50 protein-coding genes and 3 tRNA genes (2 of these 53 running past the window's edge) are annotated in these 56152 nt (G+C 73.4%); 22 read left to right on the forward strand and 31 right to left on the reverse strand.

Translation table 11 applies throughout. The features are described 5' to 3' along the window. Positions 1-247 carry the beginning of an alpha/beta fold hydrolase gene (locus AC1UE5_RS02775; RefSeq protein ID WP_482920535.1) on the reverse strand. It extends 473 nt beyond the left edge of the window, so the window shows 247 of its 720 coding nt (coding positions 1-247); it begins with the start codon at positions 245-247; its stop codon lies beyond the left edge, outside the window. 184 nt (positions 248-431) lie between these two features. On the opposite strand from AC1UE5_RS02775, the gene AC1UE5_RS02780 reads away from it, so the two are divergent. Continuing rightward, entirely contained in the window at positions 432-1091 is a 660-nt protein-coding gene (locus tag AC1UE5_RS02780; RefSeq protein WP_482920536.1) for an MBL fold metallo-hydrolase, read from the forward strand. Here the strand turns inward: AC1UE5_RS02780 and AC1UE5_RS02785 are convergent. After that, the gene (locus AC1UE5_RS02785; RefSeq protein ID WP_482920537.1) at positions 1088-2296 is read right to left on the reverse strand and encodes an amidase; all 1209 of its coding nucleotides are present in this window, start codon (positions 2294-2296) and stop codon (positions 1088-1090) included. The genes AC1UE5_RS02780 and AC1UE5_RS02785 overlap by 4 nt on opposite strands. Positions 2297-2467: 171 nt before the next feature. Between AC1UE5_RS02785 and AC1UE5_RS02790 the strand changes: the two genes are divergently transcribed. Continuing rightward, positions 2468-3517, forward strand: coding sequence for a patatin-like phospholipase family protein (locus tag AC1UE5_RS02790; RefSeq protein WP_482920538.1), 1050 nt, complete (start codon positions 2468-2470; stop codon positions 3515-3517). Between the two features lie 28 nt (positions 3518-3545). Continuing rightward, on the forward strand, positions 3546-4067 hold the full coding sequence (locus AC1UE5_RS02795) for a hypothetical protein (RefSeq protein ID WP_482920539.1): 522 nt from the start codon (positions 3546-3548) through the stop codon (positions 4065-4067). Positions 4068-4111: 44 nt separating this feature from the next. Here AC1UE5_RS02795 and AC1UE5_RS02800 read toward each other — a convergent pair. Beyond that, positions 4112-4182 (reverse strand) — tRNA-Trp (locus AC1UE5_RS02800). A 193-nt stretch (positions 4183-4375) separates the two neighbouring features. On the opposite strand from AC1UE5_RS02800, the gene AC1UE5_RS02805 reads away from it, so the two are divergent. Continuing rightward, positions 4376-5029 (forward strand): hypothetical protein, encoded by a 654-nt coding sequence (locus tag AC1UE5_RS02805; protein WP_482920540.1) that lies wholly within the window; start codon positions 4376-4378, stop codon positions 5027-5029. Here the strand turns inward: AC1UE5_RS02805 and AC1UE5_RS02810 are convergent. From AC1UE5_RS02810 to AC1UE5_RS02840, 7 genes are read right to left on the reverse strand one after another with little or no spacing between them, the layout of a single operon-like run. Beyond that, on the reverse strand, positions 5026-5664 hold the full coding sequence (locus AC1UE5_RS02810) for an RES family NAD+ phosphorylase (RefSeq protein WP_482920541.1): 639 nt from the start codon (positions 5662-5664) through the stop codon (positions 5026-5028). The genes AC1UE5_RS02805 and AC1UE5_RS02810 overlap by 4 nt on opposite strands. After that, positions 5645-6337, reverse strand: a complete 693-nt coding sequence (locus tag AC1UE5_RS02815) for a hypothetical protein (RefSeq protein WP_482920542.1) — start codon at positions 6335-6337, stop codon at positions 5645-5647. Before AC1UE5_RS02815 ends, AC1UE5_RS02810 begins: the two co-directional genes overlap by 20 nt. 52 nt (positions 6338-6389) lie before the next feature. Further along, positions 6390-7184: a non-homologous end joining protein Ku gene (ku, locus tag AC1UE5_RS02820; protein WP_482920543.1), complete on the reverse strand. Its 795-nt coding sequence runs from the start codon at positions 7182-7184 to the stop codon at positions 6390-6392. Continuing rightward, positions 7184-7921: a non-homologous end joining protein Ku gene (gene ku / locus AC1UE5_RS02825; protein ID WP_482920544.1), complete on the reverse strand. Its 738-nt coding sequence runs from the start codon at positions 7919-7921 to the stop codon at positions 7184-7186. The genes ku (AC1UE5_RS02820) and ku (AC1UE5_RS02825) overlap by 1 nt, the downstream gene beginning before the upstream one ends. Then, on the reverse strand, positions 7918-8949 hold the full coding sequence (locus AC1UE5_RS02830) for a cation efflux transmembrane domain-containing protein (protein ID WP_482920545.1): 1032 nt from the start codon (positions 8947-8949) through the stop codon (positions 7918-7920). The genes ku (AC1UE5_RS02825) and AC1UE5_RS02830 overlap by 4 nt, the downstream gene beginning before the upstream one ends. Further along, complete coding sequence (locus AC1UE5_RS02835) at positions 8946-9647, reverse strand: transporter substrate-binding domain-containing protein (protein ID WP_482920546.1); 702 nt, start codon at positions 9645-9647, stop codon at positions 8946-8948. The genes AC1UE5_RS02830 and AC1UE5_RS02835 overlap by 4 nt, the downstream gene beginning before the upstream one ends. A 33-nt stretch (positions 9648-9680) precedes the next feature. Next, a complete protein-coding gene (locus AC1UE5_RS02840; protein ID WP_482920547.1) occupies positions 9681-10397 on the reverse strand; it encodes a hypothetical protein in 717 nt (238 codons plus the stop codon). A gap of 104 nt (positions 10398-10501) precedes the next feature. On the opposite strand from AC1UE5_RS02840, the gene corA reads away from it, so the two are divergent. The 6 genes from corA to AC1UE5_RS02870 all read left to right on the forward strand — a co-directional run bounded on the left by corA (position 10502) and on the right by AC1UE5_RS02870 (position 14094). Then, positions 10502-11485 (forward strand): magnesium/cobalt transporter CorA, encoded by a 984-nt coding sequence (gene corA, locus AC1UE5_RS02845; protein WP_482920548.1) that lies wholly within the window; start codon positions 10502-10504, stop codon positions 11483-11485. After that, positions 11440-12306, forward strand: a complete 867-nt coding sequence (locus tag AC1UE5_RS02850) for an SDR family NAD(P)-dependent oxidoreductase (protein WP_482920549.1) — start codon at positions 11440-11442, stop codon at positions 12304-12306. Before corA ends, AC1UE5_RS02850 begins: the two co-directional genes overlap by 46 nt. Positions 12307-12315: 9 nt before the next feature. Then, positions 12316-12386: transfer RNA gene (locus AC1UE5_RS02855), tRNA-Gly, on the forward strand. A 31-nt stretch (positions 12387-12417) separates the two neighbouring features. Further along, positions 12418-12491: transfer RNA gene (locus AC1UE5_RS02860), tRNA-Pro, on the forward strand. 125 nt (positions 12492-12616) lie between these two features. After that, positions 12617-12844, forward strand: coding sequence for a helix-turn-helix domain-containing protein (locus AC1UE5_RS02865; RefSeq protein WP_482920550.1), 228 nt, complete (start codon positions 12617-12619; stop codon positions 12842-12844). Then, complete coding sequence (locus AC1UE5_RS02870; RefSeq protein WP_482920551.1) at positions 12841-14094, forward strand: tyrosine-type recombinase/integrase; 1254 nt, start codon at positions 12841-12843, stop codon at positions 14092-14094. Before AC1UE5_RS02865 ends, AC1UE5_RS02870 begins: the two co-directional genes overlap by 4 nt. Here AC1UE5_RS02870 and AC1UE5_RS02875 read toward each other — a convergent pair. Then, positions 14091-14327 carry a hypothetical protein gene (locus AC1UE5_RS02875; protein ID WP_482920552.1) on the reverse strand — a complete coding sequence of 79 codons (237 nt, stop codon included), beginning with the start codon at positions 14325-14327 and terminating at the stop codon, positions 14091-14093. The genes AC1UE5_RS02870 and AC1UE5_RS02875 overlap by 4 nt on opposite strands. 393 nt (positions 14328-14720) lie before the next feature. Here AC1UE5_RS02875 and AC1UE5_RS02880 point away from each other — a divergent pair, with 393 nt between their 5' ends. The 4 genes from AC1UE5_RS02880 (at position 14721) to AC1UE5_RS02895 (ending at position 20125) form a co-directional block, all read left to right on the forward strand. Further along, positions 14721-15236 carry a hypothetical protein gene (locus AC1UE5_RS02880; RefSeq protein ID WP_482920553.1) on the forward strand — a complete coding sequence of 172 codons (516 nt, stop codon included), beginning with the start codon at positions 14721-14723 and terminating at the stop codon, positions 15234-15236. A 70-nt stretch (positions 15237-15306) separates the two neighbouring features. Next, the gene (locus AC1UE5_RS02885; protein WP_482920554.1) at positions 15307-17211 is read left to right on the forward strand and encodes a site-specific DNA-methyltransferase; all 1905 of its coding nucleotides are present in this window, start codon (positions 15307-15309) and stop codon (positions 17209-17211) included. Next, positions 17208-19823: a DEAD/DEAH box helicase family protein gene (locus AC1UE5_RS02890; protein ID WP_482920555.1), complete on the forward strand. Its 2616-nt coding sequence runs from the start codon at positions 17208-17210 to the stop codon at positions 19821-19823. Before AC1UE5_RS02885 ends, AC1UE5_RS02890 begins: the two co-directional genes overlap by 4 nt. Continuing rightward, a complete protein-coding gene (locus AC1UE5_RS02895) occupies positions 19820-20125 on the forward strand; it encodes a hypothetical protein (protein ID WP_482920556.1) in 306 nt (101 codons plus the stop codon). Before AC1UE5_RS02890 ends, AC1UE5_RS02895 begins: the two co-directional genes overlap by 4 nt. A gap of 169 nt (positions 20126-20294) precedes the next feature. On the opposite strand, the gene AC1UE5_RS02900 is transcribed toward AC1UE5_RS02895, so the two are convergent. From AC1UE5_RS02900 to AC1UE5_RS02945, 10 genes are all read right to left on the reverse strand, one after another. Beyond that, complete coding sequence (locus tag AC1UE5_RS02900; RefSeq protein ID WP_482920557.1) at positions 20295-23030, reverse strand: DUF4365 domain-containing protein; 2736 nt, start codon at positions 23028-23030, stop codon at positions 20295-20297. Between the two features lie 504 nt (positions 23031-23534). Further along, on the reverse strand, positions 23535-24635 hold the full coding sequence (locus AC1UE5_RS02905; RefSeq protein WP_482920558.1) for a sensor histidine kinase: 1101 nt from the start codon (positions 24633-24635) through the stop codon (positions 23535-23537). Continuing rightward, a complete protein-coding gene (locus tag AC1UE5_RS02910) occupies positions 24632-25306 on the reverse strand; it encodes a response regulator transcription factor (protein WP_482920559.1) in 675 nt (224 codons plus the stop codon). Before AC1UE5_RS02910 ends, AC1UE5_RS02905 begins: the two co-directional genes overlap by 4 nt. A gap of 37 nt (positions 25307-25343) precedes the next feature. Then, positions 25344-26531 carry an ABC transporter permease gene (locus AC1UE5_RS02915; protein WP_482920560.1) on the reverse strand — a complete coding sequence of 396 codons (1188 nt, stop codon included), beginning with the start codon at positions 26529-26531 and terminating at the stop codon, positions 25344-25346. Then, on the reverse strand, positions 26528-27199 hold the full coding sequence (locus AC1UE5_RS02920; RefSeq protein ID WP_482920685.1) for an ABC transporter ATP-binding protein: 672 nt from the start codon (positions 27197-27199) through the stop codon (positions 26528-26530). The genes AC1UE5_RS02915 and AC1UE5_RS02920 overlap by 4 nt, the downstream gene beginning before the upstream one ends. A gap of 8 nt (positions 27200-27207) precedes the next feature. Then, positions 27208-28269: a peptidoglycan-binding protein gene (locus AC1UE5_RS02925; protein ID WP_482920561.1), complete on the reverse strand. Its 1062-nt coding sequence runs from the start codon at positions 28267-28269 to the stop codon at positions 27208-27210. Further along, positions 28251-28727, reverse strand: a complete 477-nt coding sequence (locus AC1UE5_RS02930) for a hypothetical protein (protein ID WP_482920562.1) — start codon at positions 28725-28727, stop codon at positions 28251-28253. The genes AC1UE5_RS02925 and AC1UE5_RS02930 overlap by 19 nt, the downstream gene beginning before the upstream one ends. Before the next feature lie 122 nt (positions 28728-28849). Continuing rightward, the gene (locus tag AC1UE5_RS02935; RefSeq protein ID WP_482920563.1) at positions 28850-29269 is read right to left on the reverse strand and encodes a nuclear transport factor 2 family protein; all 420 of its coding nucleotides are present in this window, start codon (positions 29267-29269) and stop codon (positions 28850-28852) included. Positions 29270-29272: 3 nt separating this feature from the next. Continuing rightward, positions 29273-30154: an alpha/beta fold hydrolase gene (locus tag AC1UE5_RS02940; RefSeq protein WP_482920564.1), complete on the reverse strand. Its 882-nt coding sequence runs from the start codon at positions 30152-30154 to the stop codon at positions 29273-29275. Further along, complete coding sequence (locus tag AC1UE5_RS02945) at positions 30151-31428, reverse strand: MFS transporter (RefSeq protein ID WP_482920565.1); 1278 nt, start codon at positions 31426-31428, stop codon at positions 30151-30153. The genes AC1UE5_RS02940 and AC1UE5_RS02945 overlap by 4 nt, the downstream gene beginning before the upstream one ends. A gap of 124 nt (positions 31429-31552) precedes the next feature. Between AC1UE5_RS02945 and AC1UE5_RS02950 the strand changes: the two genes are divergently transcribed. Next, positions 31553-32065: a CGNR zinc finger domain-containing protein gene (locus tag AC1UE5_RS02950; RefSeq protein ID WP_482920566.1), complete on the forward strand. Its 513-nt coding sequence runs from the start codon at positions 31553-31555 to the stop codon at positions 32063-32065. 56 nt (positions 32066-32121) lie between these two features. On the opposite strand, the gene AC1UE5_RS02955 is transcribed toward AC1UE5_RS02950, so the two are convergent. Next, the gene (locus tag AC1UE5_RS02955; RefSeq protein ID WP_482920567.1) at positions 32122-32709 is read right to left on the reverse strand and encodes an NADPH-dependent FMN reductase; all 588 of its coding nucleotides are present in this window, start codon (positions 32707-32709) and stop codon (positions 32122-32124) included. Continuing rightward, the gene (locus AC1UE5_RS02960; protein ID WP_482920568.1) at positions 32706-34136 is read right to left on the reverse strand and encodes a DHA2 family efflux MFS transporter permease subunit; all 1431 of its coding nucleotides are present in this window, start codon (positions 34134-34136) and stop codon (positions 32706-32708) included. Before AC1UE5_RS02960 ends, AC1UE5_RS02955 begins: the two co-directional genes overlap by 4 nt. A 109-nt stretch (positions 34137-34245) precedes the next feature. Here AC1UE5_RS02960 and AC1UE5_RS02965 point away from each other — a divergent pair, with 109 nt between their 5' ends. Then, positions 34246-34725 carry a MarR family winged helix-turn-helix transcriptional regulator gene (locus tag AC1UE5_RS02965; RefSeq protein ID WP_482920569.1) on the forward strand — a complete coding sequence of 160 codons (480 nt, stop codon included), beginning with the start codon at positions 34246-34248 and terminating at the stop codon, positions 34723-34725. Between the two features lie 46 nt (positions 34726-34771). On the opposite strand, the gene AC1UE5_RS02970 is transcribed toward AC1UE5_RS02965, so the two are convergent. Next, positions 34772-35428 carry a TetR/AcrR family transcriptional regulator gene (locus AC1UE5_RS02970; RefSeq protein WP_482920570.1) on the reverse strand — a complete coding sequence of 219 codons (657 nt, stop codon included), beginning with the start codon at positions 35426-35428 and terminating at the stop codon, positions 34772-34774. Positions 35429-35506: 78 nt separating this feature from the next. Here AC1UE5_RS02970 and AC1UE5_RS02975 point away from each other — a divergent pair, with 78 nt between their 5' ends. Next, complete coding sequence (locus AC1UE5_RS02975; RefSeq protein WP_482920571.1) at positions 35507-36280, forward strand: DUF4386 domain-containing protein; 774 nt, start codon at positions 35507-35509, stop codon at positions 36278-36280. 29 nt (positions 36281-36309) lie between these two features. Here AC1UE5_RS02975 and AC1UE5_RS02980 read toward each other — a convergent pair whose 3' ends face one another. The 3 genes from AC1UE5_RS02980 to AC1UE5_RS02990 are packed head-to-tail and all read right to left on the reverse strand — an operon-like array spanning position 36310 to position 37849. Continuing rightward, positions 36310-36840 carry a putative immunity protein gene (locus AC1UE5_RS02980; RefSeq protein ID WP_482920572.1) on the reverse strand — a complete coding sequence of 177 codons (531 nt, stop codon included), beginning with the start codon at positions 36838-36840 and terminating at the stop codon, positions 36310-36312. Positions 36841-36851: 11 nt separating this feature from the next. After that, positions 36852-37055 (reverse strand): DUF4177 domain-containing protein, encoded by a 204-nt coding sequence (locus AC1UE5_RS02985; RefSeq protein WP_482920573.1) that lies wholly within the window; start codon positions 37053-37055, stop codon positions 36852-36854. Positions 37056-37099: 44 nt separating this feature from the next. After that, a complete protein-coding gene (locus AC1UE5_RS02990; RefSeq protein WP_482920574.1) occupies positions 37100-37849 on the reverse strand; it encodes a M23 family metallopeptidase in 750 nt (249 codons plus the stop codon). Between the two features lie 621 nt (positions 37850-38470). On the opposite strand from AC1UE5_RS02990, the gene AC1UE5_RS02995 reads away from it, so the two are divergent. Next, complete coding sequence (locus AC1UE5_RS02995; RefSeq protein ID WP_482920575.1) at positions 38471-39385, forward strand: calcium-binding protein; 915 nt, start codon at positions 38471-38473, stop codon at positions 39383-39385. 18 nt (positions 39386-39403) lie between these two features. On the opposite strand, the gene AC1UE5_RS03000 is transcribed toward AC1UE5_RS02995, so the two are convergent. Beyond that, the gene (locus AC1UE5_RS03000; protein WP_482920576.1) at positions 39404-40456 is read right to left on the reverse strand and encodes a hypothetical protein; all 1053 of its coding nucleotides are present in this window, start codon (positions 40454-40456) and stop codon (positions 39404-39406) included. A gap of 172 nt (positions 40457-40628) precedes the next feature. Here AC1UE5_RS03000 and AC1UE5_RS03005 point away from each other — a divergent pair, with 172 nt between their 5' ends. Together AC1UE5_RS03005 and AC1UE5_RS03010 are read left to right on the forward strand one after the other, a co-directional pair. Then, positions 40629-43082 (forward strand): DUF6351 family protein, encoded by a 2454-nt coding sequence (locus tag AC1UE5_RS03005; RefSeq protein WP_482920577.1) that lies wholly within the window; start codon positions 40629-40631, stop codon positions 43080-43082. A gap of 184 nt (positions 43083-43266) precedes the next feature. Then, entirely contained in the window at positions 43267-44859 is a 1593-nt protein-coding gene (locus AC1UE5_RS03010; protein ID WP_482920578.1) for a bifunctional diguanylate cyclase/phosphohydrolase, read from the forward strand. A gap of 20 nt (positions 44860-44879) precedes the next feature. Here the strand turns inward: AC1UE5_RS03010 and AC1UE5_RS03015 are convergent, their stop codons facing one another. Beyond that, entirely contained in the window at positions 44880-49337 is a 4458-nt protein-coding gene (locus AC1UE5_RS03015; RefSeq protein ID WP_482920579.1) for a tandem-95 repeat protein, read from the reverse strand. A gap of 189 nt (positions 49338-49526) precedes the next feature. Here AC1UE5_RS03015 and AC1UE5_RS03020 point away from each other — a divergent pair, with 189 nt between their 5' ends. Then, on the forward strand, positions 49527-52346 hold the full coding sequence (locus AC1UE5_RS03020) for a helix-turn-helix transcriptional regulator (RefSeq protein ID WP_482920580.1): 2820 nt from the start codon (positions 49527-49529) through the stop codon (positions 52344-52346). A 1-nt stretch (position 52347) separates the two neighbouring features. On the opposite strand, the gene AC1UE5_RS03025 is transcribed toward AC1UE5_RS03020, so the two are convergent. Further along, complete coding sequence (locus AC1UE5_RS03025) at positions 52348-53679, reverse strand: FAD-binding oxidoreductase (protein WP_482920581.1); 1332 nt, start codon at positions 53677-53679, stop codon at positions 52348-52350. A 123-nt stretch (positions 53680-53802) separates the two neighbouring features. On the opposite strand from AC1UE5_RS03025, the gene AC1UE5_RS03030 reads away from it, so the two are divergent. Then, positions 53803-53973, forward strand: coding sequence for a hypothetical protein (locus AC1UE5_RS03030; protein ID WP_482920582.1), 171 nt, complete (start codon positions 53803-53805; stop codon positions 53971-53973). 46 nt (positions 53974-54019) lie between these two features. On the opposite strand, the gene AC1UE5_RS03035 is transcribed toward AC1UE5_RS03030, so the two are convergent. Continuing rightward, positions 54020-56152: the 3' portion of an ATP-binding protein gene (locus AC1UE5_RS03035; protein ID WP_482920583.1), read on the reverse strand. Its footprint extends 630 nt past the window's final position; only the last 2133 of its 2763 coding nucleotides appear in the window; its start codon lies off the right edge, out of view — the gene reads right to left on this strand; its stop codon occupies positions 54020-54022.

Here is a 56152-nt window from a genome sequence, read left to right on the forward strand (position 1 = left end):
CGCGCGCGCCCGCCACCGTGATCACCGCGCCGCCGTACGAGTGCCCGACGAGCAGCACCGGGCCCTCGATCTGGTCGAGCACCGAGCCGAGGTAGGCCGCGTCCGACACGACGCCGCGCAGCGGCACCGGCGGCGCGAGCACGCTCAGCCCGTCGCCGGCCAGCTCGTCGTACACGCGCGCCCAGCTCGACGCGTCGGCGAAGGCGCCGTGGACGAGGACGACGGTGGGGCGGTTGGAGGGGGTCATCCGGGGAGGCTCCTTGGGGGAGAGGGGTGGATCGCCGGCGACGCTAGGCCCGCCCCGGCGCCGCGCCAACCGCCAGATGACGCAACGTGGCCGGGGGTAGGCGCCGCGCCGCTCGCGCCGCGCACCACCCGCGACTTCTCCCACCCCTTGACTTCAACCACGGTTGAAGGTGCAGGATGGTCGCATGAGCCCGCAGGACACCCTCATCCCACCGCTCGCCGGGCTGCACGCCACGCCGCCCGAGTCGCTCCCGTTCGCCCCCGACGTCGAGATCCGCGCCTACCGGATCGAGCGTCCGGGAGGAGATCTGGTGATCTACAACACTGGCACTCTCGCCACCGCGGGGTTCAGCGGGGTGAAGTGGATCTACCTCAACCACTGGCACGAGGCGATGTTCGGGCTCGACCGGGCCGTCGCCGCGCTCGGCGAGCCGCACGTGGTCGCGCACGAGGCGGACGCGGCGCAGGTCGAGCGGTGCAGCGGTGTGACGCCGGTGACGTTCGACCACCCGGCGGCGCTGGGGGAGGGGTTCGAGATCCTCCCGATCCCCGGCCACACGCCCGGCTCCACCGCGTTCCTGTGGGAGCACGACGACCACCGCGTCCTCTTCAGCGGCGATCAGCTCTTCCTGCGCGACGGCGAGTGGATCGGCGCGATGCTCGACACGAGCGACCGGGACGCGTACCTCGACAGCCTCGAGCGGCTGCGCGAGGTCGAGTTCGACGTGCTCGTCCCGTGGGCCGCCTCGAAGGGGCGGACGCCGTACACGTTCACCGACTCCCGTGACGCGCGCGCCCGCATCGACGCGGTGATCGCGCGGCTGCGCGCGGGCGAGGACAGCTAAGCGAACGCCGCGGCGGCGAGGGCGAGCAGCGCCTCGTCGCCGCCCGGCGCGCCGATCAGCGCGAGTCCGATCGGCCCGCCGCCGACCTTCCCCGCCGGCAACACCACGACAGGCGCGCCCGCCAGCCCCGCGGTCGCCTGCAGGCGCACGCACCGCACACGCCACGCGTCGAGCTCGGCGGCATCCGCGTCCCGCCGCGGCGGCGGCTCGGCGACGGCCGGCAGCGCGATCACCCCGTCGTTTCCCAGCAGCTCCACCAGCCGCGCAGTGACCCGCGCGCGCTCCGCCGACGCGGCCGCGAACCGCTCCTCCGTCACCTCCGACGCGTACGCGAACCGCGCCGCCACCCCCGCGCCCAGCGCGGGGCGCGCCGCCGACAGCCACGCCCCGTGCGCGCGCCACGCCTCCCAGCCCTGGACGTCGCGGAACGCGCCCACGTGGCTGTCCAGCCCGCCGGGCCCCGGCGCGAGCACGACCTCGTCGGTGACCGCCGGCCCCGACACCACCTCCGCCACCCGCGCGACGATGCGCGTCAGCGCCGCGGTCACGTCCGGCGCCGCCGCGGCGAACGCGTCCCGCGCGACCAGCAGGCGCTCCGGCGCCCACGCCGCCCGCTCCCCGCACAGCAGCGACCGCGCGACCCGCCGGATGACCCCTGGCCCGCGCCCGAGGATCCCGACCGTGTCGAGCGACGGGGCCAGCGGCACCACGCCCCCCAGCGACACGCGGCCGTGCGTCGGTCGCAGCGCCACGAGGCCGGTGTGCGCGGCGGGGACGCGGATCGAGCCCGCGGTGTCGGTCCCGAGCGCGAAGTCGCACAGCTCGGACGCGACGGCCACCGCGGAGCCGCTCGACGACCCGCCCGGCAGCCGCTCCGGCGCCGCGGGGTTGATCGGCGCGCCCTCGCGCGAGTCGATCCCGGTGAGCGAGAACGCGAGCTCGTCCGTCACCGACGTCCCGACCAGCCGCGCGCCCGCGGCGAGGCACCGCTCGACCGTGTCCGCGTGCGCCGTCGCGACGCCGTGCGCGTCGCCCCACTCGCGGCAGCCGGCGCCGGTCCGCTGCCCGCACACCGCCATCACGTCCTTGGCGACGAACGACAGCCCGGCCAGGAGCCCGTCCGAGCGGCCACGCGCGAGCGTGCGCGGGCCGACGACCAGCGCGCCGAACGGATCGCGCGCGTCTGCGAACGGGACAGGACGCATACGGGACGCGATCATCCCTGACCGCGCGCGCCGCCGCACTCCCGACCGAACGCAGGGCACCCGGGTTCGACGTCTCGTCGAATGGGTAGCTGTGCAGGAACAACCGGCTGGAACCCGGCGGCGGGCACGAGCTCGCCGGGTCTGTCCCACCACCGGAGGCACGTTCCCCACATGCGCATAGGACTCGTCCTGGGCGCCGGAGGGGTCGTCGGCGGCTCATGGCTGATCGGCGCCCTCGACGCCCTCGAATCCGAGACGGGATGGAGCCCGTCGGACGCGGAGATCATCTGCGGCACGTCCGCCGGCTCGGTCGTCGGCGCGCTGACCGCGCAGGGGCTGGCGCCCGCGCTGATGGCCGCGTACGTGGGCGGTGGCTCGCTCGCGCAGGTGGAGGAGCTGTCGGACCAGGGCGACCTCGCCGCCGAGCGCATGAACGAGTCCGCGTTCCGCCCGCAGCTCGCGCTTCCGCCGATCGGCCCCGGCTCGTGGCGCATGGCGATCTCGACCCTGCTCAAGCCCCGCTCCCACGCGCCGACCGCGCTGCTGAGCGGCTGGCTCCCGCGCGGGTTCATCTCGACGAAGCCGATCAGCGAGCTGGTCGAGCGCTTCGTCCCCGGCGCGTGGCCCGACCACCCGGCGTTCTGGGCCGTGACGTGCGACTACCGGACCGGCCGGCGCGAGGTCTTCGGCCGCGACGGCGCACCCGACGCCCACGTGGCCGACGCGGTCGCCGCGTCTTGCGCGATCCCCGGCTTCTACCACCCGGTCAAGATCGGTGGCCGGCGGTACGTCGACGGCGGCGTGTGCTCGGTCTCCAACCTCGATCTGCTGCGCGACGAGGAGCTCGACCTCGTCGTCTGCCTCAACCCGATGTCGTCGCTGGCGAACGTCACCCCGCGCACCCCCGCCGACCGCGTCGCCGCCCTGATGCGCCGCTCGGCCGGCCGCCGGCTGGGGGCGGAGGCGAAGAAGCTGCGCGAGCGCGGCACCGACGTGCTGATCCTCCAGCCCACCGCCGACGACCTCGCGCTGATGGGCGCGAACCTCATGGCCCGCGACCGTCGCGAGGCCGTCATCGAGCGCGCCATCCGCACCACCGCCCGCCAGCTGCGCCGCGCCCGCGGCCGCAAGGACGTCGTGGTCCCCAAGCGCACGCGCCGCGGCGGCACGCGTCGCACGACCCGCACCACCGCGCCGGCCGGCGCGCGCAAGGCGGCCTAGATCTGTTCGACGGTGCGACGATGCGGCGATGCTCCGCCGTCTCGTCGCACCGATCATCGCTGTCGCCGCGCTTCTCGCGGCACCCGCCGCCGCTTCCGCTCAGGAGCCCTCCCCGGCGCCCGAGTGCAGCGAGGGCGTGGCGGAGAGCGCGCTGGACGCCACGACGATCCTGGACGCACCGCTCGCGCGGTGGTGGGGCGAGGGCTCCGGCGAGTTCGACCTGATGACGACGTTCGTGGTCGACAAGATCTGGTGCCGCGACCTCACGGGCGACGGGGTGCGGGAGATGACGGTGAACCTCATCTGCTGCACGGTCACGTCGCCGCGGCCCGTGGTGGTGTTCGCCGTGCGAGAGGGCGAGTGGGAGGCTGTCCACGCGCTGAGCGGTCTCGGCCGGCACTGGATCTGGAGCCCGCGCATGAAGGGCCGCCAGCTCCACTTCCGCAGTCCGATCTACCGCCGCAGCGACGCGAACTGCTGCCCCTCCGGCGGCTACCGCAAGTACCGCCTCGTCTACGACCGCGGCCGCTTCCAGCTCCGCCGCGGCTAGCCGGAACGGCGCGAGCCCGCCGGGTGGCGGGCTCGCGAGCGAAGCGGGGGACGGAGGAATCGAACCTCCAGTTGCGGTTTTGGAGACCGCCGTGTTGCCACTACACCAGTCCCCCTCGGAACCGGTGCATCGGGACAGACGCCACCCGGTGCGACGAGCGATGATAGCCGCCGCGCTCCGTCCGCTTTCTCCCCGATGATGCGAACATGCGTTCGCAGGACGAGATGAGGCGCGTCCGCGCGCTGGCGCAGAGAGATCTCAGCTCCCGGCAGATCGCCGAGCTCACAGGAGTTCCGTTGTCCACCGTGGTGCGATGGCGCTCTGGCGGGAGCGCCACCTTCGGGCCTGCGGTCGAGCGTGCGCCCTGGCGCCCGGTCCACCCGCCGAGCTACGCGTACTTGCTCGGGGCGTACCTCGGTGACGGGCACATCACGGTCGGTCGACCCGGCAAGGCGTGGCTCCGTGTGTTCCTCGACGGCACTTACCCGGGCATCGTCGACGAGGTCGTCACCGCGATCACGATCACGTCGCACTGGCACAAGGTCCAGTGCTACGACGGCAAGGAGAGCCGCGTGAAGATCGTGCAGTGCGCGTGGAAGCGGTGGCCTGAGGTCTTCCCGCAGCACGGGCCGGGGCGCAAGCACGAGCGTGCGATCGTGCTGGAGCCGTGGCAGCAGGAGGTCGCGGACGCGCACCCTGACGAGCTGGTGCGCGGGCTGATCCACTCGGACGGGTGCCGGACGGTCAACCGGTTCCGGACGAAGCTCCCGAGCGGCCGGATCGCGACGTACGAGTATCCGCGCTACTTCTTCTCCAACCTGAGCCCGGAGATCCGCCAGATCTTCCGCGACGCGTGCGCGCTGCTCGGCGTCCGGACGACGATGTCGAACGCGCGGAACGTCTCCGTCTCGCACCGCCGCAGCGTCGCGATCCTGGAGGAGCTCGTCGGACCGAAGCGCTAGGCGCGAGCCGCGCGCCAGGTGAGGAGGCCCTCGTGCTCCATCCCGCGGAAGACGGTCTCGGTGACGAGGTCCGGCGGCGGGTTGCCCTCGACGACGAGGGAGCAGGGGATGCGGAGGTCCGGGTTCGGGTTGGGCCAGGTCGCGAGGCCGCCGAGGAGGACTTTCTCGTAGCGCTCGCCGAAGAGCGTCAGGTTCGTCGCGCCCGGCAGCGCCGCAGAGGGGGAGAGGACGCCGCGGAAGCCGCAGGCGCGCAGCTCGTCCGCGAGCGCCTGGCAGCCGGCGTGCTCGCCGACCGCCACCGCCGGGTCGAGGCCGCACCGCGCCCACGCGTCGAACGTCGACAGGTCCGCGATCTCCCGCTCCCGCACCAGCGCGAGCCACAGGCGCCGCCGGTACTGCTCGGCCCGCGCGCCGCCCCGCACGCCCTCCGCCCGCACGAGCTCCGCCCACGCGCCCAGCGGCTCCAGCGCGAGGTACTGCGCGTAGCCCTCGCCGCGACGGTGCCAGCGGCCGGAGGTCTGCGACGGCAGCGGCTCCCCCGCGGCGTGGTAGAGCGGCGCCCAGTCCGGCGCGACCTGCCGGTAGGCGTGCCACTCCCCGGTGACGCGCGCAGGCTCAGTCCGCCAGCTGGCCACGCAGGCCCCGCGCCAGCGCCACGAGCTCCTCGCGTGCGCCGGCGCCGCCGCCGGACAGCACCTCCAGCGGCGTCCGGCCGCCCAGCTGGTCGCGCGGCGCGTCGAACCACATCACGAGCCCGAGCGGCGTCAGCGACGCGCGCAGGTAGGTGAGCAGCTGCGCGAGCACCACGACCCGCGCCGCGTTGCGCGTCACCGGCCGCCCCGCCCGCCACGCGCCAACGGTCTTCGTCGACACGCCGAGCAACCGCGCGACGTCGCCCACCGGCACGCCTCGCAGCGTCGCGAGCACCGCGTCCGCGGCGACGCGCGGGTCGTCCAGCTCGTCGTGCTCGAGCCGGCGCGAGATACGGCGCACGACGTCGCCCATGCGCATCCGCGCGAGCTCGACCTCGCCCGCCTCGTCGACGCCGCCCGCGTCCGCCGCGATCGCCCGCCGCAGCGCGACCATGAACTCGAAGAGCTTGCGCCCGTCGTAGTCCTCTGTGCCCTGCGGGAGCGCCATCGACAGCGCGACCACGGCGTCCTCGACCTCGCCGTACCAGGCCGAGCGAGGGTCGGTGCCCGCCGCGGCGACGGCGCGCAGCGGCGGGTGCTCGAGGAGCCGCGCCAGCGCGCCGGCTCGCACCCGCAGCGCATCGGGCGCCTCGAGCGGGGTGGCCAGCGCGCTCATCCGTGGCTCCGCCGAACTTCCATCGTGGTAGGAAGTCTAACGGAGGTGGCGCTCACGCGCTCGCCTTCGCCTCCTCCAGCGAGGCCTGCAGCGCGGCCATCAGATCCGGCACCGCCTCGGGCACCTCCGGCTCCGCCGGCGCCTTGATCGTCTTGCCCTTGCGCTTCTGGTCGATCAGCTTCTGGAGCCGCTCGTTGTGGCGGTCGTCGTACCGCTTCGGATCCCAGTCGGCCGCGAGGTGCTCGATGAGCTTGACCGCCTCGTCGAGCTCCTTCTTCTTCGGCTTCTCGGACTTGCCGGGGAGCGGGAGGTCGTCCGTGTCGCGGATCTCGTCCGCGAACCGCATCGTCACGAGCGACAGCAGCCCCTCGCGGACGCGGATCGCGACGAGGTACTCCTTCGTCCGCAGCACGAACTTGCCGATCGCCGCGCGATCGGAGTCCTTCATCGCCTCGACGAGCAGCTTGTACGCGCGCAGCGGCCCGTCGCCCTCGCCGACCGGCACGAGCCAGTACGGGTGGTCGAAGAAGATGGGGTCGACCTCCTCCAGCGGCACGAACTCGCTGATGTCGATCGTGCGCGTCTTCTCCGGGGCGGCGTTGGCCAGCTCCTCGTCGGTGAGCAGCACGTAGCCGTCGCCGTCGGACCGCGGGTAGCCGCTGACGAGCTCGTCGTACTCGACCGGCTTGTCCTCCTGCTTGCAGACCCGCTGGACGCGGAGGCGCTCGCCGGTCTCGGAGTCGACCTGGTTGAAGTGCACGTCCACGTCGCGCGTGGCGGAGAAGAGCGCGACCGGGACGTTGACGAGGCCGAAGCTCAGCGACCCCCGCCACATCGAGCGCGGCACTACTTCTTCCCCTTCTTGGTCGCCTTCAGCGAGGCCTCCAGCGCGGCCATCAGGTCATCGGACGCCTCGGGCTTCTCGGGCGCGGCGATCTCGATCTCCTCGCCCGCCTCCTTCTGCTTGACGACCTCCATCACGCGCTCGCGGTACTCGTCCTCGTGCGAGGCGGGATCCCAGTCCGTGCACAGCGACTCGACGAGCGTCGCGGCCATCTTGATCTCCTTGTCGGCCGGCGGCTTCTTCGGCTCGGCGACGTCCATCTGCTTCGCGGGGACGAGCTCGCCGGAGAACCGCATCACCTGCATCCGCAGCGCGCCGTCGACCGGCCGGACGGACACGAGCTGCTCGCGCTGGCGCAGCACGACGCGGCCGATGCCCACGCGCTCGGCCTTCTCGAGCGCCGCGACGAGCAGCGCATAGGCCTCCTCGGCGCCCTTCTGCGGGGCGAGGTGGTACGGCTTGTCGTAGTAGATCGGGTCGATCTGGTCGGCGGGGACGAAGTCCTCGAGCTCGACCGCCTTGCGCGCGGGCGCGTCCGCGGCCTTGATCTCGTCGTTGGACATCAGGACGTACTCGTCGGGCGCGACCTCGAACCCCTTGGCGACACGCTCGCGGGGGACCTGCGCGCCGTCGGAGCCGACGAGCACGTGCGCGATCTCGCTCCCGTCCTTGCCGTGCAGCTCGCGGAACCGGATCTGCCGGTCCTCCAGCGCGCCGAAGACCTTGACGGGAACGGTCACGGCGCCGAACGCGACGGCACCGTTCCAGATCGATCGGGGTGCGATGGTGCGGCTCCTTCCTGGTCGTCGTCGTCCTCGTCGCCGTCCGACAGCGGGACGATCACGATGTCGTGGAGCTTCCAATGATCCCGCATGAGCTGCTCGCGGGCATCGTTGGCGCGTTGGACCACGTCGTCGCCGTCGATGGGGACCACGAACGCCTCGCCCGCGTACACGTGGCCGAGCTCGCGCAGGCGCACGCGCGCGTCCTTCACCCACGGCATCGCCATGAGGTCGTCGTGGAGCTCGGCGACGATCGGGTCCGCCTCCTCGTCGTCGTACGTGTGCGGCATGCGGTCCATGAGGTCCGCGGTCGCGGCCTTGATGTTGCGCACGCCGTCGCGGACGATGTCGAGCGAGATGAACGCGCCGGCCACCGCGTCGGCCCACCACAGGCCCAGCCCGATGCCGATGACGCCCAGCGCCGCGGCCCCCGCGGTCATCCAGTCCGCGCGGTTCATCTCCGCATCGGCGTAGAGCACCTTGTCGTGGATCTGGTCCGCGAGCTTGAGCTTCATCCGGCCGAGGATCACCGGCGGGATGCCGGTGTAGGCGAGCGCGAGGAGCATGACCCAGCCGGCCCACGGGTCGAGGTCGCCGATGACGAAGACGCCGATCGGCGGGCGCTCGGCCATGACGAGCTTCATCAGGCTGTCGAGCAGGACGTACGTGCCGAGCAGGAGCAGCGCGGCCGACGCGAGCAGGTACGCGACCGTGACCGCGCGGTGGTAGCCCCACGGGTACGTGTCGTTCGGCTTGCGGCGGCGGATGCGGTTGGCGACCAGGAACGCGATCGGCGGAAGCAGGCTGAGGATGTCCTCGACCCACGCGGCCTTCATCGCCTGCGACGAGCCGAGCGCGACGTAGACGAACGCGATCGCGGTCGCGAGGTAGGCGAGCGTGATCCACTCCAGCCGCTTGGCCTTGCGGTACGCCTCGGCCTGCTCGGGCGGCAGCTCGTGGGAGGAGGCGGTGATGTCGATGCTCACGGCCTGCCCTCCTCGTCGAGGAGCTGGATCGCGCGGTCCTTGCGGTCGAGGAGGAACCGCTCCAGCTCGACCAGGAAGGCGTTCTCGCCGGGGGAGGCGAGCATCACGTGCTCGGTGGCCTCCAGCGACTTGACCTCGCGCACGTCGAGGTCGTCCATCAGCCACTCGTCGGCGGCGACGGGCTTGCCGCGGGCGTCTGCGAGGTCGTCGACGGGCACGGGGTCCGCGTCGGTCTTGCGCTCCACCAGCGCGGTGGCGGCGCGGCCGTTCTCGGTCGCGACGCGGGTGTCCCCAGTCAGCGGTGCGCCGTCCGGGGTGCCGATCACGAGGTGGGTCGTGAGGTACGGCTTGGTGATCGCCGCCTCCTTCTTCCAGCGCGTGCGGTCGCTGATGCCGCCGATGACGACGTCGAGCTCGCGGTTGTGGAGCGCCTCGACCAGCTCCTCCTCGGTGCCCGACGTGTAGTTCACCCGAGCCCCGAGTCGGTCCGCGAACTCGCGGATCAGCGCGACCTCGACGCCCGTCGGGTCGTCGTGCTGGAGGGAGACCCAGGGCTCGGCTTCGGTGACGCCGACGCGGAGGGTGCCGCCGTCCTTGACGTCGTTCAGCGTGTTGCCGACGTCCTTGGGGAACTGGCAGGCGGCCGTGCTCGCGAGGACGGTCGCTGCGGCGATGAGGGAGACGAGCGTGCGTGGCATCCCGCCACCCGCTCTACCCCCGTCGCGCGCGCGTTAGAAACCCTCGGGATGGCGGGCGACGTAGCCCGACGTGCTGGTCATGGAGTTGATCCAGCGCGAGCCGGTCTGGCCGCGGGCGACGGTGTCGAAGCGGACGCCCGCGACGACCATGAAGACGTGGCCGGGGTTCGTGTAGATCGTGATCCACTTGCCCTTGCCCGGCTTGCCCCACTTCATCAGCGGGCCGGACGCCAGCGGGGCGTTGAGGAGGCCCGCGGCGGCGAGCGCGTAGGAGACGCTGCCGGAGCAGTCGTAGCCGTTGTCCTGCCACTTGCCGTGGCCGCCGCCCCACTTGTAGGGGGAGCGGGCGATCGTGTTGCCGGCCTCGAAGATCGCGCGAACCTCGGGCGGGGCCTCCAGCGGCGGGAGGGCGACGCCGTTCTTGAGCACCTCTGCCTTGACGAGCACGTCGTCGCCCGTGGCGGCGCCCGCGTTCAGGTCGTTGAGGTCGTCGGGCTTGGGCTCCCTGCGCTGCGACTGCTGGGTCGTGGGCGCGGGGTCCTTCGCGGGCGTGGTCTCCGCCGGCGCCTCCACCTGCTCCTCCACGGCGGGCGCGTCGCTCGTGGCGACCTGCTCCTCCGCGGCCGGCAGCTCCGTGTCGGGCGCCCAGCGCCAGGTCGCGATCTCCGCCTTGACGTTGGGCGTGGCCCCCGCCGACGCGTCGGTGTTCCCGAGCAGCGCGTAGCCGGCACCGCCCGCGAGCAGGGTCACGGACACAGCTCCAGCGGCGATCGCCTTCACGCGCACGCGACGCAAGATAGGGGACACGTTCCTGGTGATCGGCAGTTCGGTCGCGATCTCGTAACGTGGCGCCGGTGATCGTCGCGTGCGCGGTCTACGAGGACGGTGAGCGGCGGCCCGGGCAGCTGGAGCTCGAGCACGCCTGCGAGGCCGCGCAGGAGCCCGGCGCGTTCGTGTGGATCGACCTCTACGAGCCGACGCCGGACGAGTTCGCGGCGCTCAAGGACGAGTTCTCGCTCCACCCACTGGCGGTCGAGGACGCGCTCGTCGCGCACGAGCGGCCCAAGCTCGAGCGCTACGGCGACCACGGGTTCCTCGTCCTGCGGACGGCGTGCTACGACGACGCGCGGGAGGAGGTCGACTTCGGCGAGATCATGGTCTTCGCGGGGGAGTCGTTCGTCATCAGCGTGCGGCACGGACGGGCGACCGAGCTCGACGGCGTGCGCGCGGCGCTCGAGGCGAACCGGGCGAAGCTGCGCAAGGGGCCGCGGGTCGTCGTGCACGGCATCCTCGACCACGTCGTCGACGACTACGAGCCCGTGATCCGCGGGCTTCAGGAGGACATCGACGAGGTGGAGGCGGCGCTGTTCGGCAGCGGCCAGTCGGACCCGACGTCGCGCATCTACAAGCTCGGGCGCGAGGTGCTGGAGCTGTCGCGGTCGGTGACGCCGCTGGTCGAGCCGGCGCAGCTCCTGGCCGAGAACCACTGGATCCCCGGTGACGGCGAGGAGGACGCGGAGGTCCGGCGGTACTTCCGCGACGTCCTCGACCACGTCGTCAAGGATGAGCAGTGGGTCTCGTCGCAGCGGGAGCTGCTGTCGAACCTGCTCCAGGCGAACCTGACGCAGGTGACGATCGCGCAGAACGAGGACATGCGGAAGATCTCCGCGTGGGTCTCGATCGCGGCGGTGCCGACGCTGATCGCCGGCATCTACGGCATGAACTTCGAGCACATGCCCGAGCTGAAGTGGTCGCTGGGCTACCCGTTCGCGCTGTCGCTGATGGCCGCGGTGTGCTCGTTCCTGTACTGGCGGTTCAAGAAGGCGGGGTGGTTGTGAGTCTGGCGTCGCGGGTGTTCGCTCCTGATGCTCTGCGCGGCGTGGTCGCGGTGATCACGGGCGGGGGAACGGGGCTCGGCCGCGCGGCCGCCGCCGAGGTGCTGGCGTGCGGGGGATCGGTGGTGATCTGCGGCCGGCGCCCCGAGGTGCTGGACGAGGCCGTCGATCGTCTGGACTCGTCGCGCCTGCGCGCGCTGACCGCCGACATCCGGGACCCTGGGGACGCGCGGCGGGTCGTGCAGACGGCGCTGGACGAGTTCGGGCGCGTCGACGTGCTCGTGAACAACGCGGGTGGGCAGTACTTCGTGCCGGCGGAGGGGATCGCGCAGAAGGGGTGGAACGCGGTCTGGAAGCTGAACGTCGGCGGGACGATGACCATGACGCGGGCGTGCCTGGAGCTCGCTGCCCCGCGGGTCATCGTGAACGTGACGCTGTCCCCGCACCACGGGTTGGCGGGGATGACGCATTCGAGTGCGGCCCGCGCGGCGGTTGAAGGGCTGACGCGTGAGCTGTCCGCTGAGCTTGTTGAGACGACGGTGGTCGCCATCGCCGCAGGCCACTTCGAGACGGACGCCATCCGCAAGTACCCGGAGTCGCTGCGGCTCGGCGCGGGCCTGACGGTGCCGTTGGGGAGGTTGGGGCGGGAGCCCGAGCACGGCTGGCTCGTCGCGCTGTTGGCATCCCCGTTGGGTCGGCTGTTCGACGGCCGCGTCGTGACGCTCGACGGCGCCCGCGACAACTGGTACGGCCCCTGGCCACCGCCCGAGATCACCGTGGACGGCGCCGTTCCCACAGAAGCGCGTCGTCCGTCGCTAGAGTGAGTGCCGCTGGCGGGCGAAGTGTTGTGGTTGCACAGGAGCCTTCCAAGCTCTTAGGGCGGGTTCGATTCCCGTCGCCCGCTCTTCACAACACGTAGTCCGCGCAGCAAGCCACGGGGAGTGGCGCAGTCTGGTAGCGCACCCGGCTGGGGGCCGGGCGGTCGCAGGTTCAAATCCTGTCTCCCCGACTTACGGAAGGCCCGATCTGATCGGGCCTTTCGCCGTTCTGGGTGCGTTCCGCTTTCGCCGCGGGGTCCAAGACGGGGTCCAATTTGGGGCGGGGAGTTCCGCCGGCTCGCGCGACTGGGAGGGCATGCACGAGCAGCTTCCTCTCACGCCCGCCCGCCGCTTCTCCCGTCCTCCCAGTGGTGCTGAGGCGCTGCTGGTTGCCGAGGACGTCGCCGCCTGGCTCGGCGTCACCGTCGCGTGGGTGTACGCCGAGACGCGCGCCGACCGGATCCCGCACATCCGCGTCGGGCGCTACTACCGCTACCGGCCGTCGAGCATCGAGAGCTGGTTGCGGGAGCAGGAGCATCGATGAAGCGCTCCTACGGCACCGGGTCGTTGATGCAGAAGCACGGCGCCTGGTACGGACGGTGGCGGCTCCCCGATGGCCGGCGGCTCTCGCGGCGGGTGGGGCCGGTGAGGGCGCAGGGCAGCGACCTTGGCCTGACGAGGCGGGAGGCAGAGGCACAGCTCCGCAAGCTGATGCTGGCGGAGGAGGTCTCGCCGACGCCGAAGGCCGCCGCGCGCCACACGGTGGACGACGCCGCCTGTGCGCTGATTGAGCACAAGCGCGTGCAGGGCGTGAGCCGCAGCTACCTGCAGACGCTGGGGAGTGCGCAGCGCTGCCACTTCGGGCCGGAGATCGGCTCGATGGTGCTGCGCAGGGTCCACCGCCGCGACGTCGAGGCGATGAGCGCGCGGTTGTTGTCGCGAGGTCTGGCGCCGAAGACGGTCGCGGACACGCTGAAGATCCTCCACGGCGTCTTCGAGCACGCGATCGACCTGGAGTGGACCAACGACAACCCGGTCCGCCGCGCCGCCCGACCTCGCCACGTCCGAGATACGGATCCGGACCTGCGTTTCCTGACGCTCGAGGAGCTCGAGGCCGTCCTCCGAGCCATCCCGGACTCGACCGTCGTTCGTGAGCCCAAGCCGTACCGAGCGGGCCGTCGCGGCCCAGCACCGCCTCCGCCGCCCGACGTGCTCGGCCCGGTTCTCCGGATGTTGGTGCTGACCGCCGCCTTCACCGGTCTGCGGCAGGGCGAGCTGCTCGGCCTGCGGTGGCGTGACGTCGACTGGCCCGTGCAGCGCATCCGCGTCCGCCAGACCTGGCGTCGGACCGAGTTCTCAGGTCGAGGGAAGTCCGACCTCTCCACGCGTCGGTCGGTGCCGATGGCCGACCGCGTCCTCGCTGAGCTCGACGCCTGGTCCAAGCGCTCGCTCTACACCGGCGACGACGACCTGGTCTTCGCGCACCCGCAGCTCGGCACACCGCTCGACGGGGCGAAGGTCACCAAGAAGTTCCAGGACGCCTGCCGCACCGCCGGCGTCCGCGTCGTCCGCTTCCACGACCTGCACCACACCTTCGCGACCCGGCTCGCCTCGTCTGGGGCACCGCTGCGCGCGATCCAGGACTTCCTCGGCCATGCCGACGCGAAGACGACTCAGATCTACGCGCACTACGCCCCGAACGAGTTCGAGGTCGACATGGTGAACGACGCCTTCCGCCCACCGGAGCCGGCGGGCGAGCCGGGGGAGAGGGAGCCGAAACTCCCCGGCCTCTAACGCTCTCGCGCGCGGAGGCGGAACTCGAGCCGCGACGCGAGCGACCTGAGCGTCTCCGTCGCGGCCTCGATCCGCTCCAGCACCTCGGCGGCGTCCCGCTCGGTCAGATCGACCTCAGCCGCCCGCCGCTGGCGCCACTGCGCAACCTCCCGCTCGACGTGCATCCCGAGCGCCTCAGCCACCGACCGCTCCCCGAGCGACCGCCGGTACTCCGCCCACGTCTCGTCATCCACCCGCACACGAGCCGTCTGCCACACCGGCCCCTTCGCACGCCGCTCGTCCTCAACCCGCCGCCGCCCACGCTTTCCCATGCCCGCTAAGTCGCGCCGCAGGCGCGCGACCCCCGGCCGTTCCGCGCTCAGACGGAGTCGTGCGGTTCCCGCAACGGACAGGCCAGGCACACACGTGCACTGCGGTGCACGCGTACACAGCCAACGAGTTGAAGTGGCGTCGACAACGGAACTCAGCGGCAGAGTCCGGTCCAACTACGGACGTAGATGACGCGCAGCTCAACCGAGTCAAGCGCCCGGCCTCGAACGTCGAACCTGAGTCGACCCTGGTCCCACTGAACACCGATGACAGGCTGTGCGGCGCTGGAGCTCGTGGAGCTTGGTTACCGTGGGACCGTGAGCTCGTCAGCTCTGTGCATCATTGGAGACCGCGCTGCGCTCGCATGGGTGCTCACCGAAGGGCGGATGGCTTTCCCGGCCACTCGTGCGGTCGCAGCCCAGCGTCTTGGGCAGGGTGATCGTCTGTTCCTCTACACGACCCGCGGTTGCTTCCGAAACCCCGGGCGGGATCGTGGTCGCGTCATCGGCTCGGCGCTCGTACATAGCCCGGCAGAGCATCTTTCCTCGCCGATCGAGATCAGCGGGCGCCGCTATGAGCTTGGTTGTGGCATCGCCGTGGAAAGACTCGCGCCCTTCGGCTTCGGAGTTCCCCTACAGCCGCTCGCAGCGCGGCTGGACGTTTTCCCGGACGCTTCCACCTGGAGCGCGTGGATGCGACGAGCGTTGCTCTTCTTGCCGGCCGTAGACGCCAAGCTGATCGCGGACGAGCTGGCTGATGTCGCGGGGCCGCCGCTGGCTGCCCTCGACGGGTACCTCGCTGCAAGCCGCCCGCGCCAGCGGGTCTCGGTCTGACCGCTCGTGGCGGCAGGATTACGGTCGAGGTGGCGTGTGGTCACCCGAATCCCCTGAGCGAGGAGTCCCTTTGTCCGTCCGCCTGAACTGGGAGCAACGCCCGGAACAAGTCGAGCGCCTCAGTTTGCCGTTCCAGACGGTCGAGAGCATCAACGAGTCGCGCGCTACGCGCGAGCGGGATCGGGGTTCACTGCTCGGGGCGAGTCCCGCCAAAGCGGGCCGCAACCTTTTGACGTGGGGCGACAACCAGTTGGTCATGTCGAGTCTGTTGCGCGAGTACGCCGGGCGCGTGCGGCTGATCTACATCGACCCTCCGTTCGACACCGGGACCGACTTCTCGTTCCGGGTCGATGTTGGCGACGTCACGCTGACGAAGCAGCCGAGCGTGTTGGAGGAGCACGCCTACCGAGACACATGGAGCGGAGGGCGTGGGTCGTACCTCCGGATGATGTTCTCGCGGCTCGTCTTGATCCACGAGCTGCTCAGCGAGGATGGCTCCCTCTACCTGCACTGCGCGCCGAACGTGAGTCACTACCTGAAGGTCCTTTGCGACGAGGTGTTCGGCGCTGACCGATTCCGAGCAGAGATCGTCTGGAAGCGCGTCTCCGGTCACGGAGATGCCAAGAAGTGGTCACCCGTTCACGAGGTGATCCTGCACTACTCAAAGGGCGCGACATACCTGTGGAACCCGCCGCGGGAGCCACTCGATCCGGGGTACACGGGGACGAAGTACACGCATGACGACGGCGACGGCCGGGGTCCGTACCGGCTCGACAACCTCACTAGCCCGAACCCGCGCCCAAATATGACGTACGAGTGGCAGGGCTTCCCGCCGCCCCCGAAGGGCTGGCGCTACAGCCTCGCCTCGATGAACGAACTCGACGCGGATGGGCGCATCCACAAGCCGGAGGACAAGTCTAAGCGTCCGCAGCTGAAGCGCTACCTGGAGGAGAACGAGGGCCACCTCGTCGATGACGTGTGGGACGACATCCCGCCGGTCAACTCCCAAGCAGTCGAGCGCTCCGGCTATGACACCCAGAAGCCGCTCGTGCTCCTCGAGCGGATCATCGAGGCATCGAGCAACCCGGGTGATCTCGTGGCCGATCTGTTCTGCGGCTCCGGAACGACCCTCGTCGCGGCCGAGCGCCTGGACCGCCGCTGGATCGGCTGTGACCTGGGACGCTTCGCGATCCACACCACACGCAAGCGTCTCCTGGATATCCCTGACTGCAAGCCGTTTGAGATTAAGAACCTCGGCGCATACGAGCGCCAGCGCTGGCAGCTCGCCACCGGCAACGGGGCCCTCCGCAACTACCTCGACACCATCCTCGCCTTCTACCGCGCCGAGCCGGTCGAGGGCTTCCTTCACCTTCATGGCCGCAAGGATGGTCGCATGGTCCATATCGGTGCAACCGACGCCCCCGTGACGGTTGACGAATGCGAAGAGGTGATCGACGAAATGGCCGATCACGGGATCGCCGCCTGCGACGTGCTGGGCTGGGAGTGGGAGATGGGCCTGAACGACACCATCGTCGAGCGAGGCCGGCGCCGAGGCGTCGAGCTTCGACCGCGGGCCATCCCGCGCGAGGTGATGGAACGCTCGATCCAGGACGCCGACTCGGTGCGCTTCTTCGAGCTCGCGTACCTCGATCTGGACGTCCGCCGGCAAGGTCGGGAGGTCTCCGTTGTCCTCCAGGACTTTGCGATCCCAAGCGAGGAGCTGATCCCGCCAAAGGTCCGCGACCGCATCGGCAAGTGGTCCGACCTCATTGATTACTGGTCCGTGGACTTCGACTACCGCGACGACACCTTCCACAACCGCTGGCAGGCGTACCGGACCAAGGCGAGACCGATGCTCGAGACCAGGACCGACTTCCACGAGTACGACGCGCCGGGCCGATACTCGCTCGTCGTCAAGGTCATCGACATCTTCGGCAACGACACCACGAAGCTGGCCGAGGTCACGATCAAGTGACTGAGGCCACCGAGACGGTAATCGCCGGCGACCCGTTCGCCGTCCCCGCACGCCGCAAGCCAAGCGAGGGCACGCACCTCGTGAACTCGGTCCGCGCCGAAGTTGATGCGTGGCGGGCTAACGGCTACCCCGGTGCCAGCCGAACGACCCGGCGCCTGTTCGGGTACTGGTTCGATGACGAGCACCGCACCGGCGATGGCTACCCGTTCCGCTTCTACTTCTGCCAGCGCGAGGCCGTCGAGACTTTCGTCTACCTGACCGAGATCAAGCAGGTCCGCTCCTTCCTCGACCTGCTGCCCTACGCAGAGCAGGGGATCATGATCGACCCTCAGGAGACCCGCCGGCAGCGGCTCGCGGTCAAGATGGCGACCGGCTCCGGCAAGACGATGGCGATGAGCCTCTGCATCGCCTGGTCGTACTTTCACGCCACGTACGAGCCCGATTCGCCCATGACGACGACGTTCGTGGTCATCGCGCCGAACGTGATCGTGTTCGAGCGGCTCAAGACGGACTTCGCCGACGCGGCGACCTTCCGGCGCGACCCAATCATCCCGCCCGAATGGGAGGCTGACTTCGACCTCACTGTTGTGTTGCAGGACGAGCTCACACCGGTCGCTAATCGCGGCGCGCTCTATCTCACCAACGTGCAGCGGCTATACGAGACACCTTCGAGGAAGGCGGCGGCGCCGCCGAACCCAGTCGAGACCATGCTGGGTCCGCGCGTGAACCGGGACGTCAATGCGGCCGACACCGGTGCGGCGCGGCTGTTCGAGCGGATCGCCGATGCGGGGCGCGTCATGCTGCTCAACGACGAGGCCCATCACGTCTGGTCCGAGAAGCTCCAGTGGAACCAGACGATCGAGCGCCTGCACGTCGCGCTGCAGGAGCGTGCACCAGATGACGGCCGCGCTGGGGTGGTTTCGCAGATCGACTTCTCGGCGACGCCGAAGACTCAGCAGGGCACGATCTTCCGGCACGTTGTCTGTGACTACCCGCTCGCGCAAGCCGTCGCAGACGGCATCGTCAAGACGCCGCTGATCGGCGAGGTCCGCGGCGCGAGCATCGAGCTGGGTGACTCCGCCGCACAGCGGTACCGTCAGTGGCTCGACGTGGCGGTTGCGCGTTGGCGGAAGTTCAACGACGCGCTCGAGCCCGCTGGCAAGCGTCCCGTGCTCTTCGTCATGGCCGAGAACACGCAGGCCGCCGACGAGGTGGGCGACTACCTGCGCCAGCGCCCCGAGTTCTCTGGCGACCGCCTGCTCGTCATCCACACCAACGCCTCAGGCGAAATCACGAAGGCTGATCTCGACGTCGCGCGGAACGCCGCCCGAGAGGTTGACGGCCCGGACAGCCGAATCCGCTGCATCGTCAGCGTTCTGATGCTCCGTGAGGGGTGGGACGTGCGCAACGTCTGCGTCATCGTGACGTTGCGGAGCCTGACCGCGAGGGCGAAGATCCTCCCCGAGCAGGCTCTCGGTCGTGGTCTGCGGCGCATGACGCCGCCGGGCTCCGGCCACGACGAGCGCGTCGTAGTAATCGAGCACGATGCTTTCCGCGACCTTTGGAGCGCCCAACTGGACGGAGGCCTCGTCGTTGAGAAGGAGGACGCCGACAAGATCGAGGCGGGCGCGCTCACGATTTTCGCCGACGAGGCGAAGCGTCGGTTCGACATCACGATTCCGCAGCTCAGCCGCACAATCGTGCGCACGGAGACACCGCTCGGCACCCTCACCCTCGGAAGTTTCGAGGCGCCGGCGGCCCGCCTGCCGGTCCCCGACGTTGAGCCGGACGAGTACATCAAGTACCGAGGGCTCCACCTCATCGACAAGGTCGAGGTGGAGCGTGACGAATTCCTCGTCCCCTACGCCGAGGACCCGTCCGGGGTCATCACCTGGTACACCAACGCTGCGCTAAGGGCCGGAGGCGTCGCCGGCATCGCCGGGGCCTTCGCCGTTGTAGCTCCGCTCATGCGTGAGTACCTGCGCACCAGGGTCTTCTCCGTGGAGGTCGAGTTGGACGACAAAGTCGTCCTTCGTCGCCTAGCTGAGAACGATGCTCAAGCCATCGTCACGACTTCGTTCCAAAAGGCCCTGCGCGCCCTCTCAATAGGCGAGCGTGAGGCAACAATCACCGAGCACGCCGTCCGCGTGTCCGAGACGCCGGCTTTCCCATGGTCTCGGGATACCTACACCGGAGAACGCACCGTGTTCAACATCACCCCAGTGGACTCTTCGCTTGAGAAGCGGTTCGCGAAATTCCTTGACAAGGCCGAAGACGTAGCCGCCTGGGCCAAGCTCACGATGAATAGCCGCTTCGCGCTGGAGTACATCTCCTCGACCGGGGCGCTGCGCTACTACTACCCCGACTTCGTTATTCGGCTAGCGGACGACTCCTGCCTGGTGGTTGAGACCAAGGGGCTCGAGGATCCGGACGTCCCGCACAAGGACGCGCGGGCCCGCCGATGGGCACGTGACGCCAGCGCCTTGGCCGGCCGGGACTGGGGTTACGAGAAGGTTCCCCAGAAGACGTTCGACGCGTTCACCGGGAGTACTGTGGAAGCTCTTAGACGCTTCGTCGCCGCCGCAGGCGGCACGCAGGAGAAGCTCGCATGAGCCCCGCCAACGCGCAGCAGATGAACCTCCTCCAGTGGGCGGAAGACCTCGAGGCCGAGCGGGAGCAGGTCGCTTCGGTGAACGAGGCACGCCGCACGCGGCGAGGCTTCATCGTATTCGCGACCGACCCGACCGTCGGTACCGACTCACCGGCTTACCGACAGGTCTACGCGACCGAGGCGAAGACCGCCGGCCAGGCGACTGCCAAAGTGCGGCCTCTTGCCGAAGGAAAGCGACTGCGCGCTTATCTCGCTACCGGTACTTACAAGCACGAGCTCGCGGATGCTCAGTGGGTTGCGTGAGCGTGGTGCCACGGTGCGACGATGGAGTCGGGGTTCAGGCTCCACCCGAACTGGACCAGGCCAAGTTCACTTCGTACAGCTGCGTCACTCCTACTCTGCGCGGTGACAACTGAACCCCGCGTCTATCGTGACCCAGGTGCGGTCGAGCATCGGCGCGCAGCCGGGGCGGTCATTGACCCGGCTCGCAGGTTGCGTGCAGGCGAACCGTTGCGGACGGGTGTTCAGCGAGATGGCTGAGGAGCGCCATTGCTCGCTCGGGCTGCTGTTCTGCTCTGGCGAGCGTATGCGCTAGTGCAAGCGCGACCTGGCGCCCGGGATCATCCGCGGCGTACTCGAGCGCAGTAACCAAAGGCTCTGGGGCTTCGCCGCGGGTGAGAAGCAGCGCCGCCTCGGCCGCCGCTGTGGCCCGTACGACGGCCGCCTCGTCACTCAGCAGTACCACGAGCGCCGGGGCAAGCGTGGCGTGAAGTGCGGCGAGGTGCGCCGCCCAGCGGCGATGCCTCGCTGAGCCCTCGAGAAGCTCCGGCATGAGCGCGGCGGCCCGGCCATCGCCATCGGCCAACGCTGCAGCCAGATACGCCGCCTGGCCACGGATGTCGTTGTTCTCGAATGGAGTCTCAATTGGTGGGTTGTGGCGCGGGGCGACTTCGGCGACTCGGCGAAGACGGTCGCGCGCCCCGGTATCGAGGGTCGAGGCGGAGCGGGCGAGCACCGCGAGCGCCTCGCGCTTACCTGCACGGGGTACAACTTCGTCCTCCAGGAAGCTGATCAGCGCCTCAAGACCGTCAGGGTGAGGATGATGCATGACGATGACCGCCAGCGCGCGGGCAGGGTCACCTGGTCCGAAACTAAGTGTGCCCTTGCGTACACCCGTGCGGATCGAATCGAGCGAGTCGATCAGTTGCGGAACCACGGCGTGAACGACCTCTCGGTCAACTTCGTCGATCCGGCCGAGCCCGCCCAGCGCGTCGACAGAGCCGCGCTGTGCAGCTTCAACGAGCTGCGCGTGTGCGTCCTCAACATGAGGCGCAGCAAGACGCAGAATCACCCAGCGGAGCGGCGGTAGTGACGAAACGGGCATCAGCGCCCGAGCGCGAGTCTCTGTCCAGACGGTCTCAGGAAGGGCATCTAGGAGCTTCGCCCAGGCGGTCTGTGCAAGTTCGGACCAGGCAGGAGGAGCGGCGGGCAGGGTCAAGGTCGCAAGATCCGCGACGGCTTCCGACATCGGCGGTGCGAGCCCCGCTAGGGTGTCCAGCGCGACCACGTTCGGTTCGAAGGCGCGTCCCGCAGACAGTCTCAGGAGTGGTGCGGGATCGTCGAGAAGGCCGCTGAGCCACGCGAACGCGTCCGTTGCAGCCTGCTCATCGAAGACGTCGCCACCGTGCTCGATAAGGGCGAGGTCGGCGGAGAGAGTGGTTCGCGTCGCACGCTCGAGGGAGGCCCGTTTGGCTACGTCTCGGACGGCAAGTGCAGGACCGTCGTCCACAAGTCGGCGGACGGAGAGCTCGACGCCTTTCCCGTCGCCGCAAAGACGCAGCGTGTCAAGAGCTGTCGCTGCTGTATCGACCGACGTGTGACGTGTGAGTCGCAGGAACGAATCACGCCCAAGCAGAGCCGAGAGGTTTCGCCACGCGGAATGATCGCCAAGGTGGCTCGCCGCGAGCGCAGACACGTAGAGGAGATTGTTCGCCTCGTCTTGACCGCCGAGCGTCACCGATGAATCCCGCGCCCAGTCATTGAACTCCCGCTCAACGACGCTGATTGCGCCACGGTATGCCGTCTGCGTGCGCCACCATCGGGCCGCGGTGTCCGTTGCTTGGATGGCCTCGCCGATGTTCTTTTCGATCCACGGTGCAGTGTCGAATAGAAGAATCGCTGCGACTCCGCGAAGGGCGCTCGCGGTGACATCGCCTGCTGCTCCTACGTTGGCGGCCAGCAACTCAGCGGCGCGGCCGCGCGCGGCATCGACCTCACCGACATCAAGTGCCGCACGTGCCAGCTGGGTCTTCAGCCACACGTCGTCAAGCGGCAACATCTGGTCATCGGCCAGGGCCTCGTTGAGCGCCGCACAAGCGTCGGCGGGAGTGCCCTGCTCGATCGCGAAGCATGCAAGCGCAACAACCGCGGCCGCGCGTGACGGCGGGTTCGGCGCATCGTCGAACGCCGCCCGTAGCGCGGACCCATCGTCGTCCAGCATCCGTGTCGCCAACGCTCCGACGAACCGCCATGACCACTCTGTATGCGTTACGGCGTCGCGGATGCGCGGGACAGCGCCCGGAAAGCGCTCAGCGTCCCGGTCTAGCTCATTGAATCGTGCCAGCATCAAGAGGGCAATCGCCTGAGTCGGTGTGAACGGCTCCTCGCGTGCCACGTTGGGGTGCGGGGCGACAAGCCTCGGAACCACCATCGCGAACCGGAGGGCGTCGTTTGCTGTTGGCGGTTCGGCTCCGGTCCACGCGGTTCCTTCCAGCGCGAGGCCCGGGCGAGAGGTCGCTGCGACTGCCAATAGCTCGTCAAGGTGCTCGTCGTCGAGTGTGGCGCTGCGCGGCACCAAGATCTTTGCTCCCGCACCGGTGTCGACGACGGATTCGGCGGTCACGTGCACCCAGTAGGCCGTCTCGCTTTCGTCGTTGTAGAGGACGAGCAGATGCGGAACGTGGTGTGTCGTCCAGTAGTCGAAGTGAGCTTTGTCTCCCTCCGCGTACCACCAGCCCTCAGGACATTCGTCCGTTACGTCTTGGTTCGGACGCGCGAAGTAGCTGGCGCCCGCCTTCACCTGGACACCGACCACAAGGCCGAGGTCATAGCGCCGGCGATCTCGCACCTGGGCGAAAATGTCGGTGCCCAGGTCGTGTTGACCGGGTACTGGAACGGGTCCCCAGCGGAGCCTCGTCAGGTCAGCCATGACCTCGTTGACGCCGGTGCTTCCAGTCTGTTCCGTCTCAGAAGCGCGCATTGCTGATCTGCCAATCGTCGACCAGTGTCGTGGCACTGTAAGGCCGCTCTGGTCTTACGGCAATTCAAGAAGCTCGCGCATCAGGCGGCGACGAACACGAAGCTACCGGCCCGAGAAGACCGAGACATAACCAGAGACATGGATTTCGATGAGCCTCGCTCGCGGCCTAATGCGTTCGAAGCAGGTCCACGCTGTCCGTGGCTGGACCTTGGTTCGCGGTGTGCGCGCCCGCGCGAATGAACACCTTCGTACCGGGGTCCAAGTCGGGGTCCAAAGTGAGCGATTCGACCCCGTTCCGGCCGCAACTCAGGTAGTCTCAAACCACGATGAACGCTGGGATTTCAACTCAGCGGAACTCACCCAGGGGCGCTGGGGGCCGGGCGGTCGCAGGTTGAATCCTGTCTCCCGACAAGGCCCAATCTGATCGGGCCTTCGCCGTTCTGATGCCTCAGCTCACACGCCCGAAGCGTCCGAGGCTCGAGGCCGAGGGAACGACACCCGCACGTCGAGCCCACCATCGCCCGGAGCGTCGAGGTGCAGCTGCGCATCGTGCGCCGCCGCGACCCGCGCGACGATGGCCAAGCCCAGCCCGCTCCCGCGAAGCGACGAAGTGCCGTCCGCGACCCGGCCAGTGCCGCGGACGAAGGGCTCGGTGAGCGTGGGGAGGACGTCCGGAGCGACGACCGGCCCGGTGTTGCGCACGCGCAGCGCCACGTGGCCGTCGTCGGCGGTGCCGGTGTGGAGCTCGGCGCGGCCGCCCGCCGGGAGGTTGTGGCGGATGCTGTTGAGGACGAGGTTGGAGACGAGCTGGCGCACGAGGGTCGGGTCGCCGTCGGTGTCGCCTTCGCCGAGCTCGCCGATGAGCGCGACGCCGGCTGCGTCCGCTTCGGGCCGGAGCTCCTCGAGCACCTGAGCAGCCACCTCGGCCAGGTCGATCGGCACGCGGTCGACCGCCGCGCCGTGGTCGAGCGTCGAGAGCGCGAGCAGCGCCTCGACCGCCTCCGTGCCGCGGCGGTTCGTCGCGTTGAGCCGCCGCAGGACCTCGTCGACGTCGCGGCCGTCCGGGTCGGCCAGCGCCACGTCGATCACCGACCGGCTGATCGTGTACGGCGTGCGCAGCTCGTGGGAGGCGTTCGCCGCGAAGCGCCGCTGCTCGTCCATCTGGGCCTGGAGGCGGTCGAGCATCCCGTCGATCGTGTCGGCCAGCAGGCGGAACTCGTCGTGCGGACCGTCGAGGCGCACGCGGTGGTCGAGCGAGCCCTCGGTGACCCGCTGCGCGACGGCGCCGATGCGGTCGAGCGGGCGCAGCATCCGTCCGGCGAGCAGCCACCCACCGGCCAGGCCGACCACGACCAGGCCGGCGAGCACCTGCAGGGCGCGGCGGAGGAACGCGCGGAGCAGGTCGCTGCGGTCGGGGGCGAACGACCCGCCGTCGGCGGTGAGGTTGCCCTCCGGCACGAACCGCAGGACCCAGAAGAAGACCGCCATGAGCGCGACGCCGCAGACGACGACGAACGTCGCGTAGCTGAGCGCCAGGCGCAGGCGGGCGCTCACGGCTGCTCCTCCGCAGGCCCGATGCGGTACCCCGAGCCCGTCACCGTGTGGATGATCCACGGCTCGCCGAGGCGCTTGCGCAAGGACGAGATCATGATGCGGACCGCGTTGGTGAACGGGTCGGCGTTCTCGTCCCACGCCTTCTCGAGCAGCGTCTCGGCGCTCACGACCCCGCCGTCGGCCGCCATCAGCAGCTCCAGCACGGCGAACTGCTTGCGGGTCAGCGGCACGTACCGGCCGTCGCGATGGACCTCACGCCGGAACGGGTCGAGCCGCAGGTCGCCGATCTCGAGCACGGGCGGCGTCCCCTCCGGCGGGCGCCGTCCGAGCGCCCGCAGCCGCACCACCAGCTCGCGCATCTCGAACGGCTTCGTGAGGTAGTCGTCGGCGCCGAGCTCGAAGCCGCGCACCTTGTCGTCGAGCCGGTTGGCGGCGGTGAGCATGAGCACCCGCACCGGAAGGCGGTCCGCGGCGATGCGGCGGGCGACGTCGTCGCCGTGGACGACCGGGAGGTCGCGGTCGAGGACGACGGCGTCGTACGGGTGGAGCGCGAGCCGATGCAGCGCCTGCTCGCCGTCGCCGACGACGTCCGCGGTGATGGCCTCCAGACGCAGGCCGGTCTGGATCGCCTCGGCGAGGTACGGCTCGTCTTCGACGATCAGGACCCTCATGGGATCGAGCGTAGGTGCCGGGTCTATCACTGGCATATCAACCGTTGAGCGCCACGCTCGGGGGCGTCCGCGCCGCGCGCACCGCGGGCCACAGACCGGCCAGCCCGCCGACCACGACCGTCGCGCCCGCGCCGAGCGCCACCACCGTCGGAGGGAGCACGACGACCCACGCGTTCAAGCGCGAGACGACCACGGTGACGGTGGCGCCGAGCCCGACGCCGGCCGCGCCTCCGAACGCCGAGAGCGCGAGCGCCTCGGCGAGGAACTGCCGGCGGATGTGGCCGCGCGTCGCCCCGATCGCCCGCCGCAGCCCGATCTCGCGGCGCCGCTCGATGACCGCGATGACCATCGTGTTCGCGACGCCGATCCCCCCGACGAGCAGCGCGATCGATCCCAGTGCGAGCAGCAGGCCGGTGAACGCCTCGTCGGCCGCATCGACGGCCGCGAGCGCATCGGACGGGCGCGAGACCGCGACGGCACCCGGCCGCTGCGGCCGGACGGAGGGCGCGATGAGCTCCCGCACCGGCCGGACCGCGGTGTCGGCGGCGCGCGTGTAGAGGCGCGTCGGGCGGCCGGCGCCGCCGAGCGCGCGGCGGGCGGCGGGCACGCCGACGAGCGCCGCGACGTCGAGCTCCGGCGCGAGCGGGACCGGCTCCAGGATGCCGACCACGACGGCGTCGCGGCCCCCGAGCCAGACGAGCGTCCCGGGGCGCGTGACGCCCAGGCGCCGGGCGGCGGTCGCCCCGAGCACCGTCGCCGGGAGGGTCGCAGTGGCGCCGTTCAGCCACTGCCCGGCCGCGACGCGGGCGCCGACGACGCGCAGGGTCCCGAGCTCGGCCGCGGTGACGGTCAGGCCACCGGTGCGACCCGGGTCGATCGCGCGGTTGCGGTAGACGCGGACGCCCTCCAGGTCGGCGACGGTGGCCGCCGCGAGGACGTCCGGGATCCGGCGCACGCGTGCCGCGGCGTCGGCCGGGAGCGCCGTCGGCGCGCCCGGTGCCGCGGCCGGCTCGGCGGTCAGCAGGTTGGTGCCGAGCGCCGCGAGGCGGCGCTGCAGGCGCTCCTGGCTGGAGGCCGAGATGCCGACGACGGCGACCATCGCGGCGATGCCGATGGCGACGCCGAGGGCGGACAGCACCGCGCGGCCCGGACGGGTCCGCAGCCCGGAGACGCCGAGCCGCAGCAGGTCCCCGGTGCGCAGGCGCGCGGGCGGGAGCGGCGTCATCGTTCCGCCGGCTCGTCGGCGACGACGCGCCCGTCGCGGATCCGCACGCGGCGGGGGAGGACGGCGGCCAGCTCCGCGTCGTGGGTGATGACGACGATCGTGGTCCCCGCGGCGTTGAGCTCGCGCAGCAGCGCGACGACGCTCGCGCCGGACGCCGAGTCGAGGTTGCCCGTCGGCTCGTCGGCGAGCAGCAGCGGCGGGTCGCCGACCACGGCGCGCGCGATCGCGACGCGCTGGCGCTCACCGCCCGAGAGCTGGTTGGAGCGGTGCTCGACGCGGTGCGCCAGCCCGACGCGGGCCAGGGCCGCCAGCGCGCGCTCGCGCCGGCGGCGGCGCGGCAGGCCGGTGTAGAGCAGGCCGTCGGCGACGACGTCGACCGCGCGGACGCCCTCGCCGAGGTGGAACGACTGGAAGACGAAGCCGATCCGGTGGGCCCGGACCGCCGACAGCTGCGCGTCGCTGAGCGCGGCGACGTCGACCCCGTCGAGCAGGACCCGCCCGGACGTCGGCCGATCCAGCGTGCCCATCACGTTGAGCAGCGTTGACTTCCCTGACCCGCTCGGGCCCACGACGGCGACCAGCTCGCCGGCGGTCACCGCGAGGTCGACGCCGGTGAGCGCGGGTACCGGCGGCGATCCGTAGGTCCGCACGACGTCCTCGAGCACCATGTCGCCGCTCACGGCGACGGCACCACGACGCGGGTCCCCGCGGTGATGCCGCGGCCGGCGATCTCCACCCGCCCGGCGACGAACGCGCCGACCCGCACGGGCACCCGGCGCGTGTCCGCCCCGTCCGGGACCTCGACGCCGAACCGCTGCGGTCCGAGCGCGACCAGCGCGGCGACCGGCACCGTCAGGACGCCGGTCCGTGTGCGGCTGCGCAGGCGCACGGTGACCGTCGCCCGGGCGAAGGCGGCGGCCGCGTGCGGGACGCGCAGGCGGACGACCACCGGGACGACGACGGACGTGCCGGTCTCCGTCTGGCGCTGCCGCGGCGCGCCGATCCGCGTCACGCGGCCGCGGGCTTCGCCGCCGGTCGGCAGCTCGACGGTGACGCGCGCGCCCGCGCGGGCCAGGTGCTGGTCCTTCAGCGCGAGGTCGACGCGCACGACCCGCCGGGTCGCGGACGTCGCGTACAGGTCTTCGCCGGGAGCGACGACCGCGCCGAGCCGCGCCCGGCGCCGCGCCACCCGCAGGTCGTGGCGCGCGAAGAGGACGGCGGCGTGGGCCAGCCTGCCGGTCGGCCGGAGCCCGAGCGCACGCTGCCAGGCCTTGATGCCCCAGGCGGTCCACTCCGAGAAGCGGTCGTCGACGTCGCCGCGGAAGTACCCGAGGGCCGCGAGGCCCGCCTCGAGCTGCCGCACGTCCTCGCCGTCCGCCATGCCCTTCTCGAACGTCCGGTAGGCCGGCAGGGAGCCACGGAGCAGCAGGATCGGCCGCGCGTCGATCGTCGCCAGCACGTCCCCGGGGCGCAGGATCGTCCCCTCCGCCGGGAGCCACGTCACGACGCCCGCGGCCGCGGCCGCCACCGGAGCGCTCGCGGGGTAGAGGAGGGTCCCGACCGCACGGGTCTCGGCGCCCACGCGGCCCGACGTGACCGGCGCGGTGGCGAGCGCTGCCCCGGCCCGCGCCCGCGGCGCCGGCGTGCCGTCCGCGGGTACGAGCAGCGCGGCGGCGCCGACGGTGCCGGCGCCGAGGAGGACGGCCACGGCGCCGATGGTCAGCGCGCGGCGAGGCACGTGTCGATGTCCTCCTGGGTCGCGTCCTCCGGCACGATCAGCGCGCCCTGCGCCGGGTCCTCGACCTCGTAGCCCTTCTCGCGCAGGCACTCCGCCTGCTCGAGCGCCTTCTTCTCGGCCGCCGCCTCGTCGGCCTTCGAGCGGGCGACCGTGGGCGGGTCGCCGAGCTCCTTCATGCACTCAGAGGCCGAGGCGTTGATGGCGGGGGAGGACTCCTGGATGCCCTGGCCGGGCGCAGGGTCCTTGACGTCGTGGCCCTTGGAGCGCAGGCAGCCGGCGAGCTTGACGTCGTACGCGTCCCGGGCGGAGGAGAAGCTCTGCTCGCTGACCTGCTGCGGCTCCTTCTCGCCCGCGGCGGGCTCCTCGTCAGCGGCGCCGCAGGCGGTGACGGCCCCGAGGCTCGCGGTGGCGAGCGCCGCGACGGCGAGGCGACGGAAGGCACGGTGGGTGGTGGTCATGCCGCGACATCCAAGGGCGGCGGCCGTCCAACCCGTGTATGCGAATTCGCATAGGTCGCTGATACGTCAGCGGGAGCCGCGGTGGCGGGGAGGCCCGCACGGACACGGGCCTCCCGCCTCGCTCACCCCCGCAACCGACGCTCGCCCTCCTCGATCCGCACGTCGTTGATCGAGGCGAACCGCTGGGCCATGAGGCCCGAGGGCGCGAACTGCCACAGCTCGTTCCCGTAGCTGCGCCACCACTGGCCCGCCGGGTCGCGGCTCTCGTACTCGAAGCGGACGGCGATGCGGTCGGCGCCGAACGCCCACAGCTCCTTGCGCAGGCGGTAGTCGAGCTCACGCTCCCACTTGCGCTGCAGGAACGCGACGATCTCCGCGCGCCCACGGAGGAACTGGTCGCGGTTGCGCCACTCCGAGTCCTCGGTGTACGCGCGGGCGACGAGCTCCGGGTCGCGGGTGTTCCACGCGTCCTGCGCCGCGCGCACCTTCGCGCGCGCGGTCTCGGCGGTGAACGGCGGCCGGATGTCCGTGGGCTGCGGCATGGGTCAGCGCGCCGTCCGCGTCAGGAAGTCGCGGATCAGGCCGGCGATCGTGTCGAGCTCCTCCTCCAGCGCGAAGTGGCCGGTGTTGAGGAGGTGCAGCTCGGCGTCCGGCAGATCCCGCTTGAACGCCTCGGCGCCGGCCGGCCCGAAGATCTCGTCGTTCTTGCCCCAGACGAGCAGCGTGGGCGGCTGGTGCTCGCGGAAGTAGCGCTGGAAGCCGGGGTAGCCGTCGAGGTTGAACTGGTAGTCGTGGAAGAGGTCGAGCTGGACCTCGCGGTTGCCGGGCCGGTCGAGGTATTGGAAATCGAGCTCCCACGTGTCGGGGGCGATCGCCTCGGGGTCGCGCGTCCCGTGGGTCCACTGCCACTTGGTGGCCTCGTAGCTGAGGTACTCGCGCACGCTCTCCTCGTGCGCCGCGCGGTCCTTGGCGTGGGCGAACAGCCGGTCCCAGAACGGGGTGAAGCCCTCCATGTACGCGTTGCCGGACTGCGACACGATGGCCTGCACGCGGGTGGGGTGGCGCTCGGCGAGGCGCAGCCCGATCGGCGCGCCGTAGTCCTGGATGTAGATGGAGAAGCGCTCCAGGCCGATCTCGTCGACGAACGCGAGCACCACCTCGTAGAGGCGCTCGAACGTGTAGTCGAACGTCCCGCGGGGCGGGAACGAGCTCTGCCCGAAGCCGGGGTAGTCCGGCGCGACGAGGTGGAAGGCGTCGGCGAGCGCGGGGATGAGGTTGCGGAACATGTGCGAGGAGCTCGGGAAGCCGTGCAGCAGCAGGAGCGTCGGGTTCGCCGGGTCGCCGGCCTCGCGGTAGAAGACGTCGACGCCGTCGACCGTGACCGTGCGGTGCCGGGTGACCGGCGTCGTGATCGGGGTGGTGCTCATGCGGTCCCTCCTTCAGGGATCGGGTGGTGGGAAGGTCGGATCGGCGCGGGGCCGGAAGCAGCGGCGGGCGCCGGCGTCACGCGGCGCACGAGGGCGGCGGCGAGCAGCGCGAGGACGGCGGCCGTCGCGAACGCGGGCCCGTACGTGCCCGCCCGATCGCGGACGAGGCCGGCGATGGCGACCGCGAGCCCGGCGCTGGTCTGGTGGACGACGAACGAGGCGCCCAGGACCGCGCCGATCGCCCGCGCCCCGAAGCGCTGGCCCAGCGTCCCGACGATCAGCGGGATCACCACGAACGACGACGCACCGAAGAGCGCAGCGGCGATGAAGAGCGCCGCGACGGAGTCGCCCACGGCGGCCGCGAGCAGCGCGGCGGCCCGCAGCACGAGCAGCGCGCCGACGAGCCGGCGGACGTCGATGCGGGCGGCGAACGTCGAGATGCCTGCCATCGACACCGCGCTGAGCGCCGCGGCGACCGCGATCAGCGCGCCGCCGGTGGCCGGCCCGCCGCCGGCGTCCTCGGCCAGGCGCGGGAGGTGGAGCAGGGCGAGGTAGAGCGTCGCGCCGTTGACGCCGAACACGAGCGTCAGGCGCCACCAGTCGGCGTCGCGCAGCGCCTCGGCGAGCGTGGCCTGGGGGTGCGCAGCGGCGTCCGGCTCGATCGCGGCGCCGTCCGGGTGCTGGCCGACGTCCGCGGGCCGTGAGCGGAGGCCGAGCGCCGCCGCCGGTGCCACCGCGACGAGCACCACGAGCCCGAGCACGAGCGCGGCCGTCCGCGGCCCGGACGCGTCGATGAGCAGCCCCGCGAGCGGACCCAGCGTGAGCTGGCCGGCGTTGATGCCCATGAAGACGCGGGCCAGCACCTGCGCCCGGCGGCGGACGTACCAGGTGCTGATCAGCGCGCCGACGGCCATCGAGCTCGACGCGCCGAACGCCGCGCCAGCGAGCACGCCGTAGACGGCCACGAGCTGCCAGAGCTCGCGTGCGGCGGCGAGGAGGACGTACGCCGCCGCGAGCGCCGCGATCGCGCACGCGATGACGGCGCGGGCGCCGATGCGATCGACCAGGCGACCGGCGAGCGGCTGGACGAGCCCGGCGACGGCGGCGTTGAGCCCGGCGATGAGGCTCAGCTCGGTCACGCCCCAGCCCTCCTCGCGCCCGAACGGGGCGAGGAACTGGCCGGCGGCGAAGTTGAGCCCGAAGGCGGCGGTCATCACCGCGAACGCGACGACCGCGATGCGCGGTCCGAGGAAGGCGCTGGGGGTGGAGGTCATGGGCACGTGAGAGGGGTGGTGCAACCGTCAAAACGATGTTTGCCGGTTGAAGCGGAGGCCGCACCGTACCACACCGCGACCGTCAAACAGCGTTTTGATGGTTGCGACCGCTAGACTTCGACGCGTGGACCCCCGCCCGCTCACCTCCGAGCCCCTGGCGCTCGACCTCGTCGACACCGTGTGGATCGACGACGCCGGCCGCCACGACCTGCTCGACGACCCCGAGGCGTGCGCGGCGTGGGCTGCGGGGCATGGGCTCCCGTTCGGCGGGGGCGGCGCGCGGGCCAACCTCCTCCGCACCCGCGAGGCGCTCCGCGCGGTGCTCGAGCGCCCGGACGACCTGTCCTCGGCGGCGGCCGTCGACGCGGTCCTCGCGCGCGGCCGCATCCGGCTCGACCTCGCCGGCGAGACGGTCGAGGTCCCCGACGCGTGGGCCGCGTCGTGGCACGCCGCGCGCGATCTGCGGCGCCTGCTGACCGAGAACGCCGCGCGCGTCAAGCACTGCGCGAACCCCGAGTGCGTCCTGTGGTTCGAGGACACCACGCGCCCCGGCACGCGCCGCTGGTGCTCGATGACCGGCGGGTGCGGCAGCAAGCTGAAGGCCCGCCGCCACGCGCGGCGCGGCCGCGACGCCTGACCGGCCCCGAACGGCGCGCCGCGCCGCCGGGGCGGGTCGTCGGCCGGCGCGGGTCGTCAGGCCGCGCGCGCCGGGTCGGTCGCGCGGTCGCGCAGCCACCGCAGCGCCTCGGCCCAGGCGACGAGCTCGTCGAGCATCCGGTCGAGCGTGGGGAGGTGGTGGTCCGCGGGGCGGAACGTCTCCATGTCCACGAAGTCGTGGAACATCGAGAGGGCGACCTGCGTCCGGACGTCGGCGAGCTTCAGCTCGGCCACCACCTGGCGCAGGTGCTCGACGGCGCGCGTGCCGCCGTGGAGCCCGTAGCTCACGAAGCCGACGGCCTTGTCGTGCCACTCGCGGAAGACGAAGTCGAGCGCGGTCTTGAGGACGCCGGGCGCCGAGTGGTTGTACTCCGGCGTGACGAAGATGAACGCGTCGTACGCCGCGATCGTCTCCGACCAGCGCCGCGTGTGGGGCTGCTGGTAGTCGGCGCTCAGCGCCGCGGGCGCCGGCTCGTCGAGGTGCGGCAGCGCGAACTCCGCCAGGTCGACGACGTCGAACGTGGCGTCCGTACGGCGGCTGGCGTGCTCCTGCACCCATCGCGCGACGACGGGCGACTTGCGGCCCGGGCGGGTGCTTCCGGTGACGATGGCGATGCGGATCATCCGCGGTGCTCCTTCCTGGGGTTGGACTGGGGGACGGCGGTGGCGCGCCACAGCAGCAGCGCGGGGACGAGTGCCAGCAGCGACGACGCGGTCAGCCACCAGAAGGCGGTGTGGAACGCGTGCTCGGCGCCGGCCGGCAGCTCGTCGGCGACGACGACGGCGAGCAGCGCCCCGCCGAGCGCTCCGCCGAGGCGCATGACGATGTTCAGCTGGGTCGTCGCGTCGGGCAGCGCCTCCGGGCGGACGGCGGCGTAGACCGCGGTGATCACCGGCGTCATCGCGAGCGCGATCGCCATGCCGCGCACGAACAGGAGCGGCTGGAGCGTCGCGGCGCCCGCGTCGGTCGGCAGCAGCGCGAAGGGGACCGTCGAGGCGACGGTCAGGACGATCCCGCCGACGGCGACGATCCCGCCCCCGAAGCGGTCGGTCAGCGTGCCGCTCACCGGCGACATGAGCGCGGTGCCGGCGCCGAGCGTGATCAGCGACAGGCCGGTGTCCAGCACGTCGGCGTCGCGGCCGAGCTGGAAGTACAGCGGGAAGAGGAGCGCGGCGCCGAACAGCGCCGTCCCGGTGAGCAGCGCCGTGACGCTGCCCGCGGCGTACGCCGGCACCCGGTAGAGGCGCAGGTCGAGGAGCGGGTGCTCCGTGCGGCGCGCATGCGCGAGGTAGCCGAGCAGGGCGAGCACGCCTCCGGCGACGGTCGCCGCGGCGACGGGGTCGGCGATCGTCGCGGTGTCCGCGACGCGCGTCAGGCCGTACACCGCGGCGGGGAGGCCCGCGCCGACGAGCGCGAGGCCGAGCAGGTCGAGTGGCGGGGCGGCGCCTCGCGTCCCGCGCGGCACGGTCCGCAGCCCGAGAACCAGGCCGACCAGGCCGATCGGGACGTTGATGAGGAACAGCCATCGCCAGGACGCGACCTCGAGGACCAGGGCGCCCACCACGGGCCCGATCGCCGGAGCGAGGCTCACGGCGAGCCCGAGCACGCCCATCACCCGCCCGAGCCGCTCCGGGCCGGCGGCCTGCCCGAGCACGGTCTGCCCGGCAGGGACGAGCAGGCCGGCCGTCAGGCCCTGGACGACGCGCAGCGCGATCAGCGACTCGGCGTCCGGTGCGAGCGCGCACAACGCCGACGCGACGGTGAACGCCGCGAGCGCCGCCAGCCACAGCCGGCCCACGCCGACGCGGCGCCCGAGCCAGCCCGTGAGCGGCAGGCCGACCGCGAGCGCGAGGAGGTAGGCGTTGGCGACCCACTGGACCTCGCCGAGCGACGCATGCAGCTCGCGGCCGATGCTGTCGAGGCCGACGTTGACGACGGACGTGTCGAGCTGGCTGGTGAACGCGCCGAAGACGATCACGCCGCCGAGCCGCCACACCGACATGTCGCGTGCGGCCCGGCCGGCCGGCAGGCGGCGGGCACGAGAGGTCAACGAGAGCGAAGGCACGACCATCCTTTGCGTTGGGGGACCCTACGTTGGGGCACCCAATGCTAGACGGTGGCGTTGGGAGTGCCAACGCCAAGCCGATATCGTCCTTGCCGTGGACAGCGCGACCCGCCTCGTCCGGCTCGTTCCGCCCCGTCGTCTGTGGCAGCGGGCGAGCTGGCTGCTCAGCCACGCCTCGGGGCGCGCCTACCGCCTCGTCGTGCAGGAGGCCGGCGGCCCGGTCGGGCGGATGCGGTACGGCTTCCTGGCGGCGCTGGAGGAGTTCGCCCCCATCAGCCAGGCCGAGCTCGGCCGCCGGCTGGGGATCGACCGCAAGGAGGTCGCCGGCGCCATCAACGACCTCGAGGCCGCCGGGTTCGCGCGGCGCGCGCCGGACGAGGACGACCCGCGCCGCAACGCCGTCTCGATCACCACGGCCGGCAAGCGCGAGCTGCGCCGGCTCGACGCGGCGCTCGATCGCGCGCACGAGGACCTGCTCGCACCGCTGTCGCGGCGTGAGCGCGCCGAGCTCGACCGCCTGCTCCAGCGGCTCGTCGAGCACCACTTCGGCGCGCCCGCCCCGGACGGCGACTAGCTGCGCGGGGCGGCCGGCGCGCGGGTCGGGCCGCGGTGTCGGCGGGCTAGGACCGCAGGCGCTCGATGCCGTCGAGGACGAGCTCGAGCCCGAACGCGAACTCGGCGTCGTAGTCGTAGCCGCCGCCCGCGAACTCGCCCATCGCCTCGACGAGGTAGCGGTAGTCCTCCATCTGCGGCACGTGCCGGGCCTGCTCGCGCATCACCTCGGCGGTCGCGCCGTCGGCCCGCGCCGGGAGGTCGCGCTCCTGCAGCGCGAAGCCATAGACGTACGCGTCGAGGACCGAGTTCGCGTGCACCGCGTCGCGGAAGGGGAACCCCGCCTCGCGTAGGACCCCGAGCGTCGCGTCGTGCACGCGCAGGCTCTCCGGGCCGGGCCGCATCCGTCCCTCCATCGACCCGATCGCCCACGGGTGCCGGCGCATGGCGGTCCGGTGCGAGCGCGCGCGGTCGCGCATCGCCTCGCGCCACGGGGCTGTGCCCGGCGCGGCGACCTTGACCTCCCCGAACACGAGGTCGACGAGGCCGCCCAGGAGGTCCTCCTTGCTCGCCACGTGCCGGTACAACGACATCGCCTCGACGCCGAGCTGCGCGCCCAGCCGGCGCATGGTGCAGCGCTCGAGGCCCTCGCTGTCGGCGAGGGCGAGGGCGGCCCGCAGGATGCGGTCGCGGGTGAGGGGTTCGCGGTGGCTTGTGGGCGACATGCGGTTGACAGGGCTTCGGAGACAAGCGTACCTTACGGCGTAAGCTTACAGCGTAAGTCCAACGACGAAGGTCACCTCATGCCAGCTCCATCGCTCACCGACTCCGACCGCCGCGCCGCCCGCACGATCGGCGTGCTGTTCCTCCTCACGTTCGTCACCGCGATCGCCGCGTTCGCGCTGTACGGGCCGCTCCTCGACGAGCCCCGCTGGGTGCTCGGCGACGGCTCGTCGACGCAGATCCAGGTCGGCGCGCTCCTCGAGGTGCTGCTGGTGGTGACGAACGTCGGCACGGCCGTCGTCCTGTATCCCGTGCTCCGCCGCTACCAGCCGACGCTGGCCCTCGGCTGGGTCGCGTCGCGCATCGTCGAGTCGACGCTCATCGCGGTCGGGGTCGTGAGCCTGCTGTCCGTGCTCACGCTGCGCACCGAGGGCGTGGGCGCCGACGGCTCGCTCGTCACCTCGGCGCAGGCGTTCGTGGCGGCGCACGACTGGACGTTCCTGCTCGGGCCCGGCTTCTGCGTGGCGATCGGCAACGGGCTCCTGCTCGGCTACGCGATGCTGCGCTCCGGCCTGCTGCCCCGGCGCCTGGCGGTCATCGGCCTCGTCGGGGGCTCGCTGTGCCTGGTGAACGCGCTCGGCGCCCTGTTCGGCGGGTGGGAGCAGATGTCGGGCGTCGGCGGCCTGCTGAGCTTCCCCGAGATGATCTGGGAGGGCGGCGTCCTCGGCGTCTACCTGATCGTCAAGGGCTTCCGCGACCCCGCGGCGAGCGTCGCGCCTCGCGAGGGCGTCCCGATCACGGGCGGCTCGATCGTCGAAGCGGACCTTGTCCGGCCGGCGGCGCAGGGCGCCTGAGGACCTCGGACGGCTCAGCGCCGGGGCGGTCAGGCCAGCTGTGCCTGGAGGTCGCGGATCGCCGCGCCGACCGCGCCGCGCGTGAGCAGCCCCGGGCCGAGCGGGCCGGCCGAGCTCTCGCCGAGGAGCGGGAGCCGGCGGAGGGCGGCGCGAACCTCCGGGGACATCGCGTCGAGCTGCCAGCGGATCTCGTCCGCGGCGGCGTCCCCCGGCCGTGCGGGCGACGCGAGCGCGACGGCCTTGGCGGCGTAGCCGGCGGCGCCCAGCGCATGCGCGCCCATGTGGGCGACCGCTGCGGCCTGGCCGGCTGCGCGGGCGGCCGCGGCCGCGGGAGGGGTGACCTTCCGCGCGCTCCCGCCACCCTCGAAGCGGCGGCGGATCTCGTCGGCGACGTCGAGCTCGCCGCGAGCGAAGCCACGTGTGCGCGCGATCGCGTCGCGCGGGCCGGCGTCGTCATGCGCCTCGGCCTCGAAGATCGGCAGGACCCGCTCGGCGCAGTCCGCCGCCCACGCGGCGACGGTCTGGCGCTCGGCCAGGCTCAGGCTCTGAAGTGACAGCACGCGCCCGCGCGTCAGGCGAGCGCGCGCTTGAAGAGCAGCAGGTGGCCGTCCTTCTCGCCGTGGAGGGCCGTGTGCGTGAGGACCTTGACCAGCTCCCACCCTTCGGCGCCCATCTCGTTGAGGCCCTTCTCGAGGGCCTTGCGGTCGAGCTCCTCGTCCTTGCGCCCGAGGAAGCCGTGGGTGATCACCGTCGTCGTGTACTCGTAGCTCGCCATGCGCACAGCCTCTCACGCGCGCGCGGGCGCGATCTCGCGCGTCATCAGCCGAAGCGGTCCCAGGCGTGGAGGAAGGGCTCCGGGTCGAGCAGGCGCCCGGAGGCGCTGCGCAGCTCGAAGTGCAGGTGGCAGCCGACGCTGCGCGCGTTCCCCGTGTCGCCGACGTAGCCGATCTGCTGGCCGGTCCGGACGCGGTCGCCGCGCTGGACGAGCGGCCGGTCGCGCAGGTGCGAGTAGCGGTACTCGCGGCCCTCGAAGCGGTCGCGGACGACGACCTCGTGGCCGTAGAGCACCGGGTCGTACCAGCTGCGGACGACCGTCCCCGCGCGGGCCGCCACCATCCGCGTGCCGCACGCCGCGTTGACGTCGTACCCCTCGTGCGTCCGTCCGCCGTTGCGCGGCGCCCCGAAGTAGCCGATGCCGCCGCGATCCTGGTGCGGCCCGCGGATCGGGTACATGTGCCCGCGCAGGACGAACCGGCCGAGCAGCCTCCGCGTGCGGGTGCCGGGGACCACGAGCCGGACCCGGTAGCGCCCGTCGCGCGCCGCGTCGCCCCGGCCGGTCACGCCGTTCCACGCGACCCGCTGCGACGCGCCGGCGGGCACACGGCGAAGCACGATCCTCCGCGCGAGCCGGCTGCCCCGCTCGGCGACGACCTCCACGTGCACGACCGCCGCGGCCGCGTCGAGCGTGAACCGCACGCGGACCGGATCGCGGCCGAGGAAGATCTTGGCCGGGGCGACCCGGGCGGCGCTCACGGCGGGCGGCGCGGGCGGTGGGGCGTCGACGAGCATCAGCGCAGGCTAGGCCGACCGGGAGCGGACGACCGCGAGGACGCGACGGCGTCGTCCGGTCGAGCGCGAGGACCAGGAACGCCTTGCGCACGGCGCGCGAGCTGGTAGACATGCCGGCATGCGTTCGTTCCGATTCGGGCGGCCGGGCAGGGGAGCGCGGCGCGTCCTCGGTGTGGCCGTCGTGACCCCGCTGCTCGCGCTCGGGGCGAGCGTCCCCGCCGACGCCGGCACGCTGTCGGTGTCGGGCACGACGATCACCTACCAGGCCGCGCCCGGCGAGGCGAACTTCCTGACGGTGAACTGGGGGAACTCGGGCGCCGACGACTCCACGCCGACGTTCACCGATCAGGCGGCCATCACGCCGGTCGCGCCGTGCGAGTACTACGCGGGCAGCTACGAGTGCCCGTCCGCAGGGAACACCCCCCAGGTCGTCGTCCGGCTCGGGGACGGCAACGACTTCGCGGAGTCGATCAACGACAAGGCCGCCGGCCAGCGCGTCCAGCTCTTCGGCGAGGACGGCGACGACGACCTGCAGAGTGACGCGAGCTCCGACGTGCTCGACGGCGGCCGGGCAACGACACCCTCACGCCCGACGACAAGGACGCGGGCGGCGGCGACGTCGTGGTCGGCGGGCCGGGTGAGGACACGCTCCAGACCGGCAACCCGACGGGCGCGTCCGGCCCGATCGGCGTCTCCTTCGACGGCGCCGCGAACGACGGCTACCCCGGCGAGGGCGATAACTACGCGCCCGACCTGGAGGACCTCTCCGCCACCGCCGTCGCGCCGACGATCAACTTCGTGGGGAACGACGCGCGGAACGTCGTGAACCTGCGCAGCGAGTCCGCGGACACCGTGCAGGGGCTCGGCGGCGACGACCTCATCGACGGCGCGAACGGCAACGACGTGCTCGACGGCGGCGCGGGCAACGACACGATCTACGGGGGCGGCAACGACGACACGATCGTCGGCGGGCCAGGGGTCGACGCGCTCCACGGCGAGGGCTCGGGCAGCGGGCTCTACGTGTCGATCGCCGGCAGCGACCGCATCGACGCGCGCGACGGCCTGGCCGAGAACCTGAACTGCGGGCCGGGCGCCGACACCGCGATCATCGACGCGATCGACGTCGTGCCGCAGGACCCGGGCTCGCTGTGCGAGGCCGTCGACCGCGGGGCCACCCCCACGCCCGGTCCGGCGCCGGGCCTGACGGTCCGCGCCGCGACGATCCGCTCCAGCTCGCTGCGGGCACGCCGCAACCGCATCGCCGTCTCGGTCGCCTGCCCGGCCGGCGGCGCGACCTGCAAGGGCCGCGTGACCGTGCGGACGGCGGCGAAGGTGAGGGTCGGCAAGCGCCGCGCGGTCGTGACGCTCGGTAGCGCCTCCTACACCGTGAGCGCCGGCAAGCGGAAGACCGTGAACGTCAAGGTCTCGGCGAAGGGCCGCTCGCTGCTCCGCCGCAGCCGCCGGTTCCGCGCGCGCGTGACGGTCACGACGACCGGGGCGAAGGCGACCAGCCGCCTGGTCACGCTCCGCCGCTAGGTCGCCGCGCCGGGCCGCCTAGCTGGCCTCGGCCACGTCCGCCGCGCGCCGGTACGGCTCCTGCTCGCGGCGGATGAGGTCGGGGTTCGTGCCGCGCGCGTGGACGAGCTCGAGCGTGAGGAGCTGCGCCGCGAGCGCGCCGGTGAGGAGCGCGCCGGCCGCGCGGGGCAGGTCGGCGGGCGCCGGGAACGTGACGAGCGCGGAGCGCATCGACAGCTCCGCGACCGCGGCCAGCGCCTGAGCCGCGCGGGCGTCGCGCGCCGCCGACTCGTGCGCGTCGAACCGGAGGAGGACGAGGCCCGTGTCCGCGTCGGCGGCGGGGAGATGGCCGTGGAGGACCTTCTCCAGCCCGAGCGGCGTGACCGGCACGTGCGTGCCCTCCTCGATCTTCAGCGCCAGCTCGCGGGCGGTGATCTCGTCGACCCCGGAGGCGACGGCGAGGAGGCGGGGGCAGCCGGCGACCTGCGCGGCCGCGTCGGCGAGCGCGGCGCGCTGCGCGCGGACGGCGTCGATGGCGGCGCGGGTCGCGGCGATGTCCGGAGTCTCTCCGGCGAGGTGTGACGCAACTGCGGAGAAGGCGAGCAGCGGCGAGAGGTAGCCGACGGTGTGGCACCACGAGGTGTCGACCAGCGGCGTGCCAACGACGAGCGTGCCGTCCGGCAGCGACGCCTCGGCAGGCCGCGCGGTGACGAGCGCCGTCGCCGCCCCGCGCCCGGCTGCCGCCGCGATCGCCGCGAGCGTCGCCGGCGTGCCCGCCTCGTGGGAGACACCGATCAGGAGCCCGCCGTCCTGCGGCTCCAGCGAGGCCTCGAAGGCGTCGCGCGCGCGGACCGCGCCGGTGCCACCGAGCGCCTCGTCGAGCATCGCGGCGCCCGCCATCGCGGCGTGCTCGCTCGTCCCGCACCCGGCCAGCACGACCGGCGCACCCGCCTCGACCGCCGCGCGCACCTGCGCGGCCAGCGCACTGGTTGGACCAGCGGCGAGAACTGGTTCGACCAGTCCGGGCTCGGCGTCGATCATCTCCTCCATCGCCCACGGGCGACCGGAGCGCAGCTCGGGCATGTCGCTCATGCGCGCGGAGGCTACGCCCGCGCGGGCGCCCGCCTACGTCGCGGAGGCAGGCCCGGCGCGCGCCGCCCTGCCGCGGAGGCGAACCGGCGCACGCGCGCCGGCGAAGTCGTACGGTCCCCTCGGTCCTCCTGGAGTCGGAGGGCGGCACGGGGTTGGGAGGCTCGGAGTGCGGATGAGGGTTGTCGGGTCGGTGGTCGCGGTGGCGGCTGTGCTGGGGGCGGCGGCCGCGCCGGCGGCGGCGGTCGAGATCGAGGTGCTGAGCAGCCGGGCGGACCTCGTGTCCGGCGGCGACGCGCTGGTGCGGATCAGCGGCGCGGGCGCGGAGGCGGCGAAGGTCACGCTCGGCGGCACCGACGTCACGGGCCAGTTCGCCAAGCGGCAGAACGGGCACGTCGAGGCGCTCCTCACCGGCATCCCCGACGGCAAGGTCGAGCTGCGGGCGGAGACCGGTGGGACCGGCGCGCGGCTGACGCTGACCGGCCACCCGAACGGCGGCCCGCTCATCTCCGGCCCGCAGATGCAGCCGTGGATCTGCCAGGCCACCGCGCAGGACGCGCAGTGCAACGAGCCCGCCAGGTACGAGCTGCTCTACAAGGGCCGCTGGAGCAGCGAGCTGAAGCCGTACGACCCGGCCAGCCCGCCGTCGGACGTCGCCGAGACGACCACGACCGAGGGCGAGACGGTCCCGTTCGTCGTCCGCCTGGAGACCGGCTACCAGGACCGCGACCAGTACAAGATCGCGACGCTCTACGACCCGTCCCAGCCGTGGGAGCCGTGGGCCCCGCAGCGCGCGTGGAACCGGCGGCTCGTGTTCACGCACGGCGGCTCGTGCGGCACCGACAGGGGCGCCGGCGGCGCGCCCGACGTGCTCAACGCCGAGCTGCTCGGCAAGGGCTTCCTCGTCGCCTCGACGGCGCTCAACAACCTCGGCCACAACTGCAACCCGGTGCTCATCGCCGAGTCCGAGCTGATGGCCCGCGAGCGCGTGATCGAGCAGCACGGACCCGTGAAGGCGACGCTCGGCACCGGCTGCTCGGGCGGCTCGATCGCGCAGACGATGCTGGCCCACGCGTACCCGGGCTTCTACGACGGCATCACCGTCTCGTGCACGTTCGCCGACCTCTTCACGACCGGCAAGCACGCGGTCGCCGGGCACCTGTTCAAGACGTTCTTCGGCAAGCTCGACGCGAACCTCTACACGCCGATCGACCACGCGGCGGTCAACGGCTCGCCGGTCGCGACGCTCGACGACTTCCTGTTCGACCTCGCGTTCTGGCCGGCGATCGACGGCAGCGGCGGGTGCGGGAAGCTGCCCGACTCGTATCCGCGCTGGAGCCCCGAGAACCCCGGCGGCGTGCGCTGCGGCGTGCTCGACCACAACATCAACGTCCTCGGCACGGGCCGGACCGGCTACGTCGGCGTCCCGTTCGACAACGTCGGCGTGCAGTACGGCCTGAAGGCGCTGGAGCAGGGGCTGCTGACGCCCGCGAAGTTCGTGGACATCAACGCGCGGATCGGCGGCCTGGATCCGGTCACGCTCCAGCCGACGCCGCAGCGCACCGAGGCGGACCTGAGCGCGCTCGCCGCGTCCTACCGCGCGGGCTACATGGCGATCGGCAACACGCTCGACCAGACGCCGATCCTCGAGGGCCGCGGCTCCAACGAGGTCACCGCGCACGTGACGTACCCGTCGAAGGTGCTGCGCGCGCGGCTCGACGAGCAGTTCGGAAACCACGACAACCACGTCCTGTGGCAGGGCCCGTTCCCGGTCATGGGGAGCCTGAGCTTCGCGAACCGGATGGTGCTCGAGATGGACCGGTGGGTGCAGAACATCCAGGCCGACGAGCGGGGCGTGCCGCACGCGCAGAAGGTCCGCGAGGGCAAGCCGGCCGACCTCGGCGACCGGTGCGAGTACGTCGAGGGCGTCACGCGGCCCGGCACGGACTGCCCGGAGCTCGTGCGCTTCTACCCGTCGCCGTCGCAGCAGGCGGGCGAGTCGCTCAACAACGACATCCTCAAGTGCCAGCTCAAGCCGCTGCGCCGCGAGGACTACGGCGTGACGTTCACCGACGCGCAGTGGGCGAAGCTCGAGGCGGCGTTCCCGACCGGCGTGTGCGACTGGACGAAGCCCGGCGTGGGGGAGCAGCCGACCGTGCCGTGGCTGACGTTCGCCGACGGCCCGGGCGGGCGGCCGCTCGGGGACCCGCCGCGCAGTGAGCCCTACGCGGTCGGTGGCGGCGCGACGCCGGAGGGCGGCGCTCCGGGCGCGGCGCCGGTGCCGGGCACGGCGGCGAGCGGCACCGCCAAGGCGGGTGCGGCGACCCGCGCGGCGTCCAGGTCCAAGAAGGCGAAGAAGGCGCGCGTCACGATCACGCGCACGCTCCTGCGCGGCGGCCGCGTCCGCCTCGGCTGCCGCGTCACCGGCGCGACGCTCCGCACCTGCCGCATCACCGTCCACGTCCGGCGCGGCGGGATGACCCGCTGGGTGCGGACGGTGACGGTGCAGGCGGGCCGCACGGCGACGGTCCGGCTCCCGCGGACCGGCCGCTTCGAGCTCCGCGCGCAGGCGACGACCGCCGGGGGCTCGCGCCTCACGGCCAGTCGCACGATCCTCCGCGGGAGGTGAGCAACCGGCGCGGAGGCCCGTCGGGGCCTCCGCGCCGATCCTCCGCGTCACCGTGCGCGCGGAGCCCGAACCGGAGCGCGCCGGTACCGCTGCTGCGCCAACCCTCTGGCCCCGCCTCGTGCGCACGCGCGAACGCGCCGATAGCGGCTGTATGACGTCACCCGGAGCCGCTCCCACGCCTGCCGTGTCGTGGCGGTTCCTGGGGCTGCTCTTCGTCGCCTCGGGCGCCCTGGGAGCGGCGACGCTGCCGTTCGACCAGGCGCACGCGTTCGTCCGGTGGCCGATCGCGATCGTCGCCGCCGTCGCGATCGTGGCGGGGGTCGCGACCGTGGTCCTCGCGCCGCACATCCCCGAGGCGCTGCTGATCGTCGGCCTGCTCAACTGCGCCACGCTCGTCAGCACCGCGGTCGTGCTCTCCGGCGGCCCGAGCAGCCCGTACCTGATCCTCTACGCGTGGACCGGCGTCGAGGCCTGGTACTTCCTGCGGCGCCGGCTCGCGATCTGGTTCACCGCCGCGGCCGGGGTGGCGATCGGCGCGGTGCTGGTGCTGTCCGGCGACGGCGGCGTCACCGCGTGGATCATGGTCTTCGGGACGATGGTCGCGCTCGGCCTCGTGACGAGCACGCTGCGCGAGCGGGCCGACCGGCTGATCGAGGTGCTCGCCGACCGCGCGACGCGCGACATGCTCACCGGGCTGCCGAACCGGCGCGGCTACCAGGAGCGCATCGAGCAGGAGCTGGCGCTCGCCTCCGAGCACGGCACGCCGGTGACGATCGTGCTCGCCGACATCGACGAGTTCAAGCGCCTCAACGACGCGTTCGGGCACCGCTTCGGCGACCGCGCGCTGACCGAGTTCGCCGACCTGTGCCGGACCGAGCTGCGCTCGCCGGACCGGGTGAGCCGCGTCGGCGGGGAGGAGTTCGCGATCGTCCTCCCGCGCGTGGACGAGCGCGGCGCGATGGCGGTCGCCGAACGGCTGCGGCGCGCGGTCCGCTCGAACCTGCGCGCGCCGGACGGGCGGCCGCTGTCGGCATCGTTCGGCATCGCGTCGTTCCCCAAGCACGGGACCGACCCCGAGGTGCTGCTCGACCACGCCGACCAGGCGATGTACGCGGCCAAGCACCTGGGCCGCGACCGCACGGTGATCTTCTCCGACGGCCTGCTCGACGCGGTGCGCGACGACGCTCCTGCCGAGCAGCTGCAGGCCGTCCTCGTGCTCGCCGAGGCGCTCGACCTGCGCGACGTCGGCACCGCCGACCACTCGCAGACGGTCGGCCGGCTGTGCGCGGACATCGCCGAGGAGCTGGGTCTGGAGCCGCACCACGTCGAGCGCATCCGCGTCGCCGGCATCCTGCACGACGTCGGCAAGCTCGGCGTGCCCGACCACATCCTCCACAAGCCCGGCAAGCTCACCGACGCCGAGTACGACGAGATGCGCAAGCACTCCGAGCTCGGCGCGCGGATGGTCGCCGCGGCGGGGATGGACGACGTCTCGCGCTGGGTCCTCGCGCACCACGAGCGGCCCGACGGCCGCGGCTACCCGCTCGGCCTCACCGGCGGCGACATCCCGCTCGAGGCGCGCATCCTCGCGGTCGGTGACGCGTACGAGGCGATGGTCGCCGACCGCCCGTACCGCCGCGCGCCCGGCCACGACTTCGCGGTCGCCGAGCTGTGCCGCTGCCAGGGCACGCAGTTCGACCCGCGGGTCGTCGCGGCGCTCCTGCGCGCCACGGACGGCGAGACGGCCGGCGCGGGCGTGAGCGCCGCGCCGGCCTGACGCTCAGGCGGCCGCGCCGCTCACCGCCGGGCGGCCACGGCGCGCCACGCGGCCCGCTTCGACGTCGGGAGCGTGACCTGCAGCCGCACCGTCGTCGGCTTGCCCTGCGCGGGAGTGAACGTGACCGCGAGCGTCACCGTCGCGCGCTTGCGCAGCGGCTTGGCCTTGCGCTTGGACTTCGCGGCCTTGAGCGTGACGGCGACCGTCCCGGCGGCGCGCGCCGAGGCCGTGCCCTGTGCGACCGCGCGCTTGCCGACGGTCGCCTTGACCGTGACCTTCCCGGCGCCGGGGGCCGCGACGCGGGCCGCGAGCACGCCGCGGGAGGACATGCGCACCGCCGTGACGGCGAGCGCCGGGGTCGCGTCGCGCGGCACGCCGGTCCGCGGGGCGGACGTGCCGCCCGCGGGCGGTCCGCTCTGGCCGGGCGCCTGCGGGGCGGGCGGCGCGGGCGGCGGCGGGGGCGGCGGCGGCGTGGGGGAGATCGTCACCGTGAACGCCCGCGTGGTCGTCGCGCCGTGCGCGTCGGCGGCCTTGAGGTCCACCGTCGCGGTGCCCGAGCGGCCGGGGACCGGCACGACCCGCACCACCCGGGCGGCGCCGCTGCCGCTCACGGTCACCGCACCGACCAGGTCGGACGCCGAGGCGGCGGTGAGCGTGGCGCCAGCGACCGCGTCGTCGGGATCGAGGAGCGCGACCGGCACGTCGGCCGCCACGCCCTCCTCGGTCGCCGCGTCGGCGACCGTGATGCGCGGCGCGTCGTTGACCGGCGCGACGGTCAGGTCGAACGTCCGCACGGCCGTGACACCCGCGGTGTCGGTCACGGTCACCTCGACCGTCGCCGTGCCGGAGCGGTCGGCCGCCGGGGTCACGACGGCCGTCCGGTTCGCGCCGGTGCCGGTGAAGGCGACGGCGCCGAGGAGGCCGGCGTTGGCGGTCGCCCGCGCCGACAGCGTCAGCGGCTCGACGCCGTCTACGTCGGCGAGCACGAGCGGCGCGGAGACCGGCACGTCCTCGTCGGTGCTCGCGTCGGCGATCGGGTCGAGCGCCGGCGGGTCGTTGACGTTGCGCACGACGACGGCGACCGTGCCGGTGCTCACGTTGCCGTGCTGGTCCTCGACCGTGTAGGTGAACGGGTCGGGGCCCACGAAGCCCGGCGGCGGCACGTACGCGAACGTCGTGCCGTTGCGGGTCACCGTCCCGTGCGCGGGCTGCGTGTGGCCGGTCAGCGTGAACGTGTCGCCGTCCGCGTCCGCGTCGTTGGCGAGCACGTCGGGCACGGTCCCGCCCGCGGTGTCCTCGTCGACCTCGAACGCGTCGGTCGTCGCGGTCGGCGCGTGATCGTCGTCCTCGATCGTCACCGTCGCGCTCCCGTCGCCGAGCGCCGCGCCCGTGACGCTCGCGGCCTGCACCGTGAACGTCTCGCCGGGCTCGACGCGGTGGTCGCCGCGCGTGCGGAGCGGCACCGTGACCTCCTGCGTGCCGGCCGGGATGCGCACGACGGTCGGCTGGAGGACCTGCACCTCGGCGAGGTTGAGCGTGCCGGTGCCCTCGCGCTGGACGCGCACGAAGCGGCCGCGGGCGCCGATCGGCAGCCGCGCCCCGCGCGTCTCCGTGCCGCTCTGGACGGCGATCGTCGCCGCGGCCTTGGCGTCGGCGAAGGCGGCCGGCAGCGGGGCGTAGGAGACGAGCACCCACAGGTTCGCGGTCCGCTCGGGCGCCGCGTCGGTGCGGCCCCAGAGCTGCACGGCGCCGACGTCCTGGACGCTGCCGAGGTCGACCTGCCACGACGGGTCGGCCTCCTCGGTGGTGTGGATGACCGAGCCCGCGCCCCAGTCGCCGTTGGCGTTGCCGTCGTTGGCGCGGCTCGCCACGCCGCCGAGGTGGGTGGACGACTGCGTCGACGGCTTGCCCACCGCGACGTTCGCCTCCTCCAGCATCCCCTGGCTGAGGACCTGGACCTCGGCGAGGTTGATCACGGCGGCGTCGCCCTCGCGCTGCACGCGGACGTACCGGCCGCTGGCCCGCAGGGCGGCGACCGCCGGGCGGCCGTGGGCGGGGACGTGGACGGCGGCGTCAGCGGCGGCCTTGGCGGCGGCGAACGCCCGCGGCAGCGGCGTGTCGGACGCGAGCACCCACAGGTCGCCGCCGGTCGCCTCGCAGCAGCCGGTGCGGGAGTGGAGGTTCACGCTGCCGATGTCCTCGACCGCGCCCAGGTCGACCTCCCAGTACGGGTCAGGGTCGCCGGGCGCCGTGTGGATGACGGAGCCCGCGCCCCAGTCGCCGTCGAGGTTGCCGTCGACCGCGCGCGACGCCACGCCGCCGAGGTGCGTCGTGCTCTGCGTCGCGGGCTTCTCGAGCGCGAGGTTGCGCGCGTTGCCGATCGGCACCGGCTCGTAGTCGGCCAGCGGCGTCGCCGTGCCCGCGGACGTCGACACCGTGGCGGTGACGGCGCGCTCGGTGGGCCCGTCGAGCCGCAGGCGCACGGTGCCCGTCCCCGCGCCGTCGTCGCCCTCGACCACCGTGCCGTCGAGCACGCTCAGCGTCGCCTGGTCGTCGTCGGCGAGCGTCACCTTCGCGGTGCTGCGCCCGAGCGCGACCGGGCCCGTCAGACCGGTCAACGCGACGGCGATCTCCTCGTCGGCCTCGTCGGCCGCGTCGTCGACCCCCGTCACCGTGACGGTCTTGGGCGCCGTGTCGCCGTCCGCCCACGTGAGCGGGATGTCCGCGTCGCCGTCGGGGGCGAGCACGCTGGCGCCGCCGGGGGCCGTGATCGTCATGTCGGCGCCGGTCACGGTCGGGCTGCCGGTCAGGCGCACGGTGACGCCGGCCGCGCCGGTCGCGGTGCCGGTGCGGCGGACGACGATCGACGCGACGCCGCCCTTCTCGGAGATGGTGTGGGCCGCGTCGGCGAGCCCGACCGCGGCGTCCGCCTCGAACGCGCCGACGTCCGGCTTGGCGTCGCCGTTCCCGTCGCCGTCGACCGGCCGCCCGACGCCGCGCTGGTCGGTCGCCGGGCCGGTCGCGCCGGCGTCGATCGCCGGGCCGGCGGCCGCCCAGGTGGGGGTCGGGCCGCCGTTGTCGCGCAGGCCGCGCGCGTCGAGGGCCGCGTCGACGCCGACGAGGTTGTCGCCGCCGTCGGTGTAGGCGCCGTCGATCGCGGGAGCCCCGCCGGCCGTGCCGACGACCGAGCCGGCGATCGAGACCGTCCCGGCGAGGCGGTAGACGCCCGAGCCGCCGCTCGCGGTGTTGGCCGCGAGCGTGCTCGACGCGATCGCGACCGTGCCGGGGTAGGTCGTGGCGTTGCGCGTCGCCTCGGTGGTGAAGATCGCACCGCCCGCCGCGAACCCGGCGCCGCCCGGCTGGATGCTGGTGCCGGCGGGGCCGCCGACCGTCGTGTTGAGCGCGAGCGTGCTGTTGGTGACGTCGACGTGGCCGCCGTGGTTGAAGATCGCTCCGCCGAGCCCGGCGCCGCCGCCGCCGCTGCCCGCGGAGCCGGGGCTCTGCATCTGGTTCATGCGTCCCTGGCCGCCCGCGCCGCCGCCCCAGCCGCCGGCGCCCCCGGGGGCGCTCATGGCCGCGCCGCCGGTGCCGCCGCCACCGCCGCCGCCGAACCCGCCGGCCGCGCCGCGCTGGTAGAAGTTGTCCCAGCGCAGGCCGCTCGTGCCGCCGCCACCGCCGCCGCCGCCGAACCCACCGGGCGTCGCGGCGTCCGCGGGCGAGCCGCCGCCGGCCTCCCTGGTCAGGCCGCCATTGCCGCCGCCGTCGGGGGCGCCTGCGCCGAGGGTCTGGCAGCAGCTCGCCTGGCCGTCGCCGGCCACGCTGCCGCCGCCACCGCCGCCGATGTTGTCGCCCAGCGGCGCGGTGCTGCCGCCTCCGCCGCCGCGCGCGGCGTTGGCCGTCAGCGTGCTCGCGCGGACCTGCAGCGTGCCCTGGTTGAAGATCGCACCGCCGAGCCCGGCGCCGCCCCCGCCGCCGCCGTTGGCGCTCCCGCCGCCGTTGCCGCCCTGGGCGAGGCCGCCGGTCAGCGTGAGCCGCTCGAGCGTCAGCGTGCCGGACGGCGCGACGTACAGGAGGCGGAACGACGGCGCGAGCGCGGACCGCGCGAGCGTCACGCCGTCGTCGCCCGTCGGGCCGCTGACGGTGACCGGCGTGGTGATCGTGAGCGCCGTCGGGCCGAGCCCGTTGTGCGCGCCCACCTCGTCGAGCTCGATCGTCGTGCCGTGCAGGGGCGTGGCGAACGTGATCGTGTCCGCGTCCGGGTCGGCCTCCGCCGCCGCGACCGCCTCGCGCAGCGAGCAGCCGTCGGTGGGCGCCGTGCCCGCGACGCACGCGGTCGCGTCGGCCTCGTCGGCCGCGCTGGTGACCACGAACGTGGCCGCGGAGGCGCTCGCGGGCAGCGCCAGGCCCGCGGTGACGGCGGTGAGGAGCACCATCCGGCGCGCCATCCCGCGCGCGGTCTCGCCTGCTGCTCCGTCCATCGTCGTCCTGCCTCCGTGCGGTCGTCTGGGAAGTTGCGGCGTGGCGCATCTCCGGTCGCGCCACGCCGACCCGCCATCGGCCGGCGCCGGACCCCGCATGAGCGATGCACGGGAAACCAGGGGAAAGACCAGGGGAGGGCCAGGGATCGTCACGAAGCTCGCGGGCGCGCGAAGTAGGCTGCGCGCGCGATGGGCGCGACCACGACCCCCGGGCTGCTCGAGCGCGACCGCGAGCTGCGCGGGCTCGAGGCCGCCGTCGCGGCCGCGCTCGACGGGCGTGGCAGCACGGTCGTGCTCCAGGGGCCGGCCGGCATCGGCAAGACCGCGCTGCTGCGAGCGGCGGTGGATGTCGCGCGCGCGTGCGGGGCGCAGGCGGTGATCGCGCACGGCTCGGAGTTCGAGCGCGCGTTCGCCTACGGGGTCGTGCGGCAGCTCCTCGAGCCGCTCGTCGCCGAGACGCCCGAGGACGCGCGCGCCGGGCTCTTCGCCGGGGCCGCGACGCTCGCCCAGGAGACGCTCGCGCCGGGCGGCGGCCAGGGCGCGGGGGAGCGCGACACCGCGTTCGCGACGCTGCACGGCCTCTACTGGTTGTGCGTGAACCTCGCCGACCGCGCGCCGCTCGTGCTCGCGGTCGACGACCTGCAGTGGGCCGACGCCGCCTCGCTGCGCTGGCTCGCCTTCCTCGCACGGCGGATCGACGGGCTGCGCGTGCTGCTCGTCGCCACCCAGCGCACCGACGAGGCGGTCGAGCCCGAGTCGCTCGCCGACGAGCTCGTCGTCCGCCGCCTCGCCGACACCGTCCGTCCCGCCGCGCTGTCGCCCGAGGCGGTCGGCGTGCTGGTGGCGCACGAGCTGGGCGGCGCGCCCGAGGCGGCGTTCGTCACCGCCTGCCACGACGCGACGCGCGGCAACCCGCTCTTCCTGCACGAGCTCCTCGGCACGCTGCGCCAGCAGGGCGTCGCCCCCGCGGCCGGGTCGGCCGACCGCGTGCAGGAGGTCGGCCCGCGCGCGGTGGCGCGGCTCGTCCTCGCCCGGCTCGCCGGCCTGGGCCCGGAGGCGGAGCGGCTCGGGCGCGCGGCCGCGCTGGTCGGCGACGGCGGGGATCCGGAGCTGGTGGCGCAGGTCGCCGAGCTCGACGCGCCCGCGTTCCACGCCGCCGCGCACCGCCTCGCGGGGGCGGACCTCGTGGCGGTCGAGCCGCGGGTCGCGTTCGTCCATCCCGTCAGCCGCGCCGCGGTCGTCGCGGCGATCGAGCCGGAGGAGCGCGCGGCCCTGTCGCGGCGCGCCGTCGCGGTGCTGTCCGCGCGCGGGGACGTCGAGGCCGTCGCGAGCCACCTGCTGGCGGTGCCCGCCGCGGGCGACCCCGAGGCCGTGAGCGTGCTGCGCCAGGCCGCGCGCGGCGCGCTCTCCCGCGGCGCCCCGGACACCGCCGTCACGCTGCTCCAGCGCGCGCTGGCCGAGCCGCCGCCCGCCGCCGACGAGGCCGACGTGCTCTACGAGCTGGGCCTGGCCGAGCTGCGGACCCACGCGACCGCCGCGCCCGTCCACCTGCGCGCGGCGCTCGACCGCATGCCCGCCGGGGCGGCGCGCGCCGCCCGCGCCGACGACCTCGCGCACGCGCTTCACGGCCTCAACCGCTCCCGCGAGGCGTTGGAGGTGGCCGAGCAGGCGCTCGCCGAACCGGGCGACGCGGCCGGCCGCCAGCGGCTGCTCGCGCGCACCGCCGAGCTGGCGCGGTTCCTCGGCGACCACGACGCGGTCGTCGCGAGCATCGTCCGCGCCGAGGCGGAGATCACCGACCCGGGTCTGCTCGCCCGGGTCCGCGCGATCGGCGCCTACGACGCGATGCTCGCCGGGACGCCCGCGGACGAGGTCGCGGCGCGCGCCCGGCAGGCGCTGGAGGGCGGCGCGCTGGCCGAGGACACGTCGAGCGGCTCGATGCCGCTCTTCCTGGGCTGCATGGCGCTGGCCGCCGCGGGCGACGTGGCGGGCGCGACCGCCGAGCTGGAGCGGGGGATCGACACCGCGCGCCGCCGCGGCTCGATGGTCTCCTACGCCGGCAGCCTGGCCATCCGCGCGCGGCTGCGGCTGATGCGCGGCGACCTGCGCGGGGCGGAGGCCGACTGCGGCGAGATCGAGGAGCTGGGCGTCGACGGGCTCGGCCGCGACTACGGCGCGGGCTGGCTGGTCGAAAGCCTCGTCGCGCAGGGGCGGCTCGACGACGCCGACGCGCTGCTCCGCGACCGCTCGTTGACCGGCGACCTCCCGGCGCTCATCGTCTTCAACCCGGTCCTGCACGCGCGCGGGCGGCTGCGGATCGCCCAGGGGAGGCTGAGCGAGGGGCTCGCCGACGTGCTGCTGTGCGGGGAGCGGCAGGAGACGCTCGGCGCGTCGAACCCGGCCGACCTGCCGTGGCGCGGCACCGCCGCCGCGGCGCTGCACCAGCTCGGGCGGACGGACGAGGCGGCGGCGATGAGCGCCGCGCACCTCGAGGCCGCGCGCGCGTTCGGCGCGCCCGCGATCGTCGGCCGTGCTCTGCACGTGGGCGCGGCGATCGCGGGCGGCGAGGCGGGCGCGGCGTACGCGGAGGAGGCGGTCGCGCTGCTCGACCCGGAGCGCGCGCCGGTGGAGCGCGCGGAGGCGCTGCTTGGCCTCGGCCGGCTCCGCCACGCGCGCGGCGACGCCCCGGGGGCGCGGCAGGCGCTGCAGGAGGCGCGGGCGCTCGCGGAGGAGCACGAGGCCGCGCCGCTGGCCGAGGCGGCGGCGGAGGCGGCGCTCGCGGCGGGCGCCCGCCCCCGCCGCGCCCGCGCGCGCGGCGCCTCCGGGCTGACGCCGGCCGAGCGCCGGACGGCCGAGCAGGCCGCCTCGGGCCTGAGCAACCGCGAGATCGCCCAGGCCTCGTTCGTGACGGAGAAGACCGTCGAGGGCCACCTCTCCGGCGCCTACCGCAAGCTCGGCATCACGTCGCGCTCGCAGCTCGCCGCCGCGCTCGCCGCCACGGCGGACTGAGCTACAGGACGCCGTCCGGGTCGTACTTGGCCTTGATCGCCTGGACGCGGTCCGGCGGCGCGTCGCCGCCGTCGGAGGAGAAGTTCACGTACGAGCTGCCGTCCGAGCACGGGAGGAGCTCGTCGTAGAACGCCCGCGTGTACGCGATGTTCGCCTCGTCGTCGGCCGGCTGCTGCCACGTCGAGTCGATCGAGACCAGGAACTGCGCGTCGCGGGCGCCGAACGCGGTCGCGTCCGCCGCCACGCGGCCCATCGCGCCGCCGAGGTGGCGGATGATCATCAGCGTCTGGGGCGACGGCGCCTCCATCGAGCGGCGCTTGATGATCTCCAGCGCGCGGTCGGAGAGGTCGTTCGTGTAGAGCGACTTCCAGAAGTAGCGCTGGCCGTCGGCGAACAGCGGGTCGAGCGCCTGCTGCTCCTCCAGGTAGCCCGTCGGGTGCGTGAGGTCGACGAGCGGCGTCGTGATCGAGCGGAACGGCGCGCACGCCTCCTCACCCTCGGACACCGACCCCATGTGCAGGCCGGCGATGCCGACGAACGGCTGGCCGACGAGCTCCTCGGGCAGGCCCGGGATGGGCGGGATCGTCCAGACGAGCAGCGCGGTGGACAGCTCGTCCGGCGCGTCGGCGACGAGCTCGCGGTAGCGGTCGCACACCTCGTCGATCGCGTCGAGCGGGTACGTGACGAGCATGCTCAGCATCTCGTCCCGGACCGGGTGCATGCGGAGCTCGAACTCGGTCACCACGCCGACCGGCGCGCGGCCGCCGCGGAGCGCCCAGAAGAGGTCGGCGTTGACCTGCTCGCTGGCGCGCACGACCGAGCCGTCGGCCAGCACGACCTTGCAGGAGACGATGTTGTCGATCGTCATGCCGTCGCGCCGGCGCTGGTGCGAGTAGCCGCCGCCGAGCGCGAGGCCCGCGACGCCGGTCGACGAGACGACGCCGCCCGGGACCGCGAAGCCGTGCGGGACGGTCACGGCGTCGACCTCGCCCCACGTCGCGCCGGCCTGGACGGTCGCCACGGCGCGGACCGGGTCGGCGTGGACGCGCCGCATGGGCGAGAGGTCGATCACGAGCCCGTCGTCGATGACGGCGGTGCCGGCGACGTTGTGGCCGCCGCCGCGGACGGCGATCGCGAGGCCCTGCTCACGGGCGTAGGCGAGCGCCGCGACGACGTGCTCGGTCGAGGCGCAGCGGGCGATGACCGCGGGCCGGCGGTCGATGACGCCGTTCCACACGCGGCGCGCCTCGTCGTAGCCGGCGTCGCCGCGGAACAGGACGGCGTCGCCGAACCGGTCGCGGAGCGCGGCGTGGGAGTCGGAGGAGATAGCCATGGTGGCGATGCTCCGCCGCGGGAGTTACCGAAAGCTTCCCGTGGAGTTGCCGTCGCCGCCCGGGCCGCAGACCAGGGGCTTGCCCGGGCGGAAGCGCGCGCCCGGCGCGGCACCGTGTGCGCCATGAACGACTACGACCCCATCGCCGGCGCCCCGCCCTGGCGCGGCGACCCGGACCCGGCCGACCGGCTGCCCGGCGTCGAGCGGCGCCGGCGCGTGCTCGCCTCCGTCCTTCTCGCGGCCGCCGCCGTGGCGGGCGCGGCCTGCGTCGTCGCCGACGTCTGGCTGATCTGAGCCCGGCCGCCCGGTCGCCCGGCCGCCCGCCCGTCCGGCCGCCCGCTCACCGCGGCGCGAGCGCGCCCGCCAGCTCCTTGCGCGACGCGACCCCGAGCTTGCCGAACACCTTCCCCAGGTGCCACTCCACGGTGCGCGGGCTGAGGAAGAGCTGCGCGGCGATCTCCGGGTTGGTCTGGCCGCCCGCGGCGAGCTGGGCGATCTCCGACTCCTGCGCCGTGAGGTCGTCGCGCGAGGCGTGGCCGCGGCGGCGGACGGTCTCGCCGGTCGCGAGCAGCTCGCGGCGGGCGCGCTCGGCGAACCCCTCGGCGCCCACGTCGGCGAACAGCTCGTGGGCGCGGCGCAGGTGCTCGCGCGACGCCGCCCGCCGCCGCTCGCGCCGCAGCCACTCGCCGTAGACGAGGTGCGCGCGGGCGACGGCGGAGCGGACACCGGTCCGCTCCAGCCGCGCGAGCGCCTCGCGGTGGCGCGCGTCCGCGTCGTCGCCCTCGGCCAGCAGCGCGTCGCTGCGGGCCGCGAGCCCGAGCGCCCAGTCGGTGCCCGCCGCGTCGGCCAGGCGGCGCAGCCGGCGCGCGGGCGCCAGCGCCTCCTTCCGCCGGCCGCTGCGGACCGCGGCCTCGACGACCTCGGGCAGCACGAACAGCGCGAGGCCGATGTCGAGCGGGTGGCCCGACACGTCCTGCACCGCGGCGAGCGCCTCGTCGTAGCGGCCCAGGCCGTTGAGGCGCAGCGCGCTCAGCCACTCGGTCGCGATCAGCCACTGGCCCTCGCCGCGGCGCGTGACCTCGCGGCGGCGCGCGTCGATCAGCCCGAGCGCCTCGTCGTCGCGCCCGCGCCACGCGGCGAGCCACACCGCGCGGTTGAGCGACGGCGGCGCGCCGGTCGCGTCGATCACCGCGTCGGCCTCGGCGGCCAGCGACAGCGCCGCGGGCAGGTCGCCCTGCATGAGCTTCACGCTGAACCGCTCGACCAGCGCGGGCGGGAGCTGGGACAGAGCGCCGGCCGTCCGTGCGAGCGTGAGCTGCCGCTCCGACAGCACGTCCCACGCGGCCGCGTCCCCGAGCGCGCGAGCGGCGACGCACGCGAGCCGCAACCCCTGGAGCGCCGCCGGGTCGGAGCTGGGCGGCGCGGCGGCCTCGGCCGCCACCGCGGTGCGCAGCGCCGGCGCGGCCGCGGCCATGTCGTCGGTGGCGAGCAAGGCGAGCCCTGCGAGCAGGCCGTCGGGCGTGCCGGCGGCGGCGCGGGGCGCGGCCAGCACCGCCTCGGCGACGGTGTGGACCGTCCCGCCGGGCGCGAGCGAGCCGGCTGACAGCGCGGCGAGGAACGCGTCGCGGGACGTCTCGTGGGCGAGCGCCGCGTCGAGCGGGGCGAGCCGCCGCGCGGCGTGCAGCAGCAGCGCGGGCGCCTCGCGCCCGCGCGTGGAGACGTAGGCGATCTGCGCGCGCAGCAGCTCGGCCCGCGCGCGGTCGACCTCGGCGAGCGGCCCGGCCTCGGCCAGCGCCAGCATCCCCAGCGCGGCCTCCGGCGCGCCCGCCTCGTGCGTGCTCTGCGCCGCCGCCAGCGCCCGCCGCGCCCGGTCGGCCGGCTCCGGGGTCAGCTCCGCCGCGCGGCTGTGGAACGCCGCCCCGGCCGCCAGCCCGCCGCGCGCCTGCGCCCGCGCCGCCGAGCGCTCCAGCTCCGCCGCGACCTCCGCGTCCAGCCCGGCGGTCGCCAGGCCGCGGTGCCACGCGCGGCGGTCCGGATCGGTCCGCGGGTCGGTCGCCTCGGCCAGCGCCCCGTGCGCGCGCTGGCGCTCCGGCAACGAAGCGGCCTCGTACACCACGCGGCGCACGAGCGGGTGGCTGAACCGCGCGTAGCCGCTCAGCTCCACCAGCCCCGCCGCGGCCGCCGGGCCCGACGCCGCCGCGCCGACGCCGAGCAGCGCCGCCGCACGGAGCACGATCACCGGGTCACCGAGCGGGTCCGCCGCCGCCACGAGCAGCAGCAGCCGCGTGTCGTCCGGCAGCGCCGCGAGCCGCCGGGCGTAGCTCTCCTCGATCCGCCCGACCATCGCCGCGCCGCCCGGCCCGCCCGCGACGCCGAACCCGCCGGCCATCTCGGCGGGCGTCAGGCCGCGCGGCAGCTCGAGCAGCGCCAGCGGGTTGCCGCGCGTCTCGGCGACGAGCCGGTCCACGACGCG

The sequence above is a fragment of the Parviterribacter multiflagellatus genome, assembly GCF_056863265.1.

Bases quoted from the DNA above. Each gene is read 5' to 3' on its own strand.
- AC1UE5_RS02930 (WP_482920562.1), bottom strand. From the start codon at position 28,727: ATGACCACCACCCACCGTGCCTTCCGTCGCCTCGCCGTCGCGGCGCTC.
- AC1UE5_RS02970 (WP_482920570.1), bottom strand. From the start codon at position 35,428: ATGTCGCCCACAAGCCACCGCGAACCCCTCACCCGCGACCGCATCCTG.
- AC1UE5_RS03005 (WP_482920577.1), top strand. From the start codon at position 40,629: ATGAGGGTTGTCGGGTCGGTGGTCGCGGTGGCGGCTGTGCTGGGGGCG.
- AC1UE5_RS02945 (WP_482920565.1), bottom strand. From the start codon at position 31,428: ATGACCTCCACCCCCAGCGCCTTCCTCGGACCGCGCATCGCGGTCGTC.
- AC1UE5_RS02835 (WP_482920546.1), bottom strand. From the start codon at position 9,647: ATGCCACGCACGCTCGTCTCCCTCATCGCCGCAGCGACCGTCCTCGCG.
- AC1UE5_RS02920 (WP_482920685.1), bottom strand. From the start codon at position 27,199: ATGGTGCTCGAGGACGTCGTGCGGACCTACGGATCGCCGCCGGTACCC.
- AC1UE5_RS03015 (WP_482920579.1), bottom strand. From the start codon at position 49,337: ATGGACGGAGCAGCAGGCGAGACCGCGCGCGGGATGGCGCGCCGGATG.
- AC1UE5_RS02935 (WP_482920563.1), bottom strand. From the start codon at position 29,269: ATGCCGCAGCCCACGGACATCCGGCCGCCGTTCACCGCCGAGACCGCG.
- AC1UE5_RS03025 (WP_482920581.1), bottom strand. From the start codon at position 53,679: ATGGCTATCTCCTCCGACTCCCACGCCGCGCTCCGCGACCGGTTCGGC.
- AC1UE5_RS02990 (WP_482920574.1), bottom strand. From the start codon at position 37,849: ATGCTCGTCGACGCCCCACCGCCCGCGCCGCCCGCCGTGAGCGCCGCC.
- AC1UE5_RS02815 (WP_482920542.1), bottom strand. From the start codon at position 6,337: ATGAGCGCGCTGGCCACCCCGCTCGAGGCGCCCGATGCGCTGCGGGTG.
- AC1UE5_RS03030 (WP_482920582.1), top strand. From the start codon at position 53,803: ATGAACGACTACGACCCCATCGCCGGCGCCCCGCCCTGGCGCGGCGAC.
- AC1UE5_RS02785 (WP_482920537.1), bottom strand. From the start codon at position 2,296: ATGCGTCCTGTCCCGTTCGCAGACGCGCGCGATCCGTTCGGCGCGCTG.
- AC1UE5_RS02900 (WP_482920557.1), bottom strand. From the start codon at position 23,030: ATGGCTGACCTGACGAGGCTCCGCTGGGGACCCGTTCCAGTACCCGGT.
- AC1UE5_RS02790 (WP_482920538.1), top strand. From the start codon at position 2,468: ATGCGCATAGGACTCGTCCTGGGCGCCGGAGGGGTCGTCGGCGGCTCA.
- AC1UE5_RS02915 (WP_482920560.1), bottom strand. From the start codon at position 26,531: ATGACGCCGCTCCCGCCCGCGCGCCTGCGCACCGGGGACCTGCTGCGG.
- AC1UE5_RS02975 (WP_482920571.1), top strand. From the start codon at position 35,507: ATGCCAGCTCCATCGCTCACCGACTCCGACCGCCGCGCCGCCCGCACG.
- AC1UE5_RS02870 (WP_482920551.1), top strand. From the start codon at position 12,841: ATGAAGCGCTCCTACGGCACCGGGTCGTTGATGCAGAAGCACGGCGCC.
- AC1UE5_RS02985 (WP_482920573.1), bottom strand. From the start codon at position 37,055: ATGGCGAGCTACGAGTACACGACGACGGTGATCACCCACGGCTTCCTC.
- AC1UE5_RS02865 (WP_482920550.1), top strand. From the start codon at position 12,617: ATGCACGAGCAGCTTCCTCTCACGCCCGCCCGCCGCTTCTCCCGTCCT.
- AC1UE5_RS02780 (WP_482920536.1), top strand. From the start codon at position 432: ATGAGCCCGCAGGACACCCTCATCCCACCGCTCGCCGGGCTGCACGCC.
- AC1UE5_RS02795 (WP_482920539.1), top strand. From the start codon at position 3,546: ATGCTCCGCCGTCTCGTCGCACCGATCATCGCTGTCGCCGCGCTTCTC.
- AC1UE5_RS02895 (WP_482920556.1), top strand. From the start codon at position 19,820: ATGAGCCCCGCCAACGCGCAGCAGATGAACCTCCTCCAGTGGGCGGAA.
- AC1UE5_RS02910 (WP_482920559.1), bottom strand. From the start codon at position 25,306: ATGAGGGTCCTGATCGTCGAAGACGAGCCGTACCTCGCCGAGGCGATC.
- AC1UE5_RS02955 (WP_482920567.1), bottom strand. From the start codon at position 32,709: ATGATCCGCATCGCCATCGTCACCGGAAGCACCCGCCCGGGCCGCAAG.
- AC1UE5_RS02940 (WP_482920564.1), bottom strand. From the start codon at position 30,154: ATGAGCACCACCCCGATCACGACGCCGGTCACCCGGCACCGCACGGTC.
- AC1UE5_RS03020 (WP_482920580.1), top strand. From the start codon at position 49,527: ATGGGCGCGACCACGACCCCCGGGCTGCTCGAGCGCGACCGCGAGCTG.
- AC1UE5_RS03000 (WP_482920576.1), bottom strand. From the start codon at position 40,456: ATGAGCGACATGCCCGAGCTGCGCTCCGGTCGCCCGTGGGCGATGGAG.